Genomic DNA, 57,325 nt, shown 5'->3' on the forward strand with positions numbered 1-57,325 from the left:
GGGGAAGGCGAACAGGCTCATGCCATCGTTGTTGTCACCGAACTGCTGCTCCTGGGCCTTGGCCGTGCCGTTGCCGGAAGGGTCGAACGCCGGGGCATTCTTGTGCAGCGGCTGGCCCCAACTGATCAGCACCGAGGCGCTGTAGCCGGGCGGCAGGGTGATGCTGTCGCTGGTGGCGGCGGCGATGCTGGCGAACCCCAGCAGCGGGCTGGCGTTGGCGGCATTCACGGCCAGCGCGCTGCGGGTCAGCAGGTTGCCGCCGAGGAACATCGCGGCTCCGCACAGGGCACCGGCGCCGATGAAGCGGCGGCGGGTGAGGCCGACCATCTGTTCGAGGTCGGTGGCTTGGTTTTCTTCTAATAGGCTCATGTCAGGCTCCCTGCGGTTTTTGCAGACACCATAAGGAGCGGGCATGACGAAATTGTTGCAGTTTGACGGCGGGCGCAGCAGGCCCGGCGCTTAGACGGGCGTGCCGAGCAATACATTGCTCGGCGCGAATTGCACCTGGATCGGCTGGCCTTCGGCGGCACCCAGGGCCTTGAGCGCGTGGGGCTGGGCCAGGGCGCAAAGTACCTGGCCGTTGGGCAGGGCGATTCGCACTTCGCTGGGGCCGTCCTCGGCGTCGAGAATGGCGTCGACGCTGCCGATCAGGCAATTGTGTCCAGGTGTTTCTGGGTGCTGGCTGGCACACACCTCCAGCCAGCCGGCCTTGATCAGGGCGACCACTTCGACACCGGCTTCCAGCTCCAGCCGTTGCGTGCTGTCGTGGGTGATCTGCGCGCTCAGGCTCAGGCCGCCGGCCAGTTGCAGGCGGATCAGATCATTGCGGCCGTGACGCTCGATGGCGACGACCTGGCCATGCAGTTGGTTGCGCGCACTGGTGCGCAGCATCAGGCGGCCCAGCAGGTTGAAGTCGCTGGCAGCTTCGTCCGAGCCGAGCACTTCGGCCTGTAACACTTGCAGGCGCTGATAGAGACGCAGCACGCGCTCGCCTTCGGCTGTCAGCCTGGCGCCGCCGCCGCCCTTGCCGCCGACGCTGCGTTCCACCAACGGGTTTTGCGCGAGGTTGTTCAGTTCGTCGATGGCGTCCCAGGCCGCTTTGTAGCTCAAGCCGGCGCTTTTCGCCGCGCGGGTGATCGAGCCCTGCTCGGCGATATGCGCGAGCAAAGCGATGCGCTGCGGGCGACGGATGATGTGTTGGCTGAGGGAGGTCGGCAGAGACATGGGGTTACGCTTCGATGAGATGAGCGGAACGTTGCGGGCAAGGCCGGCCGGAGTCAAGTCAGGCACCCGGTTTGGGCGTGCGCGCCAGGCAGTACACGTCGACCTGTCGCGCTCCGGCCTCCATCAACAGACGTGCCAGGCAGTGGGCGGTTGCGCCGGTGGTGAGCACGTCGTCGACCAGCGCAAAGTGGCGGTCGTGTACCGCCATGCCATGCGCCAGGGCGAAGGCGCCGCGCAGGTTGCGTTGGCGGCTCTTGGCGTCGAGCGCCTGTTGCGCGACGGTTTCACTGGGGCGTAACAACAGGTGTTCATTGTAGGCAATGTGCAGTTCGGCGCTGAGCCAGCGTGCCAGCATCAACGCCTGGTTATAACCGCGCTCGCGCAGGCGTTTGCGCGCCATGGGCACCGGCAGCAGGCAGTCGGGGCGCGGCAGTTCGGCGTTGTCGAAGCGGTGCTGCAGATGGCGTCCCAGCAAGCGCCCCAGCAGATGCCCGAGGGGCCAGCGCGCCTGATGCTTGAAGCGGCTGATCAGGCTATCGACGGGGAAGCTGTAGCGCCAGGCGGCAATGACCTGTTTAAAGGCCGGCGGGTGTTTCTGGCATTGGCCGCAGATCAGACCGTCCAGCGGCAGGGGCAGGGCGCAGACCTCGCACTGCTCCATCAGCCAGGGCAGCTCGGTTTCGCAGGCGTTGCACACACAATCGGCCGACTCAGTGGCTTCATCGCAGATTAAACAGTTCTGTACGTTTTTTGACCATATGTAAACTTGGTGTTTGTATCCAGGTTGACAGTGCATGAATCTTCCTTAAATATGCCGAGCATCCGTGTCGTGCCTGTGGGTATTGCCCTTCCCGCAGCGTTTGCCAAAGCATAATCAAGGAATCGCCCATGAGCGCCAGCACCACTGCCACCCTGCGTCACGATTGGTCCTTGGCCGAAGTCAAAGCACTGTTCGTGCAACCGTTCAATGACCTGTTGTTCCAGGCGCAGACCGTGCACCGCGCGCATTTCGATGCGAACCGTGTGCAGGTGTCGACCCTGCTGTCGATCAAGACCGGCGCCTGCCCGGAAGATTGCAAATATTGTCCGCAGTCGGGCCACTACAACACCGGCCTGGAAAAAGAAAAGCTGATGGAAGTGCAGAAGGTCCTCGAAGAGGCGGCCCGCGCCAAGGCCATCGGTTCGACCCGCTTCTGCATGGGCGCGGCGTGGAAACATCCGTCGGCCAAAGACATGCCCTACGTGCTGCAGATGGTCAAAGGCGTGAAGGCCATGGGCCTGGAAACCTGCATGACCCTCGGCCGTCTCGACCAGGACCAGACCGAAGCCCTGGCCCAGGCCGGCCTCGACTACTACAACCACAACCTCGACACGTCGCCGGAGTTCTACGGCTCGATCATCACCACCCGCACCTACGCCGAGCGCCTGCAAACCCTGGCCTACGTGCGTGATTCGGGGATGAAGATCTGCTCCGGCGGCATTCTCGGCATGGGCGAGTCCCTCGACGACCGCGCCAACCTGCTGATCCAGCTGGCCAACCTGCCGGAGCATCCGGAATCGGTGCCGATCAATATGCTGGTGAAGGTGGCCGGCACGCCGCTGGAAAACGCCGAGGAGATCGACCCGTTCGACTTTATCCGCATGCTGGCGGTGGCGCGCATCCTGATGCCGCAGTCCCATGTGCGCCTGTCGGCCGGCCGTGAGGCGATGAACGAGCAGATGCAGGCCCTGGCGTTCTTTGCTGGCGCCAACTCGATCTTCTACGGCGACAAACTGCTGACCACCGCCAACCCGCAGGCCGACAAGGACATGCAACTGTTCTCGCGCCTGGGCATCTTGCCGGAAGCGCGGGAAGAGCACGCCGACGAAGTCCACCAGGCGGCGATCGAGCAAGCGCTGGTGGAACAGAAAAGCAGCGAGCAGTTCTACAACGCCGCGGTTTAAAGCACCACGGCGATCCAAATGTGGGAGCTGGCTTGCCTGCGATAGCGGTCTTTCTGACACTTCGGTGGTGACAGTCCTGCCGCTATCGCAGGCAAGCCAGCTTCCACAGGGGATCGCGCCCTGTCTTACATTTCTCTGATCTGCCGAGGCCTGCATGTCTTTCGATCTCGCCGCGCGTCTCGCTGCCCGTCGTGCCGAACACCTTTACCGCCAACGCCCTCTGCTGGACAGCCCGCAAGGCCCGGAAGTGGTGGTGGACGGTCAACCGCTACTGGCGTTCTGCAGTAACGATTACCTGGGCCTGGCCAATCACCCGCAGGTGATCGAGGCCTGGCGTGCCGGTGCGTCCCGTTGGGGCGTGGGCGGTGGCGCTTCGCACCTGGTGGTCGGGCATGCCACGCCGCACCATGCGCTGGAAGAAGCCCTGGCCGACTTCACCGGACGCCCGCGTGCGTTGTTGTTTACCACCGGTTACATGGCCAACCTCGGCGCGGTCACGGCGCTGGTGGGGCAGGGCGATACGGTGCTGGAAGACCGCCTCAACCATGCTTCATTGCTGGATGCCGGCCTGCTGTCCGGGGCGCGCTTCAATCGCTACCTGCACAACGACGCCGCCAGCCTGGCCAAGCGCCTGGAGAAAGCCACCGGCAATACCCTGGTGGTCACCGATGGCGTGTTCAGCATGGACGGCAACCTCGCCGACTTGCCGGCGCTGGCCCGTGAAGCGCGGGCCAAAGGCGCCTGGTTGATGGTGGACGACGCCCATGGTTTCGGCCCGTTGGGCGCGAACGGCGGCGGTATCGTCGAACATTTCGGCCTGAGCCAGGCGGATGTGCCGGTGCTGGTCGGCACCCTGGGCAAAGCGTTCGGCACTGCGGGCGCCTTTGTGGCGGGCAGTGAGGAGTTGATCGAAAGCCTGATCCAGTTCGCCCGGCCCTACATCTACACCACCAGCCAACCCCCGGCCCTGGCCTGCGCCACCCTGAAAAGCCTGGAGCTGCTGCGCACCGAGCATTGGCGGCGCGAGCACCTCAACGGTCTGATCCGCCAGTTCCGCCACGGCGCCGAGCAGATCGGCCTGACGCTGATGGACAGCTTCACGCCGATTCAGCCGATCCTGATCGGCGACAGTGCCAAGGCCATGGCGTTGTCGCGGATGTTGCGCGAGCGCGGCCTGATGGTCACCGCGATCCGCCCACCCACCGTGCCCGCCGGCAGCGCCCGTTTGCGCGTGACGCTGACCGCGGCCCACAGCGCGGCGCAGGTGCAGCTATTGTTAAACGCATTGGAAGCGTGTTTCCGCTTGTCCGGTACGACGGAGCCCGACCATGCGTGATCGCTTGATCCTGCTGCCCGGCTGGGGCCTCGGCGTGTCGCCGCTGGAGCCGTTGGCCGCCGCCCTGCACGGCCTGAACGAGCACCTGCGCGTACAGGTCGAGCCGTTGCCGGCGTTGGCCTCCAGCGACCTGGATGAATGGCTCGACGAACTCGACGCGAGCCTGCCGGACAACGCCTGGCTCGGTGGTTGGTCGTTGGGCGGCATGCTCGCTTCCGAGCTGGCCGCGCGGCGCGGTGAGCGTTGTTGTGGGTTGCTGACCCTGGCGAGCAACCCGTGTTTCGTCGCCCGTGATAGTTGGCCGAACGCGATGCCCGGCGCAACCTTCGAGGCGTTCCTCGCCGGTTGCCACGCCGACGTCCCGGTCACCCTCAAGCGCTTCGGCCTGTTGTGCGCCAAAGGCGCCGCGGACCCTCGCGGCTTGGCGCGTCTGCTGACCAGCGCGGCACCACAGACGCCGTGGGACGTGTTGATGAGCGGCCTCGAGCTGCTTGCCCAACTGGATACCCGCGACGCCTTGGTGGCCTTCCGCGGCCCGCAATTGCACCTGTTCGCGGGCCTGGATGAATTGGTGCCCGCCGAAGCCGCCAGCGACCTGCTGAGCCTGCTGCCCGATGTCGAAATCGGCCTGATTGAACAGGCCGGCCACGCTTTTCTCCTGGAGGACCCCCACGGTGTAGCGGGGGCCATCCAGGCTTTTTTGCACGAGTGCGTTGATGACTGATTTAGCCCATGCCTGCCTGCCAGGCGCGTTGCCGGACAAGCGCCAGGTGGCGGCCTCCTTTTCCCGTGCCGCCGCCAGTTACGACAGCGTGGCCGAGTTGCAGCGCGCGGTGGGGCATGAATTGCTGACCCGTCTGCCGCCGGCCTGCAGTGTGCAGCGCTGGTTGGACATGGGCTGCGGCACCGGCTATTTCAGCCGCGTGCTGGGCGAACGGCTGCCGGCCGGCCAAGGCGTGGCGCTGGATATTGCCCAAGGCATGCTCGACCATGCGCGGCCGTTGGGCGGCGCGCAGCATTTCATCGCCGGTGACGCCGAGCGCCTGCCGTTGCAGGCGGCCAGCTGCGGGTTGATCTTCTCCAGCCTGGCGGTGCAATGGTGCGCGGATTTCGCGGCGGTGCTCAGCGAAGCCCATCGCGTGCTGCAGCCGGGCGGCGTGCTGGCGTTCGCCAGCTTGTGCGTGGGCACATTGGACGAGTTGCGCGAAAGCTGGCGGGCGGTGGACGGGCGGGTCCACGTCAACCGCTTCCGCAGTTTCGAAGCCTATCAACAGCTGTGCGCGGCCAGTGGCTTCAAGGTGCGGAGCCTGGAGCGGCGTGCTCATGTGTTGCATTACCCGGATGTGCGCAGCCTGACCCACGAATTGAAAGCGCTTGGCGCGCACAATCTCAACCCGGGGCGGCCGGGAGGGTTGACGGGCCGCGCGCGGATTGTTGCACTGATCGACGCCTACGAGCAGTTCCGCCAGGCCCAGGGCCTGCCGGCCACCTACCAAGTGGTGTACGCCGTACTGGAGAAGCCTCTATGAACGCCGCTTATTTCATCACCGGCACCGATACCGATGTCGGCAAGACCACCATCGCCGCCGGCCTGCTGCATGCCGCGCGCCTGGCCGGCAAAAGCACCGCCGCCGGCAAGCCGGTGGCTTCCGGTTGCCAGGTCACCGCCAAAGGCTTGCGCAACGCCGATGCGCTGGCACTGCTGGCCGAGTGTTCGTTGCCGTTGAGTTATGCCGAGGTCAACCCGGTGGCGTTCGAGCCGGCCATCGCGCCGCACCTGGCCGCGCGCGAGGCGGGCGTTGCGCTGACGGTGCAATCGCTGCTCAAACCCATGCAACAGATCCTGGCGCGAAAAGCGGATTTCACCCTGATCGAAGGCGCAGGCGGCTGGCGCGTGCCGTTGGCCGACCAGGACAACCTGTCCGACCTGGCCATGGCGCTGCAATTGCCGGTGATCCTGGTGGTGGGCGTGCGCCTGGGGTGCATCAGCCATGCCCTGCTCACCGCCGAAGCGATCGCGCGCGATGGCCTGCCGCTGGCCGGTTGGGTGGCGAATATCATCGAGCCGAAGACCTCTCGTCTGGAAGAAAACCTCGCCACCCTGGCCGAACGCTTGCCCGCGCCGTGCCTGGGCCGGGTGCCCAAACTCAAGCACGCCAGCAGCGCCGCGGTGGCCGAGTACCTGCACTTGGACTTGCTTGACTGATTTTGGCTATCGATAAGGCATTATGCCATTAGTGTTTTTGACGGGCCTTTTGCCCGGATGTCTGTTTCAATTCAACTTCACGATTCTCTCAGCAGGTCCACGCCATGGAAATCTCTGGCAGCAGCGCGTTTTATTCAGGCCTGAGCACCATTCAGGCCGGGCAGAGCCGCGTCGACCAGGCCGCCGGCAGGATTGCCAGCGCCGCCACTACCCAGCCGTCGGACGCCCAGAGCGACCTGCTGCAGGCCAATGACCGCGCCCAGCCGACCAACTCGGCGAGCAATATGGTCGAAATGGCCCAAGGCAAGTTTCAGGTGGAGCTGGGCGCGAAAGTCGCCAAGGCTTCCGATGAAATGCTCGGCACGTTGATCGACACCTTCGCCTGACCCCCTGAAGCAACGCGGTGTGCCAGGCACACCGCTCGCGCCTGCACCTTCGCCTTTTTCCCGATAACCCTTGTGGCGCCTCGCCGCAGGCATCGTCGTGCGCGCTCTTGAGCGGTGTCATGACAAACGGCAGCGGGACGACGCTTGACATCCCCAGGTGGTAAACGTATGTTTCAAACACCTGTTTGACCGCCATAACAAATCCCACGCGGTTGTTCATCCCAGACACATCAGCAGAGGTTTATCGCTATGCCTGACTACAAGGCCCCCTTGCGTGATATTCGCTTCGTTCGTGACGAACTGCTCGGCTATGAAGCGCATTATCAAAGCCTGCCGGCTTGCCAGGACGCTACTCCGGACATGGTTGACGCCATTCTCGAAGAAGGCGCCAAGTTTTGTGAGCAAGTACTGGCACCGTTGAACCGCGTGGGTGACATCGAAGGGTGTACCTGGAGCGAGTCAGGCGTTAAGACCCCTACTGGTTTCAAAGAAGCCTACCAACAGTTTGTCGAAGGCGGCTGGCCGAGCCTGGCCCACGACGTGGAGCACGGTGGCCAAGGCCTGCCGGAATCCCTGGGCCTGGCGGTCAGCGAAATGGTCGGCGAAGCCAACTGGTCGTGGGGCATGTACCCAGGCCTGTCCCATGGCGCGATGAACACCATCTCCGAGCACGGCACCCCCGAGCAACAAGACGCCTACCTGACCAAGCTGGTGTCGGGCGAATGGACCGGCACCATGTGCCTGACCGAGCCTCACTGCGGCACCGACCTGGGCATGCTGCGCACCAAGGCCGAGCCTCAGGCCGACGGCACCTACAAAGTCTCCGGCACCAAGATCTTCATCTCGGCCGGCGAACACGACATGGCCGACAACATCGTCCATATCGTCCTGGCCCGCCTGCCGGACGCACCGGCCGGTACCAAAGGCATCTCGCTGTTCATCGTGCCCAAATTCCTGCCGAACGCCGATGGCTCGATCGGTGCGCGCAACGCGGTGACCTGCGGTTCCCTGGAACACAAGATGGGCATCCACGGTAACGCCACCTGCGTGATGAACTTCGACGCAGCCACCGGTTTTCTGATCGGCCCGGCGAACAAAGGCCTGAACTGCATGTTCACCTTTATGAACACCGCTCGCCTGGGCACCGCGCTGCAAGGCCTGGCCCACGCCGAGATCGGCTTCCAGGGCGGCCTGAAATACGCTCGCGATCGCCTGCAAATGCGTTCCCTGACCGGCCCGAAAGCGCCGGACAAAGCAGCCGACCCGATCATCGTCCACCCTGACGTGCGCCGCATGCTGCTGACCATGAAAGCCTTCGCCGAAGGTAACCGTGCGATGGTGTACTTCACCGCCAAGCAAGTGGACATCGTCAAGTACGGCACCGACGACGAAGCCAAGAAACAGGCCGATGGCCTGCTGGCCTTCATGACCCCGATCGCCAAGGCGTTCATGACCGAAGTCGGCTTCGAGTCCGCCAACCACGGCGTGCAGATCTACGGCGGTCACGGCTTCATCGCCGAGTGGGGCATGGAGCAGAACGTGCGCGACAGCCGCATTTCGATGCTGTACGAAGGCACCACCGGCATCCAGGCGCTGGACCTGCTCGGCCGTAAAGTGCTGATGACTCAAGGCGAAGCGCTGAAGGGCTTCACCAAGATCGTCCACAAGTTCTGCCAGGCCAACGAAGGCAACGAAGCGGTCAAAGAGTTCGTGACACCGCTGGCCGCGCTGAACAAAGAGTGGGGCGAGTTGACCATGAAGGTCGGCATGGCGGCGATGAAAGACCGTGAAGAAGTCGGTGCCGCGTCGGTGGACTACCTGATGTACTCCGGTTACGCCTGCCTGGCTTACTTCTGGGCCGACATGGCACGCCTGGCGGCCGAAAAACTGGCCGCCGGCACCAGCGAAGCGGCGTTCTACACCGCCAAGCTGCAGACCGCGCGCTTCTACTTCCAGCGCATCCTGCCGCGTACCCGTACTCACGTGGCCACCATGCTGTCGGGCGCCAATAACCTGATGGACATGAAAGAAGAGGACTTCGGCCTGGCTTACTAAGCCTCACCGAGCCCACTTGAAAAACCGTCGCTCCTGTTGGGGGCGACGGTTTTTTTTTGCCGATAAAAAACGCAGCGGGGCGCTCAGGGATTGCGATTGGCTGCCGTTACAGTGATGGCAATGTGATACAGGCCGGGCAGGGTATGTTTAACTGTCTGGAGTAAGGCACAGTGCCATCATTCCTGGCGGGTCGGAGTTTTACCCTTGTCACGCGCGTCCGCTTTACGTTTCAGTCATTTCCTCCCTTCATTGCTGCTGTTACTGGCCGGGCTCTCGGCTGCGTATGTCAAGGACCTCAACGTCTTCTTCACCTCGCTGTTCAACGTGTTGCCGACCCTGGTGCTGTTGCTTGGCGGTTCGTATTGCGCGGTCTATCGTCGCCAGCGTGAACTGTTCCTGATGATCACGGTGTACATCGCCTACTTCCTGCTCGACACCCAGACCGACTACTACCGCGACAACGGCCGCGTGCGCGAAGACGCCGCGGTGGTGTTCCACTTGTGCTGCCTGTTGCTGCCGCTGCTGTTCGGCCTCTATGGGCTGTGGCAGGAAAAAACCCACTTGTTCCGTGATTTTGTCGCGCGCTGTGCGGTGCTGCTGGCGGTCGGCAGCGTCGCGTTGGCGCTGGAGCAAAGTTATCCCCAGGCGCTGCTGAACTGGCTGGCGGAAATTCGCTGGCCGGCGCTGCATGGCGCCTGGATGAGCCTGATCCAGCTGTCGTACCCGATGTTCCTGATCGGTTTCCTGACCCTGGTGGCGCAATACTGGTACCAGCCGCGCCCGCTGCACGCGGCGCAGATGGTGGGGCTGGTGGGATTGTTCTGGATGTTGCCGCAGACGTTTATCCTGCCGTTCACCCTGAACATCATGTGCAGCCAGGTGATGCTGATGATTGCGGCCGCGGTGGCCCACGAGGCCTATCAGATGGCGTTTCGTGACGAGTTGACCGGCCTGCCGGGGCGTCGCGCACTCAATGAGCGCATGCAGCGACTGGGGCGCAACTATGTGCTGGCGATGAGCGACGTCGATCACTTCAAGCGCTTCAACGACACCCATGGCCACGATGTCGGCGACCAGGTGCTGCGCCTGGTCGCCAGCAAGCTGTCGAAGGTCAATGGCGGCGGACGCGCCTACCGTTATGGCGGTGAAGAGTTCGCCGTGGTGTTTGCCGGCAAGACCCTGGATGAATGCATGCCGCACCTGGAAGAAATCCGCGAGATCATCGCCAACTACGACATCAAGCTGCGCAACCCGGACCGCCCGCAGGATGACCTGCAAGGTCGCCAGCGGCGCGCGGGCAGCGGTGCGTCGAGTGTCTCGGTGACCGTCAGCATCGGCGTGGCCGAGCGCCAGGCCGAGCATCGCACCTCCGAAGAGGTGCTCAAATCCGCCGACCAGGCGCTGTATGCCGCCAAGGGCGCGGGGCGTAACTGCGTGATTGCGGCCGGGCAAACCCGCCGTGGCGCGGTACGCACGCAGAGTGCTGCCGGTTGAGTGATGGTGCTGTATTCAGCGGCGCTACAGTGATTGTCCGGGGCGGTGGCCGGCAGTAGGTTGAAACCATCTGCTGCCGGAGACATCGCCATGCCTGAGTACAAAGCTCCCCTGCGCGACATGCGCTTTCTGATCGACAACGTGTTTGATTTCCACGCTCACTACGCCGCCCTTGGCGCGACGGACGCCAGCCCGGACATGGTCAGCGCGATCCTCGAAGAAGGTGCGAAATTCTGCGAGAACGTGCTCGCGCCGCTCAACCGCAGCGGCGATGAAGAAGGCTGCCATTTCGACAAAGGCGTGGTGACCACGCCCAAGGGCTTCAAGGAAGCCTTCGCTCAGTATGTGCAAGGCGGCTGGCACGGCGTGGCAGCCGACCCGGCCTACGGCGGTCAAGGCCTGCCGCAATCCCTGGGGCTGGTGCTCAGCGAAATGATCGGCTCCAGCAACACCTCCTGGGGCATGTACCCGGGGCTGACCCACGGTGCGATGTCGGCGATCCACGCCCACGGCAGCGCCGAACAGAAAGCCACCTACCTGAGCAAACTCACCGCTGGCGAATGGACCGGCACCATGTGCCTGACCGAAGCCCACTGCGGCACCGACCTGGGCCTGATCAAGACCCGCGCCGTGCCCCAGGCGGATGGCAGCTATGCGGTCAGCGGCAGCAAGATCTTCATCTCTGCCGGTGAGCACGACCTGAGCGCCAACATCATCCACCTGGTGCTGGCCAAGCTGCCGGACGCCCCGGCCGGCACCAAAGGCATCTCACTGTTTATCGTGCCCAAGTTCCATGCCGATTCGGGCGAGCGCAACGCGGTGCATTGCGGCTCCATCGAGCACAAGATGGGGATCAAGGCCTCGGCCACCTGCGTGCTGAACTTCGATGGGGCCAAAGGCTTTTTGATCGGCGAGGCGAACAAAGGCCTCAACTGCATGTTCACCATGATGAACCACGCGCGGCTCGGCACCGGGATGCAAGGGCTGTGCAACGGCGAAGCGAGCTTCCAGGGCGCGATCAGGTACGCCAACGACCGCCTGCAAATGCGCGCGCTGACCGGCGCCAAGGCCCCGGAAAAAGCCGCCGACCCGATCATCGTCCATCCCGACGTGCGGCGCATGCTGCTGACCATGAAGGCGTTCAACGAAGGCAACCGGGCGCTCACCTATTTCACCGCGCAACTGCTCGACACCGCGCACTTGAGCGCCGACGCCGGCCAGCGCCAGGAGGCCGAAGACCTGTTGGCATTCCTCACGCCGATCTGCAAAGCCTTCATGACCGACACCGGGCTGGAAGTGACCAACCACGGCATGCAGGTGTTCGGCGGCCATGGTTTTATTCGCGAGTGGGGCATGGAGCAATTGGTGCGCGATTGCCGCATTGCGTCGATCTACGAAGGCACCAACGGCATCCAGGCGCTCGACTTGCTGGGGCGCAAGGTGTTGGGCAGCCAGGGCAAGCTGCTGCGCGGTTTTACCCGGATTGTGCATAAGTTCTGTGAGGCGAATGCCGAGCATGCGCAGCTCAAGGCGTATGTGGCGCAGCTCGATCAACTGAACCGGCAATGGGGCGAGCTGACGACCGAGGTCGGCATGGCCGCGATGAAAAACCCTGACGAAGTGGGCGCCGCCGCGGTGGACTACTTGATGTACAGCGGTTACATCGTCCTCGCCTATTTGTGGCTGCGCATGGCGATCGCGGCGCAGACCCACGACGATGCCGACTTCGCCAAGGCCAAGCTGGCCACCTGCGACTTTTACTTCAAGCGCCTGCTGCCGCGCACCGCCACCCATCGGGCTGCTGTGCAAGCGGGCAGCGAGTGCCTGATGAGTCTGCCTGCGGAGGCATTCGGCGGCTGATGACTTAAAAATACCAATCAGTCAAAAGTGGACCCTATGTGTCTGAAAAGTTGTTCGGGTACACTCGGCGCCTGTAAAACCGACCCTATCGAATTACTTTTCACGTTCTCACGAGGTTTGCCATGGCTGATTACAAAGCGCCGTTGCGTGATATGCGCTTCGTCCTCAACGAAGTTTTTGAGGTCGCCACACTTTGGGCCCAATTGCCGGCATTGGCAGACACTGTCGACGCCGAAACCGTTGAGGCAATCCTCGAAGAAGCCGGTAAAGTCACCGCCAAATCCATCGCCCCGCTCAGCCGCAGCGGCGATGAACAGGGCTGCCGCTGGGCCGACACCGTTGTCAGCACCCCGGACGGCTTTCCACAGGCCTACACCACCTACGCCGAAGGCGGCTGGGTGGGCGTAGGCGGCGATCCGGCGTTTGGCGGCATGGGCATGCCCAAGGCGGTGTCGGCGCAAGTCGAAGAGATGATCAACTCGTCGAGCCTGGCGTTTGGCCTGTACCCGATGCTGACTTCTGGCGCCTGCGTGTCGATCAACACCCACGCCAATGAAGCACTCAAGGCCACTTACCTGCCGAATATGTACTCCGGCAAGTGGGCCGGTTCCATGTGCCTGACCGAGGCGCATGCCGGCACCGATCTGGGCATTATCCGCACCAAGGCCGAGCCTCAGGCGGACGGTTCCTACACCATCAGCGGCACCAAGATCTTCATCACCGGCGGCGAACACGACCTCACCGAGAACATCATCCACCTGGTCCTGGCCAAACTGCCGGATGCGCCTGCGGGGCCGAAGGGCATTTCGCTGTTCCTGGTGCCGAAGTTCATGGTCAATGCCGACGGCAGCCTGGGCGCGCGTAACCCGGTGAGCTGCGGCTCCATCGAACACAAGATGGGGATTCAAGCGTCGGCGACCTGTGTGATGAACTTCGACCAAGCCGTGGGTTACCTGGTGGGCGAGCCTAACCGGGGCCTGGCGGCAATGTTCACCATGATGAACTACGAGCGTCTGGGCGTAGGCATCCAGGGCCTGGCGTCCGGTGAGCGGTCCTACCAGAACGCGATTGAATATGCGCGCGACCGCCTGCAGAGCCGTGCGCCGACCGGTGCCCAGGCCAAGGACAAAGTCGCCGACCCGATCATCGTCCACCCCGACGTGCGTCGCATGCTGTTGACCATGAAGGCGTCGAACGAAGGCGGCCGTGCATTCTCCACATATGTGGCGATGCAGCTGGATATCGCCAAGTTCAGCGAAGACGCCGCCGCCCGCGAGCGCGCGGATAACCTGGTGGCCTTGCTGACCCCGGTGGCCAAGGCATTCCTCAGCGATCTGGGCCTGGAAACCACGGTGCTCGGCCAACAAATCTTTGGCGGCCACGGTTACATCCGCGAGTGGGGTCAGGAGCAATTGGTGCGTGATGTACGCATTACCCAGATCTACGAAGGCACCAACGGCATTCAGGCCCTGGACCTGATGGGACGCAAGATTGTCGGCAGCGGCGGCGCGTTCTACACCCTGTTCGCCGACGAGATCCGCCAGTTCACCGCCACCGCAGGCGCGGAGCTGGCCGAGTTCACCGCGCCGCTCAATGCCGCGGTGGATAGCCTGGATGAGTTGACGGCCTGGGTGCTGGACCGTGCCAAGAGCAACCCGAATGAAATCGGTGCGGCCTCGGTGGAGTATTTGCATGCATTCGGTTACATGGCCTACGCCTACATGTGGGCAAGGATGGCCAAGGCGGCGCTGGGCAAAGAAGCCGAGGAAGGTTTCTACGCCAGCAAGCTGGGCACCGCACGTTTCTACTTTGCCCGTCTGCTGCCGCGTATTCAGTCGTTGAGCGCGTCGGTAAAAGCCGGTAGCGAATCGCTGTTCTTGCTGGATGAGGCCCTGTTCTAAGGGTGTAGAGGCTTTGTAAGCATTCTCTTACATGACGTGCTGCTAATCGTCCTCTATCGCCAAATTGGATCCACGGATAATCTACTTCACATGGACGTCGCGCAGGAAGCGCAAAGCAACAACACGGACACGTAGGATTCTGCCAGGATGGCGGAGTGAAATGGATGTCAGGGAAACAGTCTGCAAAGCCCCGCTTCGGCGGGGTTTTCTTTTGCCCGCGAAAAAGTCAGCCCGGCACCTGCGGAGCGTTCATCACGTCCTCCAGCAAGGTGCGCAGCAGCGCCAACGTCGCTTGCTGGCGTTGCACATCGCGGCACACCAACCCGACTTTCAGCGGCACCCTCGGTTCACTCAAGGGTTTCCACAGCAGCGCCTGGCTGTTGTGTTGGTCCTGGGAACGTCCCGGCAGTACCGTGGCCAGTTTGGTATGCGGCAGGCTGTCGAGAATCCCCACCATGGTATTCAACTCCGCCTGCACCTGCGGGCGCCGCCCGAGGTTGGATAGCTGACCCTGCCAGATCTGCCGGATCTGAAACTCCTCCCCGAGCAGCAACATCGGCAACTCGGCCGCTTGTGTCAGGGAGACTTTCTTGAATTCACGCAGGGGGTGATCCTCCGGGATGACCACCTTCAGCTCATCTTCATACAGCAGCACGCCGTGCAACCCCGGCTGGCGGGGCGGCAGGTAACTGATGCCGATGTCCAGCGAACCATTGAGCAGGCGCCGTTCAATCTCCAGCCCGGTCAGTTCGTAGATTTGCACCACCAGGTGCGGCTGGGCCTTGCGCACACGCTCCAGCATCTGCGGCACCAGGCTGGTGTGTACGGTTTGCAACACACCGATGGCCAAGGTGCGCAATGCCTGGCCCTTGAAGTTGCGCAACGCCTCCACGGCTTGCTGCATGCCATCGATCAACGGCAGGGCGTGGTTGTATAACGTATGGGCCGCGAGGGTCGGCAGCAGGCGCTTGCTGCTGCGTTCGAACAGGCTCACATCGAGGTTTTGTTCGAGCTGGCGGATCTGCTGTGACAGGGCCGGTTGGGAGATCGACAGACGCTCAGCGGCACGGCCTACGTGGCCTTCCTCATACACCGCGACGAAATAACGCAGTTGCTTAAAATCCATAAGTAATTCTTATCGAAAAAGCTGGAAAATCGAAATGGCCGTTGGCCCCCAAGACGCCTAGTCTAGCGCCTATCCACAAGGCTTACAGGGCCAGATCGGGCGATGATTAGCGTTTATGTTGATGGTGTTTGCATAGGCAAGTCAAAAAACCTCCAGGTAGGTTTTGCGGGGTACACCGACCACGGCATGGTTGCCATGGGAGGAAAAGTGTGAACCTGTTCAATTTGCGCCGCTCGGCGGCCAGTCTGGATGACCTGATCCTGGATGCTTGTGGCGAAGATTTTCCCAGTGGATGCCTGATGCCTACCGTAGCGCGCCCCCCGCAGGTCTTTGTGCGCGGCCAGGGTTCCTGGTTGTGGGACAGCGATGATCGCGCCTATCTGGACTTCAGCCAGGGCTGCGCGGCCAACAGCCTCGGCCACAGCCCGCAGGTATTGATCCGGGCCCTGGCCGATCAGGCCCAGGCGCTGATCAATCCCGGTAACGGTTTGCATAACCGTCCCCAACTCAACCTCGTCGACCGCCTGTGCCACCGCACCGGCAGCGACCAGGCGTATTTGCTCAACAGCGGCGCGGAAGCCTGCGAAGCGGCGATCAAACTGGCGCGCAAGTGGGGCCAGCTGTATCGCGGCGGTGCTTATCGCATCATCAGCGCCAGCAACGGTTGCCATGGGCGCAGCTTCGCGGCGATGTCGGCCTCGGCGAGCAGCCGTGAAAACCGCTTTGAACCGCAATTGCCGGGCTTCAGTCACGTCCCGCTCAACGACCTGGCGGCGCTGCACGCGGCCGTTGACGCGCAAACCGTTGCCATCATGCTCGAGCCGATCCAGAGCGAAGCCGGCGTCATCCCGGCGACCGAGCATTACCTCAAGGGTGTCGAGCGGCTGTGCCGCGAGCTGGGCATTCTGCTGATCCTCGACGAAGTGCAAACCGGTATCGGCCGTTGCGGCACCTTGCTCGCCGAAGAGTACTACGGTGTACGCGCCGACATCATTGCGCTCGGCAAAGGCCTGGGCGGTGGTGTACCGCTGGCGGCACTGCTGGCGCGTGGCAAGGCTTGTTGCTTTGAAGTCGGTGAGCTGGAAGGCACCCATCATGGCAATGCGCTGATGGCCTGCGCCGGGGGGGCGGTGCTCGATGCTGTGCTGGGGCATGGTTTCTTCGAGCATGTGCGTGAGTCTGGTTGTTACCTCGGCGAAGGTCTGGCTCGCCTGGCTTATCGCTATGGCCATGGTCAACTGCGCGGCCAGGGCCTGATGTGGGGCCTGACGTTATCGGATGATTCTGCGGATGCCGTAGTAAAAGCGGCTCTGGACGAAGGACTGATCCTCAACGCCCCGCAACCCAACTGCCTGCGCTTCACCCCGGCCCTGACGGTGAGCAAAAGCAACATCGACGAAATGCTCCTGCGCCTGGGGCACGCCTTTTCCCGGGTACGCACCGCACAACTGCAATGCCGCAAGGGCATCGCCGTCTGACCCCTTATTCCTGAACCGTCTCGCGGTATACGCGGCGCCCCCAGCTTGTTTTTTTTGGCTGGGGGCGTTTTTTTTTGTGCAGCGAACGACGGTCGCGGTGCCAGATCCTACTGAACCCTCACGAACGTCCAAGGTCGATTAGCTACACGGCTCACACGAGCCGATTTTCAGGAGCTGAACCCATGGACATCATTCGTATCATCATCGCCATTCTGTTGCCGCCACTGGGTGTGTTCCTGCAAGTGGGTTTCGCCGGCGCGTTCTGGCTGAATATTCTGCTGACCTTGTGCGGTTACTTCCCAGGCATCATTCACGCGGTGTACATCATCGCCAAGCGCTGAGGCCCTCAGCTTTTTGCGATGAGTCGTGAGTTGCGCTCGTTGCGAAAGGCTAGTTGCTCGATGGTCTGGGTGGCGTATTCGGCCTCTTCCCGTGCTTGAAGGATGATGCCGTGGTGCTCGGACTTGCTGCACACCGGGTCGGCATTGCTTGCATCCCCGGTCAGCATGAACGCCTGGCAGCGGCAGCCGCCGAAGTCCTTTTCCTTTTCATCGCATGAACGGCACGGCTCGGGCATCCAGTCGTAGCCGCGAAAGCGGTTGAAACCGAAAGAGTCGTACCAGATGTGCTGCATGCTGTGGTCGCGCACGTTGGGAAACTGCACCGGCATCTGTCGGGCGCCGTGGCAGGGCAGGGCGGTACCGTCCGGAGTTACGGTCAGAAAGATGCTGCCCCAGCCGTTCATGCAGGCTTTCGGGCGTTCTTCGTAGTAATCCGGGGTGACGAAAATCAGCTTGCACGGGTGCCCTTCGGCTTCGAGCTTGGCGCGGTATTCGTTGGTGATGCGTTCGGCGCGCACCAACTGTTCCTGGGTCGGCAACAACCCCACACGATTGAGCTGCGCCCAGCCATAGAACTGGCAGGTGGCGAGTTCGACAAAATCCGCTTCCAGCGCAATGCACAGCTCGATGATGCGGTCGATCTTGTCGATATTGTGCCGATGGGTGACGAAGTTCAGCACCATCGGATAGCCATGGGCCTTCACTGCGCGGGCCATTTCCAGCTTTTGCGCGAAGGCCTTTTTCGAGCCGGCCAGCAGGTTGTTCACCTGTTCGTCGCTGGCCTGGAAGCTGATCTGGATGTGGTCCAGGCCAGCCTTCTTGAAGTCGCTGATCTTCTGCTCGGTCAGGCCGATGCCGGAGGTGATCAGGTTGGTGTAGAAGCCCAGCTTGCGCGCTTCGGCGATCAGTTCGGCGAGGTCCTGGCGCACCAGCGGTTCACCGCCGGAAAAGCCCAACTGCGCGGCGCCCATCTCACGGGCTTCGCGAAATACCTTGAACCACTGCTCGGTGCTCAGCTCCTTGCCCTGCTCGGCGAAATCCAGCGGGTTGGAGCAATACGGGCACTGCAGCGGGCAGCGATAGGTCAGCTCGGCGAGCAGCCACAAGGGCAGGCCGATGGCTGGTTTTTCAGGCAAGGGTGATCCAGTGCTCGGCACGGGCGACCTCCATGAATTGCTCTACGTCATTGCCCAGCTCAGGCACACCGGGAAATTGTTTATCCAGCTCACCGATGATCGTGGCGACGTCGCGCTCGCCGTCGATCAGTCCACCGATCAAGGCGGCACTTTCATTGAGCTTGATCATGCCCTCGGGGTAGAGCAGTACATGGCCTTTTTGCGCGGGCTCGTACTGGTAGCGATAACCCTGGCGCCAGGTCGGTTTCTTGCTGCGATCAAAGCTCATAGGGCGATCCCTTTATGCCAGACCCGCTGTGTGGTCACGCTGTGATAGGGCGGGCGTTTCAATTCGTAGGCCATGCTCATGGCATCGAGCATGCTCCACAGGATGTCCAGTTTGAACTGCAGAATTTCCAGCATACGCTCCTGGCCTTCGCGGGTGGTGTAGTGCTGCAGGGTGATCGCCAGGCCATGTTCGACATCGCGGCGGGCCTGGCCCAGGCGGGTGCGGAAATACTCATAGCCGGTGGGGTCGATCCACGGGTAATGCTGCGGCCAGCTGTCGAGGCGCGATTGGTGGATCTGCGGCGCGAACAGTTCGGTCAGCGAGCTGCTGGCGGCTTCCTGCCAGCAGGCGCGGCGGGCGAAGTTGACGTAGGCGTCCACCGCAAAGCGCACGCCGGGCAACACCAGCTCCTGGGAGCGCAGTTGGTCCGGGTCGAGGCCGACGGCCTGGCCCAGGCGCAGCCAGGCTTCGATGCCGCCGTCTTCGCCGGGGGCGCCGTCGTGGTCGAGCAGGCGCTGAATCCACTCGCGGCGGATTTCACGGTCCGGGCAATTGGCCAGGATCGCGGCGTCCTTCAGCGGGATGTTCACTTGATAGTAGAAGCGGTTGGCGACCCAGCCCTGGATCTGCTCGCGGGTGGCGCGGCCTTCATACATCGCCACGTGGTACGGGTGATGGATATGGTAGAAGGCGCCCTTGGCCCGCAGGGCTTTTTCAAATGCATCGGTGCTCATCGGTATATCAGTCATATGGGTCTCCTGTGGGAGCGAGCTTGCTCGCGAAGGTCGTTAACGGTGACGCGTGCACCCTGAATATCTGCGGTGTTCTTGCGTTTTTCGCGAGCAAGCTCGCTCCTACAGTTCAATGCTCATGCCGTCGTAAGCCACTTCGACATTGCGCCGCACCAGCTCGGCCCGCTCGGGAGAATCTTCATCGAGGATCGGGTTGGTGTTGTTGATGTGGATAAGTACCTTGCGCTGCTTCGGCAGGTGTTCCAGCACTTCGAGCATGCCACCGGGGCCGTTCTGCGCCAGGTGGCCCATCTCGCGGCCGGTGCGGGTGCCGACGCCACGGCGCTGCATTTCATCATCGTCCCACATCGTGCCGTCCACCAGCAGGCAGTCGCTGCCAGCCATGATTTCCAGCAATGGCGCGTCCACCTTGCCCAGCCCTGGGGCGTAGAACAGTTTGCCGCCGGTGCGCAGGTCTTCGACGATCAGGCCGATATTGTCGCCGGGGTGCGGGTCGAAGCGGTGCGGCGAATACGGTGGTGCGGCACTGCGCAGCGGCAGCGGGGTGAAACGCAGGTTGGGGCAGGCCGGGATGGTGAAGCTGGCGTCCAGCTCGATGCGGTTCCAGGCCAGGCCGCCATTCCAATGGGTGAGCATGGTGAACAGCGGGAAACCGCTGCTGAGGTCTTCATGGACCATGTCGGTACACCACACCTGGTGCGGGCAGCCTTCGCGCAGGCTCAGCAGGCCAGTGGTGTGGTCGATCTGGCTGTCCATCAGGATGATCGCGCTGATGCCGGTGTCGCGCAGGGCGCGGCCGGGTTGCATCGGCGCGAAGCCCTGCAGTTGTGCGCGGATATCCGGCGAGGCATTGCACAGTACCCAGTTCACGCCATCGTCGGAAATCGCGATGGATGACTGGGTACGCGCCTGCGCTCGCAGGCTGCCATCACGAAAGCCTGCGCAGTTCGCGCAATTGCAGTTCCACTGCGGGAAGCCGCCGCCGGCGGCGGAACCTAGAATCTGGACAAACATGGCCGCTCCATCAAACAAAGCTGAAAACAAAAACGCCCCGGACGAGCCGAGGCGTTGTCTTACCCAGCCAATCAGCGGCTGGCGAAGTACATAGTCACTTCGAAACCGATGCGCAGATCAGTGTAAGCAGGTTTGGACCAAGTCATATTCTTACTCCTACGAAGGGATGGGACGTTTACTACCAAGTAATACATATAGTCCACCTCCAGTCGGAGATGTTCAGATGTGTGCCTATGAATATTACGCATTTTTTTCCAAGTTAGCGCTGTCTTGGTGGAAAAAGCCTATTGCGGCAGCGGCAACGATCAGTCTGCCGATTGCCAGTCACCGCCGCTGCGCGGGCCGTTGGCGATGCAGCGCCAGCCGCCCGCGGCGTCCTGCACCTGTTGGGCGGCGCGCTGCAGATCCGCGTGCGTCAGGGCTTGGATCTGGTGTTGAAGCAGCGTCAGATAATCCGCTGGATGGCCGGCCAGGCGCGCCTGCCACAACAGTTCGGCGGCCTGGGCGAGGGGCAGCGCCTGCGCCGTGAACTGTTGCGCCAGCGCTGGGTGGCCGAGGTCGTCGCTGGCGTCGATCAATGCCGGCAATTGCGTGAGGAAGGTGCGCAGGTGCTGCATGATGCCCTCAAGGGAAACGCTGGGCGACTGCACGCCAAACAGCAGGCCGGTTTGCCCATTGATCTGTCGGATACCGCTGAACACCGCGTAGCCGATTTGCAGCTCTACCCGCAGGCGTTGGTAGAACGGCCCTTGGAGCAGGTGCGCGAGCAGGCGCCATGCGGCTTCATCTGCCAGGGAGCGCGTCGGCGTCGGGCAGAACAGCAGCAAGGCCGCATCGAGGGCATCGGTGTGGACCTCATGCCATAGACGCTGGCCGTTGAGGCTGGGGCATTCGGATTCAAGAATTGCCGGTTGCCCGGGCAAGCGGGTGGCGGCGGATCTGAGCGCCGCTTCGCAGTGGGCGGGCAGCCCAATGCCCAGGCCTTCCCAGCGTGCGTGGGTCCACGACAGCGAGGGCGCAGGCGGGTTTGGTCGAACGCCGGCACAGCACGCCGGCAGCGCCTTGAGCAATTGCCGGATGGCAATCGGCGGTGTGCCGGCAGGGGCGTGTTGCCGATCCTCCTCAAGCAGGTTCAGGCTGCGCGCGAGTTCATCGAGTATCGCCGGCATGGGTTGGTGAAGACCGACCATCTTCACCAGCCAGTCATTGCCGATCGCGTCGAAGGATAAGTCGACGCCGGCCTGGTGGGCATTTTCGCGCAACGGTGCCAGGGTGTTTTCCAGCGTCGATGGGCGCGCGCAATCCAGCCGCCAGCGCAGGTAGAGCGCGCCTTCCTCATGGGCATCGGCCAACGCCGGGCTGAACGACAACGCCGACAGCTCTCGCCGCCCTCGGGAACGGTCCTGGGCAAAGGTGCGCAGGCCCCGGTGGGCGCTGGTCTGGCCGCGAATCAGGCCGGCGCGTTCGTCCTTCACGGGTGGGCGCAGGAACGGGTTGTTGGGCGGCAGTTGCCACGCATGTCGGCAGGCTTGCAGCGGCAGGGCGTCGAGCAGGGTCTTGAGGGCGGCAACGTGCTGCTCCGACAACGGCGCTTCGAGTTCTTCGCTGTCATGCCGCGCCAACGCGAGGGCGCCTTGGACCTGCTGTTGGCGTGCGTTGAGCAGGGCGAATTCCTCGCGCAGAGATGTCCAGTCGCTGTGTGCGAAAAAGCTCAGCCAGTCGTACAACAACGCTTCGATCTGTGTCGCCGCGTCGCTTTGAGTTCCGAGGGTAAAGTCGAGATCCAGCAGCGCTTGTCCGGCGAAATGGTAGAGCACGGAGGCCTGCACAGTGCTCGCCAATTGCCGCGCTTGCAGTTCCGCGCGCAACCCGCCGGGCGCCGAGGCGTTGAGCCAGAAACAGAGGAAATCCAAGGCTTCCCTGGGGGCGTCGACGCTGATGACGTGATGCAGATGGCCGTCGGCGCTGTGTTGGAAATGCTGTGTATGAGCGGGCATCAGTGCTGGCGGGGCCGCCTGCGGGTGTCGCGGGCCGGCGCGCAGTTGCTCACTGAAGCGCTGCGCCAGGCGTTCCAGTTGTGCCAGCGGTTGTGGGCCGGCCAGACTCAAGGTCATTTGCCCCGACTGATAGAAGTGCTGGTGGAAATCCCGCAATGCTTGCTGAAACGCCTGACGTTCCACCGGCAGGCTGTCGCGATTGCCCGCATGGAAGCCGCGCAGCGGATGATCGGCCGCCAGGCCCTCCAGCAGCGCGACCTGTTGTTGCGCGTTGGCGTCCTGGGACCAGGCGATGAACTCCGCGTGCAGCACTTCGCGCTCGCGCAGTTGATCGTCCAGCGCCAGGCGCGGATGGGTCAGCAGATCGGCCAGGCGTTCGAGCCCATCGGCAAAGGTCGACAACGGCAGTTCAACGAAGAAATCCGTGGTGCGTTCGCGGGTGCTGGCATTGACCTGGCCACCGTGGCGCTGCACGTAGGTCATCAGCCCTTCATCGCTCGGAAAACGCTCAGTGCCAAGAAACAACAGATGTTCCAGAAAGTGCGCCAGGCCGGGCCACGCCAACGGCACGTCATGGCTGCCGGCCGCCACCCGCAAAACAGCGGCGCAACGCTTTAAACGCGGGGCGTGGCGCAGGGAAACCCGCAGGCCGTTGGCCAGGGTCAGGTGAAGGTGATGGGGCTGGGCCGGCGCAGGCATGGGCACTTCCGATACGAGGGAAGTGCCTATGCTAGCAAACCCTCCAGATCAGGGCTTGTGCAGCGTGCCGTACAGTTCGGGGCGGCGGTCTTGCAGGTAGTCATTGGCGGCGCGGGCATCGAGAATCGATTGGTGTTCCAGCGTGCCGACGATCAAGGCTTCATCCAGGCTGGCCTGGGCGATTCGCTGCCCATCCGGCGCGGCGATGCTGCTTTGCCCGCAATACTGAATCTCGCCTTCGTGCCCGCAGTAATTGGCGTAGGCCACGTAGCACCGGTTCTCGAAAGCCCGCGCCCGCACGGTGACGTCGGCGACAAAGTCGAACGGCACCATATTCGCGGTGGGCACCACGATCAGGTCGGCGCCGGCCAGGGCCAGGCGCCGCGTGTTTTCCGGGAACTCCAGGTCGTAACAGATCAGCACGCCCAGTTTCCAGCCGTTGAGTTCCACCAGCGGAAAATCATCGCCGCCGGCACTGAACATCGAATGATCGAGGTCGCCGAACAGGTGCGTCTTGCGGTAGTTGCACAGGCGCTGGCCGTGGGCATCGATCAACTGCACGGCGTTATAGATCTGCCCGTTCGCGGCGCGCTCCGGGTAGCCGTACAGGATTGCCAGCCCGGCACTTCGCGCCAGTTCGGCAATCGTTCGCGCCGACTCGCCATCCTGCGCCTCGGCCAATGCGCCGACAGCTTCGGCACCGATGTTGTAGCCGGTGAGGAACATCTCCGGCAGCACCAGCAGGTCGGCGCCGGATGCCTCATGCGCGAGTCGGTGCAGGCGCTCGAGGTTGCCGGCCACATCCAGTGGCAGCGGTGGGCATTGGTACAGGGCGACACGCATGGCTTGGCTCCTTAATCGGCCAGGGCAATTGGCCCGATTTCATCGAACACGTCACCCGGCCCCGGGTTCTCTGGGTGAGTGTGGCCGCCGAAGTGGGTCATGATGCCCCACACCGCGTTCAATGAGGTTTGCACCGCGCCTTCGACCCAGGCCGGTGTCCAGGATACGTCATCGCCGGCGATAAAAATCCCACGTTGCTCGGCGGGCATATCCTTCTGCATGAAGTGCGCGTACATCCGCTGGTTGTAGCGATAGTGACCGGGCAACGCACCTTTGAAGGCCCCGAGGAAATGCGGGTCGGCTTCCCAGGACACGGTGATCGGGTCGCCGATGATGCGCGCCTTGATGTCGACTTTCGGGTAGATCTTGTTCAGTGCGTCGAGGGCCAGCTTCACGCGTTTATCGATGGGTTGCGGGAGCATTTTCAGCGCATCGCTCATCCATGAGTACGACAGGCAGATCACGCCCGGCTTGTCGTCGCCGTTGTCGAACAGGTAAGTGCCACGGGTCAGGCGATCGGTGAGGGTCATGCTCATCAGGTCGCGGCCGGTTTGCGGGTCTTTGTCTTTCCAGAACGGGCGGTCGACCATCACGAAGGTCTTCGACGATTGCATGTAGCGGGTGCGGTCCAGGGCCATCCACATCTTTTGCGAGAACAGGGTTTCGTCGCATTCGATCTGGGTGGTCAGCAGCCAGCTTTGGCAGGTGGTCAGCACGGCGGCGTATTCGCGGGTATCGCCGTAGTTGTCGGTCACGGCGAAACGGCCGCCGGGCGCGTGGGCAATGCGCTTGACCCCGGCCCGTGGCGCGCCGCTGTGCAGCGAACTCAGGCTGGTGCCCGCCGGCCAGTGGGCGCAGCGCTCCGGCACATGGCGCCAGATACCCATGGGCACCTGCGCCACGCCGCCGACCACCAGGTGTTGATGGTCGTCGCAGTTGGTCATCACCACGCGGAAGATTTCCAGCATGGAGTTGGGGAAGTCCGAATCCCAGCCACCGGTGCCGAAGCCGACCTGGCCAAACACCTCGCGGTGATGGAAGGACAGCTTGGCAAAGGCCTTGGAGGTGGCGACGAAGTCGTAGAAGGTGCGGTCGTCCCACAGCGGCACGAGTTTGTTCCACAGCGCCTTGAGGCGCGGCACGTCGCGGTCGCGGATGGCTTGCTGGATATCGCCGAACTGCGAGCCGGCTTCCAGGGCGTCGGCCCACGCGTCAGCCACTTCCTGGAACAGTGCAGGCAAGTCGGACAGTTTTTGTGCGTAGTGGGTCTGGCCTTCCAGGTCGATGACCGTGCTGCCGGAAGCCGGCGTCAGCGGGTTGGGGAAGGGTTTGGTGTCCAGGCCGAGCTTGTCGACATAGTGGTAGAACGCGGTGGACGACACAGGGAAACGCATGCCGCCCAACTCGGCGATGATCCCTTCGGCGCCTTCAAACGCCTGGGAGCGCAAACGGCCGCCCATCTTCGAGGCCTCGTACACCACGGGCTTGAGGCCCAGCTTCATCAGTTCGTAGGCGGCCACCAGGCCGGCGATCCCGGCGCCGACGATCGCCACTTCGGCGCCGTGGTTGGCGGCCGGAATACTGCCCAGGCCGGCGGGGTGTTCGATCCAGTCATCAAACGCAAAGGGGAAATCCGGGCCGAAGATGGTGATCGGTTTTTTACCGTCGGCGGGGTGGCGATTGGTCTTGCTGATGCTGCTGGACGGAATGCTCATGGCTGACCTTACTAGCGGCTCGCGGGACGTACCCGCTGAGTATAGGAAAAGATGGCAGCCAGTTTAGGGAGCGTAGCGTTCGTTAATAAGACGCAAAGTGTCGTCGAATTGAATTGTTTTCAGTCAAAGTGACGAGGTTGGCGGTCAGATTGGTTGTCTGCGATCGAGTTTGTTGCTGAGGATGATCGACGTGGTGGTTTTTTCCACGCCGTCGACGCTGCCGATCTGGTCCAGCAATTGATCGAGCTGTTCTGGCGAATCGGTGCGCAGCCATGCCACGTAATCGAACTCGCCGCTCACCGCGCACAGTTGCTGAACCTGGGCCATGGCGCTGAGCTTGCGCAGCACGTCCTTGCCCGAGCGCGCCTGCACGGTGATGCCGACATACGCCTGCAGCCCGCCATCCACCACACGCTGGCCGAGGCGCACGCCATAACCGGTAATCACCTGGGTTTTCTCCAGACGAGCCAGGCGCGACGTCACCGTGGTGCGCGCAATGCCGAGTTGCCGTGCCAGCATGGCGACGCTTTCACGGGCATTGATCTGCAATGCGGAGATCAGTTGGCGGTCGATTTCATCGAGGACAGGCAAGGGCAGCTCCGGTGCGGACGGATAGGGGGCATATGTTACAGGCTTGCGGCGTCTTTTCATCGCCGGGAGCAAGGCTAAACTCAGAGCACTTCACGACCCACAAAGGTTTGACCTGATGACACTGGCACCTTTTCACTTGGCTATTCCGGTATTTGACCTGGCGGCTGCCCGGCATTTCTACGCTGAGGTATTCGGCCTACAAGAGGGCCGCTCCAGCGACCACTGGGTCGACTTCAACTTCTTCGGCCATCAACTGGTGATTCATGAACACCCCAAAACAGCCTCCCAGGCTGCGGCGCACACCAACGCAGTCGACGGCCACGACGTCCCCGTGCCGCATTTCGGCGTGGTATTGAGCTGGGACGACTGGCATGCGCTGGCGGCGCGCTTGCAGGCACGGCAGACCGCGTTCGTGCTGGAACCGCACATTCGCTTCAAAGGCCAGGTGGGGGAGCAGGCGACACTGTTTTTGTTTGACCCCTGCGGTAACGCGTTGGAGTTCAAGGCGTTCCGGGATATCGGGCAGTTGTTTGCGACGTGAGCCTGAGGGCGAGGGCGCTGGCTAAAACGGCAGCGACAGACACACAAAAGCCGCGCAATGCGCGGCTTTGGAGTTGGTGGGCCCACACGGACTTGAACCGTGGACCAAAGGATTATGAGTCCTCTGCTCTGACCAACTGAGCTATAGGCCCTTAACAGGTCGCGGATTATAGCGATGGTTTCTCCGCTGTGCTATCCGAAAAATCCTGAACCCTCATACGAAGAAACGTCGCGGCAAAAAGCTCCGGGGGCAGGGGCAGGCTGACGATGTAGCCTTGCATCTGTTCGCAGCCCTCGGCGGCGAGGAAGGTTTGTTGTGCGGGGGTTTCTACGCCTTCGGCGATGATGGTGAATTGCATGCTGTGGCCCAGGGCAATGATGGCGCGCACGATCGCCACGTCGTGGGGGTCGTCGGGCAGGCCGCGGATGAAGGATTGGTCGATTTTCAGGAAGTCCAGGGGCAGGCGCTTGAGGTAGCTGAGGGATGAATAGCCGGTGCCGAAATCATCGATTGCCAGTTGTACGCCCAGGCGTTTGAGTTGGTGCAGCACGTCCAGCGCTTCTTCGGCCTGGCTCATGATGAAGTTTTCGGTGATCTCCAGTTGCAGGCAGCCGGGTTCGAGGCGGTAATCGCGCAGTAGCTGTTCGATGCGTGACAGCAGGTTGGGCTGGCGCAGTTGTGCGCCGGCGAGGTTGACTGACAGCGGGCCGAAGTGATCGAACACGGTTTGCCAGGCGTGCATTTGTTGGCAGGCCTGTTCCAGGACCCAATCGCCGATCTGCAGGATCATGCCGTTCTCTTCGGCCAGGGCGATGAAGTGTTCGGGCGGTACGTCGCCGAAGGTCGGGTGGTGCCAGCGGATCAGCGCTTCGGCGCCGATCAGTTGCTGGGTCTCCAGGCTCCGTTTGGGTTGGTAATACAGGCTCAGCTCATCGCGTTCGATGGCCCGGCGCAGTTCATGTTCCAGCGCCACGCGTTCTTTGGCCTGGGCGGTCAGGTCGCGGGTGTAGCCTTCGACGCGGTTGCGGCCCTTGGCCTTGGAGCGGTACATCGCGGCGTCGGCGTTTTTGACCAGGGTGGCGACGTCCATGCCGTCCTGGGGGTACAGGCTGGTGCCGATGCTGGCGCTGATAAAAAACTCGTGCTCACCCGCCTGGAACGGCGGGGTGAAGCAGGCCAGCAGTTTATTGGCCAGGTGCTGGGCGTCGCTGGCTTGCTGCAGACCGGGCAGGAGGATGATGAATTCGTCGCCGCCCAGGCGGGCGACGGTGTCGATGTCGCGCAGTTGCTCCTTGAGGCGCACGGCGATGTTCTGGAGCAGCAGGTCGCCGATCGGGTGGCCGAGGCTGTCGTTGATATGTTTGAAGCGATCCAGGTCGAGGAACAGCACGGCGCCCTGGTGGCCGCTCTCCTGTTGATTGTTGAGCGCGGCCTGTAGCCGGTTTTCAAACAGGGTGCGGTTGGGCAGGCCGGTCAGCGGGTCGTGATGGGCCTGGTAGTCGAGGCGGGCCTGGGCATGTTTGAGGCTGGAGATGTCGGCAAACACCGCGACGAAGTGCGTGATCGCCTGGTCGCGGTTGCGCACGGCGCTGATGGTCAGCCAACTGGGGTAGACCTCGCCATTCTTGCGACGGTTGGAGATCTCGCCCTGCCAATGCCCGTGAGTGGTCAACTGGTGCCACATCGCGGCATAGAATGCGCTGTCATGCAGGCCGGAGGCGAGCAGGCGCGGGGTGTGGCCGAGGGCTTCGGCTTCGCTGTAGCCGGTGATCTCGCTGAAGGCGCGGTTCACGGCGCTGATGTTTTGCCGGGTGTCGGTGATCAACACGCCTTCGGCGGTGCTTTCGAAGACGGTAGCGGCCTGTTGCAGTTTTTCCTGCATCTGTTGGCGCTCGGTAATGTCCCGAGCGATGGTCAGCATGCAGTCGTCATCGCCGATGGGCAGCGGACGGCTGGACAACTCGCAGAGCCGGATCTGTCCGTCGCTGCGGCGGATATGGCAGATGAAATCGCGGACAAACCCGTCGCGTTGCAGCAGCTCCAGCATGTGTTTGCGTTCGTTGAGGTCGACCCAGATGCCCAGGTCCAGGGTCGACTGGTCGAGGGAACTCACGCTGGCGATGCCGGTAATGCGGCTGAACCCTTCGTTGACCTCGATCAGTTGGCCATCGCTCTGACGGCTCAAAAGCAAACCGTCGGGCGAGGCATGGAAGGCCTTGGCGAATTTCTCTTCGGAGGTTTGCAGCTGTTGCTGGGTTTCCTTGAGCTGGGTGATGTCTCGCACCACAACTACCAGGGCTTCGGTCGTGTCGAGTTGGAACGGTTCGGCGGAAATCAGCCCGGTAAAGGCTTGGCCGTTGCTGCGCAGAAAGCGCATTTCCAGGTTGCGGATGCTGGTGGTCTGCAGCCGTTGCAGCAGGTCCGGGCCGATGCCCGGGATACCCCAGATATTCAGCGAAGTAGCGGTTTTACCGATCACGTCTTCGGCCTTCAGGCCCACCTGGTCCTCAAACGCTTTGTTGACCTCCAACAGGCAGCCGTCGGACATTCGTGCGATCACCAGAATGTCTGGGCACTGTTGGAACACCGAGGCAAATTTTTGCTCGGACAATTGCAGCGCCTCTTCCGTGTGCTTGGCGTCACTGATGTCGATCATCAAGCCACGGAGTACCGGTTCATGGCCGTGTTCGATCAGGCTGACAATATCGCGTACCCACAGGCAACGGCCGTCGGCGGTGATCACCCGGTAATCGACGCTGTGATCACGGCTGGCGCGGGTTTCGCGGTAGCAATAGGCTTCGGTGCGCGTCAGGTCGGCGGGGTGAATGATGCTGCGCCAGAAGCCTGGAATCAGCCAATGGGCGCGGGGGTAACCGAGCAGTTCTTCGGCATGCGGCGACACGTAACTGTAGGTGAAATCGCTAATGCTGGCTTCCCAGGCAATGGCGGACAAGCTCTCCACCAGGCCGCGATAGTGATATTCGCTGCTGCGCAGTTCCTGCTCGAGGGCGACGCGGCGGGAAATTTCCGAACTGAGCCGACGATTGATCCGAATCACGACGACCAATACGCTGCTCAGCAGCAGTACCGTGGGCAGGCCATACGTCAGCAGATCCGTCCAGAACGTGTGGTGATCGGTGAGGCTGCCGACCCAGTGTCGCTGGATCGCTTGCGTTTCGTCCGGGCTGAGGTCGGCGAGGACCTTGTCCAGAATCCCTACCAGCATTTTGTTTTCACGAGGCACGCCCATCGCCAGTTGGTAGCGGTAGGGGGTTTCACCGCTGACGTACAAGCCATCGAGCTTGAGTTGGCGCAGGCTCCATACGCTCGAAGCCAGGTCGCCGACTACTGCGTCCACTTCATCGGTGGCCAGCGCCTGCAGGGTCGAGCTGACATTCGGCAAGGCCACCAGGTTGAGGTCGGGGTGGTGGGTGCGCAGCAACTCATGGGGCGCGTAGTTCTCCACCACGGCAATCTTCAACCCATAGAGGTCCTTCAGGTTGTGCGGTTGCGCACCGCCTTCATGGGCGAGGATGACGATGGGGAAGTCCAGGTAAGGCCGCGTGAACGCCATGTAGGCCTGGCGCTCGGGGGTGGACATGATGCCCGGCAGCAGGTCGAGCTGGTTGTTGCGGGCCTGTTCGAGGACGGCGCTCCAGTTCACCGGCTCGATCAGCTTGATCCGGACGCCCAGGCGGTCTTGGATCAGGCGCACGTAATCCGCCGCCAAGCCTTGGTAGCGTCCGTTCTCGTCGCGGTATTCGAAGGGCGGCCAGGAGGCATCCACCCCCAGGCGCAGCTCCTGATGGTCCGCCAACCAGCCACGCTCATCCTCCGTGAGAGTCAAGGCGCCAGCCGTTGCGGTCCAGGTCAGCAGCGACAGCAAAAGCACGGTCGGCAATCTGGGCATAACGGTCTCGTTATGGCACGGGGAATGTTTCGAGTGTAGACGGGCATTGCGGGGGAGGGAGGGCGCGGCGGTGAATCTATAAAAAGTAATCGGTAGAAAGCAAAACCCCCGGCCTGGGCCGGGGGTTCTGGGATCACTCGTCGAGGAAGGAGCGCAGATGCTCGCTTCGCGTCGGGTGACGCAACTTGCGCAGCGCCTTGGCTTCGATCTGACGAATCCGCTCGCGGGTCACGTCAAACTGTTTACCGACTTCCTCAAGGGTGTGGTCGGTATTCATGTCGATGCCGAAACGCATGCGCAGTACCTTGGCTTCACGGGCAGTGAGGCCGGACAGTACGTCGCGGGTCGCTTCTTTAAGGCTCTCAACGGTGGCTACATCGATTGGCGACTGCATGGTCGAGTCTTCGATGAAGTCGCCCAGATGGGAGTCTTCGTCATCACCGATCGGGGTTTCCATGGAGATCGGCTCTTTAGCGATCTTCAATACCTTGCGGATTTTATCCTCAGGCATTTCCATGCGTTCGCCCAGCTCTTCCGGGGTCGGTTCGCGACCCATTTCCTGCAACATCTGCCGGGAAATACGGTTGAGCTTGTTGATCGTCTCGATCATGTGCACCGGAATACGGATGGTGCGGGCCTGGTCGGCGATCGAGCGAGTGATCGCCTGACGGATCCACCAGGTGGCATAAGTCGAGAACTTGTAGCCGCGACGGTATTCGAACTTGTCCACCGCCTTCATCAAGCCGATGTTGCCTTCCTGGATCAGATCGAGGAATTGCAGGCCACGGTTGGTGTACTTCTTGGCAATGGAGATCACCAGACGCAAGTTCGCTTCAACCATCTCTTTCTTCGCGCGGCGGGCCTTGGCCTCACCGATCGACATGCGACGGTTGATGTCCTTGATCTCGGCAATCGTCAGACCGGTTTCGGTCTGAAGTGCGGTCAGCTTCTGCTGGCAACGAATGATATCGGGCTGCAGGCGACCAATGGCTTCGGCGTATTTCGCCTTGCCCTTGGCCAGAGCGTCGGTCCAGCTTTCGTCAACTTCGTTGCCCGGGAACTGGCGCAGGAAGTCGGTACGCGGCATGCGCGCATCACGCACACAGAGCTGCATGATCGCCCGCTCTTGTGCGCGCAGACGCTCAAGGGCGCTGCGAACACGCTCGACCAGGCCTTCGAATTGCTTCGGCACCAGCTTGATCGGCATGAACAGCTCAGCCAGCGCCACCAGCTCGGCAATTGCCAGCTTGTTGGAGCGACCGTGCTTTTTCAGGGCCTTGCGGGTGATTTCCATTTGATCGGAAACCGCACCGAAACGCTGGGCAGCGATGATCGGGTCTGGACCGCTTTCGACTTCATCTTCGTCGTCGGTGCTGGCTTCGGCATCGTCGTCTTCGGCATCGTCGTCCGCTTTCACGGCTTTCGGGTCGACAGGCGGCGGCACTTCGGCAGCAGGTGGCGCAATGCCGTCGTCCGGGTCGATATAACCGCTCAGGACGTCGGACAGGCGGCCACCTTCGGTGGTGACGCGAGTGTACTCGGAGAGAATGTGGTCAACCGTGCCAGGGAAGTGCGCAATTGCGCCCATCACTTCACGGATACCCTCTTCAATACGCTTGGCGATTTCGATTTCGCCTTCGCGTGTCAGCAACTCGACGGTACCCATTTCACGCATATACATGCGTACAGGGTCAGTCGTGCGACCGATGTCGGTCTCCACCGCGGCCAACGCGGCAGCGGCTTCTTCAGCGGCTGCCTCGTCGGTATCGGCGTCGGCCAACATAAGGGCGTCCGCATCCGGAGCACTCTCGTGTACGGGGATCCCCATGTCGTTGATCATGCGGATGATGTCTTCCACCTGCTCTGGATCTGAAATATCCTCAGGCAGGTGATCGTTGACCTCTGCGTAAGTCAGATACTTCTGCTCACGACCCAGGGTGATCAACTCTTTGATACGAGACTGCTGTTGCGCTTTTCCGGACATAACACCCTATCCACTGAAGGTCTTGGCGGGCAAAAAACAAGCCGAGGATTATACCCGAGCTATGACCTCACGCGCCAGCTGAGGTCGGGTTTGATGCGGAAACATTCTGTTTTAAGAGGTCACGCATCTGTTTTGCTATCTGAATTTGCTCTTCAGCCGATAATCCCGGCTGCCTCGCTCTCTTGATGAGTTCATCGAGGGTCTGCGTGTGCTGACCCGCGGATAACCTAGTAATGGTGTCTAAAAACTGTTGTTCAAGGTTATCGCCGTCAATTAGCCACTCCTTTTCTGCGAGTGCTTTCAACAACCGCCCTTGTTCGGTGCCATGCCAGCGAGCCATCAGCTGAATGGAGTTTAGCTTAGGATTTTTCTGCACCGCCTCGATCAGCGCGATCAGTACCTGGGCATAGGTATTGCTCTCGTTGGCAAAGTGCTCGGCACTCTCGACCTTGCCCGCCAATTGCGGATGGTGGATGAGCGTGCGCAGGGCAATCAGCGTCGGCGCCTCTACGGCCACCGGGGTGCGCGGGGCGTAGGCCTCGTCGCGGTCACCACGCTTGCCGTTTTTGTTCCAGGGCTTCTTGTCCCATTTCTTGCCGCCGGCGCCGGGCTTTTTCGGTGTCCACTCCTGCTGGGGCGTGTAGGCCTCCTGCGGTTGGTGGAAGTCGGAATAGTCCGGCATGGCGTCGTAATCCATGCCTGGGTCGTAGGCCGGCGGCGCATCTTGCGGTGCGCTGTGGACCAGCTGGCTGACCGCTTCGCCGCTCAGTCCGGTGATTTCCAGCAGGCGGTGACGCATCAGGGTGCGCAGGTTCGCGCCCGGCACTTTGTCGATCAGCGGCGCCGCGAGGGTGGCCATGTGCGCCTTGCCTTCGAGGGAGCGCGGGTCGGCTTCTTCGGTCAGTTGCTGGAAGAAATAGTCCGCCAGCGGCTGCGCATGCTGGTTGATGCGCGCGCGGAAGGCGTCGGTGCCTTCGGAGCGGACCAGGGTGTCCGGGTCTTCGCCTTCGGGCAGGAACAAGAAGCGTGCGCGGCGCCCGTCCTGCAGGCACGGCAGCGTGGCTTCGAGGGCGCGCCAGGCAGCGTTGCGGCCGGCCTGGTCGCCGTCGAAGCAGAACAGCACGCTGGGCACTACGCGGAACAGGCGCTTCAAGTGTTCTTCGCTGGTGGCGGTGCCCAGGGTCGCCACGGCATTGCGCAGGCCTTGCTGGGCGAGGGCGATCACGTCCATATAGCCTTCAACCACGATGATTTCGTCGAGGTTGCGGTTGTTCTTGCGCGCTTCGAACAGGCCATAGAGTTCCTGGCCCTTGTGAAACACTGCGGTTTCCGGCGAGTTGAGGTACTTGGGCTTGTCGTCCCCGAGCACCCGGCCGCCGAAGGCGATGATCCGGCCACGGCTGTCGCGGATCGGGAACATCACGCGGTCGCGGAAGCGGTCGTAGCGCTTGCCGGTCTCGGCGTTTTCCACCAGCAGGCCGGCGTCGATCATGGCTTTTTGCTGGAGGGTGTCGCTGCTCAGGTGTTTGTACAGGTTGTCCCAGCCCGGCGGGGCGAAGCCCAGGCCGAAGTCGCGGGCGATTTCGCCGGTGAGGCCGCGCCCCTTGAGGTAGTCGACGGCGGCCTTGCGCTGCGGATGGCTCTTGAGCGCCTGGCGATAAAAGTCGGCGGCGGCGGTCAGCAGCGGGTACAGCGGCGAATCGGTGGGTTGCCGCGGTTTGTGCGGGCGGCCGCTTTCTTCGCGGGGGATTTCCATGCCGGCGGCTTTGGCCAGTTCCTCGACGGCCTGGGGGAAGTCCAGGTTGTCGTGGTCCATGATAAAGCCGAGGGCGTTGCCGCCCGCGCCGCAGCCGAAGCAGTAGTAGAACTGCTTGTCGGGGCTGACGCTGAACGACGGGGTCTTTTCCTTGTGGAACGGGCAGCAGGCGGTGTAGTTCTTGCCCGCCTTCTTCATTTGCAGGCGCGAGCTGACCACATCGACGATGTCGGTGCGGTTCAGAAGGTCGTCAATAAAGCTCTGGGGAATCAGCCCGGCCATGGCGTTCTCGTCATCACTGCGTGGAAATGAGGGCCCGTGAAGTGCTCAAGCGCACGTATCGTATGGCTCGACCATCAATCGTCTGCTTGGGCTGTCAGGAAGTGTATCTGCCGAACATCCACTGACGTTAATTTCTACTCAGTCTGTTCGGCGAAGAAATGTTGCCCCGGCGTCCGGTCTTGGCCAATGGCGGGCCTCGGAAGCGCATCGATGGGCACAGCCGACACAGTCGATCGTCTGCTTGAAGAAATAAGTGTGCTCGTCAGTAGCCTTGTTAGACTCGTCAGAAGAGACGCGCACCGCTGGCAGAAGAGCCAGTCCTGACGTGTGAAGCAGTGTCTCGGTCGCATGGGCGGCGTCGACGGTGAAGCATCAAGCGATATCCGCAAATGCCAACAGCCCGGCTTAGGGCCGGGCTTGGCAGAAGCTTGCTACGAACGTCTGTGTATTAGTACAGACGAACGGCGCGGCGCTGCTCGCGCTGAACTTTCTTGGCGTGACGCTTAACAGCGGCTGCTGCTTTACGCTTACGCTCAGAAGTTGGCTTCTCGTAAAATTCGCGGCTACGAACTTCAGCCAGAACACCGGCTTTTTCGCAGGAGCGCTTGAAACGACGCAGAGCTACGTCGAAGGGTTCGTTCTCTTTTACTTTGACGGCTGGCATCCAGAGCTACCTTCTTTCATTACCGGGAATCAACGTTCTCGTCGCAAAAAATTCGCGGCTGAGGTCGTCGGTTTTTAAGGGTTGCGGATGTTAACCCCTCATTGCCAGGAATGCAAAGCCTCTGATCGAAAACCGCTAGTCGGGAGGGGGAGTGGCGACTATTATGCGCGCCTTCGAATTCAGCCTCTACAAGGCGCAAACCCATGCTAGTACTGGGACTTGAAACCTCCTGCGACGAAACCGGTGTCGCACTTTACGACAGTGAACGCGGGCTTTTGGCCGATGCGCTGTTCAGTCAGATCGACTTGCATCGCGCCTATGGCGGCGTGGTGCCGGAGCTTGCCAGCCGTGATCACGTCAAACGCATGCTGCCGTTGATTCGGCAGGTGCTGGACGAGGCCGGCTGCGTGCCGACCGAGATCGATGCGATCGCCTACACCGCCGGCCCCGGATTGGTCGGAGCCCTGCTGGTTGGGGCTTCTTGCGCCCAAGCGCTGGCATTTGCCTGGGACATTCCGGCCCTCGGCGTACACCATATGGAAGGCCATTTACTGGCGCCGATGCTGGAAAAAACACCGCCGCAGTTCCCGTTCGTCGCTTTGTTGGTTTCGGGTGGCCATACGCAGCTGGTTCAGGTCGATGGGATCGGTCAATACACGCTATTGGGCGAGTCCCTGGACGATGCCGCCGGTGAGGCGTTCGACAAGACCGCGAAGATGATGGGCCTCAATTATCCCGGCGGTCCGGAAATCGCGCGCCTGGCCGAAAAAGGCGTCGCCGGTCGCTATACCTTCCCGCGTCCGATGTGTGATCGCCCGGGGCTGATGTTCAGCTTCAGCGGTTTGAAGACCTCTGCCCTGAATACCTGGCAGCACAGCGTCAGCGCCGGGGACGACAGTGAGCAAGCCCGTTGCGACATCGCGCTGGCGTTCCAGCAGGCGGTGGTGGAGACTTTGACCATCAAGTGCAAGCGCGCCCTGAAACAGGCGGGCATGCAGCGCCTGGTGATCGCAGGCGGCGTCAGCGCCAACAAGGCCTTGCGCGCATCCCTGGAAAAAATGCTCGGCGACATGAAGGGTGATGTGTTCTATGCGCGCCCTGAATTCTGCACCGACAACGGCGCGATGATCGCTTATGCCGGTTGCCAGCGCCTGCAGGCCGGGCAGCACGAAAGCCTGGCGATCAGCGTGCAGGCACGCTGGCCGATGGAGCAGTTGTCACCGTTGTAGGCGCTCAAGGTGAGCGGAATTCATCGGCCGGATTTAAAAATGCCGTTCGCGCCCGGCAAACAGGTCGCGTAAATTGCCGCGATGGCGCCAGACGATCAGCAGGGTCAGCACACTCATCGGCAACAGCGCCGCCGGTTCCTGCCAGGCCAGCAACGGCAGGGTGAGCGGCGTGGCGATCAGCGCGGCCAGCGAGCTGGTGCGGGTCAGGTAGAAGGTCAGCAGCCAGGCGAGCATGGCCAGCAGCGCCGCCGGAGGGTAGATCCCCAGCAGCATGCCGGCCGCCGTGGCGACACCCTTGCCGCCGCGAAAACGAAAGTACAACGGAAACAGATGGCCGAGGACGGCGCACACGCCAACCCAGGCTTGCTGTTGCAGGTTAAGGCCGGCGAGGCTGGCGATCAGTACGGGCAACAGGCCCTTGCACACGTCGCCCAGCAGCGTCAGCACGGCGAGCTTCTTGCCGGCCAGGCGCAGCATGTTGGTGGCGCCGGCATTGCCTGAGCCACCCATTCGCGGGTCGGGATTTCCCGTCAGGCGGCTGAGCAAAATGGCGAAGGACAGCGAGCCGAGCAGGTAGGCGAAAATCGCCAGTGACCAAAACATGCTAACTATTCCGGGCGAGGACGCCCTGATTCTAACGGGGCATCGCGCCCTTGTCGTGCTGCGGAGAAGAGCTTGGACAGAGTGTTTATCGAAGGCCTGGAAGTCGACACCGTGATCGGGGCCTACGACTGGGAGCGCGGCATCAAGCAATGCTTGCGCCTGGACCTGAGTTTCGCCTGGGACAACCGCCCGGCCGCTGCGGGTGACGACCTCACCCTGGCACTGGATTACGCCAGTGTGTCCGCGCGTATCCAGGCCTTTGCCGAGCAGTCGCAGTACCAGTTGGTGGAAACCTTTGCCGAGCGTCTGGCCGAAGTGCTGATGAGCGAGTTCCAGATTCCCTGGCTGCACCTCAAGTTGACCAAGCCGGGGGCCGTGCCGGCCGCCAAGGGCGTGGGCGTGGAGATCGAGCGCGGATGTCGCTAACTCAGGTTTACCTTGGTCTTGGCAGCAATATCGAGCGCGAGCCCCATCTATGCGCGGGCCTGGATGCACTCGCGGGCTTCTTGATCGACATGCGCTGCTCGGCGGTGTTCGAGAGCCAGCCGGTGGGCATCAAGAGCGGGCTGTTCTTCAATCTGGTGGTGTCGGCCTATACCGACCTGTCGTTGATGGAGCTGGATCGCCGGCTGAAATCCATCGAGGCCGACAATGGCCGTTACGCGCCGGATCGCAAGGGCCTGCCGCTGGATATCGACGTGCTGCTGTATGGCGATCTGGTGGGCAACTTCGATGGCCTGATCCTGCCGCGTGCAGAAATCCTGAAAAACGCCTTCGTGCTGTGGCCGTTGTCGATGATGGCGCCGGATCGTGTGCACCCTGAAGTGGGCAAGACGCTGGCTGAGCTGTGGCGGGATGCACAGATCGATCAGGTGCTGGCGCCCGTCGGATTCGAATGGCGGGGCCAGCAACTGACGCCGAGCGCGCTGCTATAGGGCGTGCTGTTCCTTGTAGGCTTTCAAGGTCTTGAGCCGTTCGCGCTTCAGGGCCTCGCCCAGTTCGGGGCCCTTGAAACCCTTCTCCAGCAACGGCGCCACCGCGACCTCGCGCGCAGCCTTTGCGGCGCCGCGTAAATAATCCGCCTGTGGATAACTGCGTTGTTCCAAGCCCTTGCGGCCGCGGGCGTCCATTTCGCAGGCGACCACGAACTCTTCAAAGCGCTGCGGCCGCCGGTAAACGTCAAAACTCTGCAGCAATTCCAGTAATGTCGAGGCTTTAAGCTCCAGGGCACGATGGCCATGGGTGTGGTATTGGCCCACCAACAGCGCCAGTTCCTGGCAGTCCCTCGGCGCCTTGAAGCGTTCATTGACCGCCTTGATCAGCTTCAGGCCGCGCTGCTCATGGGCAATATGCTGTGGCAACTTATCCACAGGCGTCAGGCCTTTGCCGACGTCATGCAGCAGGCAGGCCCAGCGCACTGTCAGCGGCTGGTGATGCAAAGCGGCCTGTTCGAGCACGCTCAAGGTGTGAGCACCGCTGTCGATCTCGGGGTGATGGGCTGCGGGCTGCGGCACGCCGAACAGGGCATCGACTTCCGGCATCAAGGTGTTCAGTGCGGCGCAATCGCGCAGCACCTGGATGAATACCTGGGGCTGATCTTCCATCAGGGCACGGGAAATTTCCTTCCAGCTGCGCTCCGGCGTCAGGGCTTCGAGTTCACCGGATTCGCTGAGTTGACGCATCAGGTCCAGGGTTTGCGGCGCCACTGTAAAACCCAGGTGGGCGTAGCGCGCAGCAAAGCGCGCAACCCGCAATACGCGCAGGGGATCTTCGGCGAACGCCGGGGAAACGTGGCGTAAAATGCGGGCTTCAAGGTCGCGCTGGCCGTGATAGGGGTCGGTCAGCCTGCCGTCGTCGTCCTCTGCCATGGCGTTGATGGTCAGGTCGCGGCGGATCAGGTCTTCTTCCAGCGTGACGTCCGGGCTGGCGTGAAACACAAAGCCGCCATAGCCCCGGCCACTCTTGCGCTCGGTACGGGCGAGGGCGTACTCGTCGCCGTTTTTCGGGTCGAGGAATACCGGGAAGTCCGCGCCCACCGGTTTATAGCCCTTGGCGAGCATTTCCTCGGCCGTTGCGCCGACGACGACACGGTCGATATCGGTGACCTTGATGCCCAGAAGGCGGTCACGCACCGCGCCGCCGACTTTGTAGATTTTCATGAAAAAGCCTCCATTAGCCGCACAGGATAACGCCTGTGCCCGGCCAATGGAGGCTTTGCCGTTTCAGAGATGAACGACGGCCAGGTCCAGGCGGCCGTAGTCGTTATCGTTGTGATCGCTGCGTGGGGGGACGTGGTGGGTTTTCATCACCTGATCGCCCTGCAGGGTTTCCAGGTGGATGTCGAACCCCCACAGCCGATGCAGGTGCTTGAGTACTTCCTCGGTGGACTCGCCCAGGGGTTTGCGGTCGTGCTGCTGGTGACGCAGGGTCAGCGAGCGGTCGCCGCGCACGTCGATGCTGTAGATCTGCACGTTGGGCTCGCGGTTGCCCAGGTTGTACTGCGCCGCCAGGGTTTCGCGAATGGTGCGGTAGCCGGGCTCGTCGTGGATGGCCGGCACCACCAGGTCGTCCTTGAGGTCGTCATCGAGGATGCTGAACAGCTTGAGGTCGCGAATCACCTTGGGCGACAGGTACTGCAGGATGAAGCTCTCGTCCTTGAAGCTGCTCATGGCGAACTTGATGGTGGAAAGCCAGTCGGTGCCGGCGATTTCCGGGAACCAGTGGCGGTCTTCCTCAGTGGGGTTTTCGCACATGCGCCGGATGTCGCGATACATGGCAAAGCCCAGCGCATACGGGTTGATGCCGCTGTAGTACGGGCTGTCGAAGCCGGGTTGGAACACCACGCTGGTGTGGGAAGTGAGGAACTCCATCATGAAGCCGTCAGTGACCAAGCCTTCGTCGTACAGGTCGTTTATCAGGGTGTAGTGCCAGAACGTCGCCCAGCCTTCGTTCATCACCTGGGTCTGGCGCTGTGGGTAAAAGTACTGGGCGATCTTGCGCACGATACGCACGATTTCCCGTTGCCACGGCTCCAGCAGGGGCGCGTGCTTTTCCAGGAAATACAGGATGTTTTCCTGAGGTTCGGCGGGGAAGCGCGCATTGTCCTTGTCGCTGTTTTTATCGGCGCGTTTGGGAATGGTGCGCCACAGGTCGTTGATCTGCTTCTGCAGGTGTTCCTCGCGCTCCTTCTGGCGCAGGCGTTCTTCTTCGGCGGAAATCGGATACGGGCGTTTGTAGCGATCGACGCCGTAGTTCATCAGGGCATGGCAGGAGTCGAGCAAGTCTTCCACCGCATCGATGCCGTGGCGCTCCTCGCACTGCATGATGTACTGCTTGGCGAACACCAGATAATCGATGATCGAGCTGGCGTCGGTCCAGGTGCGAAACAGGTAGTTGCCCTTGAAGAAACTGTTATGCCCGTAGCAGGCATGAGCCACCACCAGCGCCTGCATGCAGATGGTGTTTTCTTCCATCAGGTAGGCGATGCAAGGGTCGGAGTTGATCACGATTTCGTAGGCCAGACCCATCTGGCCGCGGCTGTAGGACTTTTCGGTGCTGAGGAAGTGTTTGCCGTAGGACCAATGGTGGTAACCCAGGGGCATGCCTACCGAAGCGTAGGCATCCATCATCTGTTCGGCGGTGATCACTTCGATCTGGTTGGGATAGGTGTCCAGGGCATAACCGGCCGCGATGCGGCTGATTTCCCGGTCGTAGGCCTGGATCAGTTCAAAGGTCCACTCAGACCCCGTGGAAATGGGTTGGCGTTTATGCTCTTTGGCGGTCATGTCACTAACCTGCGCTGGAAGAGTTCACGGAAGACCGGATAGATATCGCCGGCCGAGACCAATTGCTGTTGGGCGAACGTGTCGGCGAAGGCTTCGCCGATGCGCTCGTATTCGAACCACAGCGCCTGGTGCTCACGGGGGGTGATCTCGACATAAGTGTAGTACTGCACGAATGGCATGATCTGGTTGATCAAGATGTCGCGGCAGATCGGCGAGTCGTCATTCCAGTTGTCGCCGTCGGAGGCCTGCGCCGCGTAGATGTTCCAGTCGTTGGCCGGGTAGCGCTCGGCCATGATTTCCTGCATCAGTTTCAACGCGCTGGAGACGATGGTGCCGCCGGTTTCCCGTGAATAGAAGAATTCCTCCTCATCGACTTCCCGGGCGCTGGTGTGGTGGCGGATGAACACCACATCGATCTTGTCGTAGTTGCGCTTGAGGAACAGGTACAGCAGGATGAAAAAGCGCTTGGCGATGTCTTTGGTGGCCTGGGTCATGGAGCCGGACACGTCCATCAGGCAGAACATCACCGCCTTGGAGCTTGGGTTGGGTTGTTTGACCAACAGGTTGTATTTCAAGTCGAAGGTGTCGAGGAACGGCACGCGGTGAATGCGCGCGCTGAGTTTCTCGATTTCTGTCTCGATTTCCTGGATATCGCCGAAGTTGTCCGGTTCTTCGCGTTTCAAGCGCGCCAACTCTTCCTTGGCCTCCTTCAATTTGGCGCGGCTGCTGCCGGACAGGGCGATGCGCCGGGCGTGTGCCGAACGCAGGGTGCGGATGATGTTGATCCGGGAAGGGTTGCCTTCGTTGCTGATCCCGGCGCGCACGGTCTTGAACGTGTCGGTGCCGGTCAGGTTGCGCTTGACCAGGTTGGGCAGTTCGAGGTCTTCGAACATGAATTCGAGGAATTCTTCCTGGGTGATCTGGAACACGAACTCATCCATGCCTTCGCCGGAGTTACCCGCCTTGCCGGGGCCTTTGCCGCCGCCACCGCCTTGGGGGCGCTGGATGTGTTCGCCGGTGGTGAACTCCTTGTTGCCCGGATGCACGACAGTCTGCTTGCCCCCCCGGCCGTGGTGCAGCACCGGTTCGTCGATGTCCCGTCCGGGAATGCTGATCTGTTCGCCATGCTCCATGTCGGTGATGGAACGGCGGCTTACGGCCTCTTCAACGGCCTTTTTGATGTGGTCACGGTAACGCCGCAGGAAACGTTGACGGTTTACCGTGCTCTTGTTCTTGCCATTGAGGCGTCGGTCGATCACATAGCTCATGGGGAGCCCTCCGGGCAGCTTCACGTTACAAGCTTCAAGCCGCGAGCTGGAAGCTTAGAGACAAGCGGTCGACTGCCAGGCCATGGGCCCGGCAGTACACGCCCGTCGCTGCCTTACTGCGATTTGCGCACCCGCAGATACCACTCGGAGAGCAAACGTACCTGTTTGTCGGTGTAGCCACGCTCGACCATCCGTGTAACGAAGTCGTTGTGTTTTTGCTGATCCTCCTTGCTGGCCTTGGCGTTGAAGCTGATGACCGGCAGCAGATCCTCGGTGTTGGAGAACATTTTCTTCTCGATGACCACCCGCAGCTTCTCGTAGCTGAGCCAAGTGGGGTTCTTGCCGTTGTTGTTGGCGCGGGCGCGCAGCACGAAGTTGACGATTTCGTTGCGGAAATCCTTCGGATTGCTGATGCCGGCGGGTTTTTCGATCTTTTCCAGTTCCTCGTTGAGGGCTACGCGGTTGAGGATTTCGCCGGTTTCCGGATCGCGGTATTCCTGGTCCTGAATCCAGAAGTCGGCATACAGCACGTAGCGGTCGAAGATGTTCTGGCCGTACTCGCTGTAGGATTCCAGGTACGCAGTCTGGATTTCCTTGCCGATGAACTCGATATAGCGCGGCGCCAGGTATTCCTTGAGGAAGCGCAGGTAGCGTTCGCGGGTTTCGGCCTGGAATTGTTCCTGTTCGATCTGCTGCTCCAGCACATAGAGCAAGTGGACCGGGTTGGCGGCGATCTCGTGAGGGTCGAAGTTAAACACCTTGGACAGGATCTTGAACGCGAAGCGCGTCGACAGGCCGTTCATGCCCTCATCCACGCCGGCGGTGTCGCGGTATTCCTGGATCGACTTGGCCTTCGGATCGGTGTCCTTGAGGTTTTCGCCGTCGTACACGCGCATCTTCGAATAGATATTCGAGTTCTCCGGCTCCTTGAGGCGCGATAGCACGGTGAATTGCGCGAGCATCTTCAAGGTGTCGGGCGCGCAATGGGCCTTGGCCAGGGAGCTGTTGAACAGCAGCTTGTCGTAGATCTTGATTTCATCGCTGACCCGCAGGCAGTACGGCACCTTGACGATGTAGATCCGGTCGATGAAGGCTTCGTTGTTCTTGTTGTTGCGGAAGGTGTGCCATTCCGATTCGTTGGAGTGGGCCAGCAGGATCCCGGTGAACGGAATCGCGCCGAGGCCTTCGGTACTGTTGTAGTTGCCTTCCTGGGTGGCGGTGAGCAGTGGGTGCAGGACCTTGATCGGAGCCTTGAACATCTCCACGAATTCCATCAGGCCCTGGTTGGCCCGGCACAGTGCGCCCGAGTAGCTGTAGGCGTCGGCGTCGTTTTGTGGGAATTCTTCCAGTTTGCGGATATCGACTTTGCCCACCAGCGCCGAGATGTCCTGGTTGTTCTCATCGCCCGGCTCGGTCTTGGCCACGCCGATCTGGTTGAGGATCGACGGGTAGAGTTTCACCACGCGGAACTGGCTGATGTCACCGCCGAACTCGGCCAGGCGCTTGGTGGCCCAGGGCGACATGATGGTGTTGAGGTAGCGCCGTGGGATGCCGAAGTCTTCTTCGAGGATCGCGCCATCTTCCGTGGCGTTGAACAGGCCCAGGGGCGACTCGAAGACCGGCGAACCCTTGATGGCGTAGAAGGGCACTTTCTCGATCAGTTGTTTGAGCTTTTCGGCCAGGGACGATTTACCGCCGCCAACCGGGCCGAGCAGGTAGAGGATTTGTTTCTTCTCTTCCAGGCCTTGGGCGGCGTGCCGGAAGTAGGAGACGATCTGGTCGATGCATTCTTCCATGCCGTGGAAGTCTTCAAAGGCCGGATAGCGGCGGATCACCTTGTTCGAGAAGATTCGCGACAGACGCGAATTGTTGGAGGTGTCCACCAACTGCGGCTCGCCAATCGCCAGTAACAAACGCTCGGCGGCAGACGCGTAGGTGCTGCGGTCACGCTTGCACAGGTCGAGATACTCTTGCAGTGTGAGTTCTTCCTGCTGCGTGGACTCGAAGCGTTGTTGGAAGTGGCTAAAAATACTCATGACGTCGTCACCTCGCTCGATACGTGGAGCCGACGCCGGATCAATCAGTCGATGCTGGCAGTCATTGACGAACGCCAATGGCCGTTTTCCCCCCAGAACACCCTGAAACGCTACCGATGACCCGCACGCCGGTGTACCGGCTCTCCCCTGATTCGGATGGCCTGCGCTTAAGGATAGTTCGGAATCCGCTAGGTAAAGGAGGGATACGCAATTAGTTTGGGTGCGCCGTTCGTCAGAAACGGCGCAAGCCCAAGCGTCACGCGGGGTGGCGGGGTGTGAAAAAAATTATTGCGAATCGCCGGAGGCAATTTCTGCAGGATAGGTCGTACGCCACAGCTCAAAGCCACCGTCCAGACTGTAGACGTCGGAGAAGCCCTGGCTGATCAGATAGGCGGCCGCGCTCTGGCTGGAATTGCCGTGATAGCAGGCCACGATCACCGGCGCGTCGAGGTCGGCGGCGCGGATGAAATCGGCGATGTTGTGGTTATCCAGGTGCCGGGCGCCTTTGATGTGGTTCAGGGCGTAGGTCTGCGGATCACGAATATCCACCACCACCGCGCCTTGTTCGCGCAGGGCCTGGGCTTGTTCGGGTGGGATACGTTTGAATTCGCTCATGGCGGGCTCCTTGGGTTTGGCTGCAAGCGGCGTCTAGCGCTTCGCGGCAACCGACGGGGTCACGGGAAGAGGGGAAGGGCACTGGCAGCTCAGGCGCTCGCCGGTGTCGATGTTCATCAGGGTCATGGCGCCGCCCCACACGCAGCCGGTGTCGAGGGCGAACACGCCGGGTTCATCGCATTTGCCTTCGAGGGCCGCCCAGTGACCGAAGATGATCTTCGTGTCGCGGGTCTTGCGTTCCTTGTGGGCGAACCACGGTTTGTAGCCGGGCAGCGCGGTGTCGGCGCCTTCCTTGCTCTTGAGGTCCAGTTTGCCGTCGGCGGTGCAGAAGCGCATGCGTGTGAAATAGTTGGTGATCACGCGCAGGCGGGCGACGCCCGTCAGGTCGTTGTCCCATTTCACCGGTTCATTGCCGTACATGCCGTCGAGATAGGCGACGTACAGGTTGTCATCGGCCAGGGCGCTTTCGACTTCGGCGGCGCACTTGAGGGCTTTTTTCAGCGTCCACTGCGGTGGAATGCCGGCATGGACCAGCACCATGTCGCGCTGTTCGTCGTAGTGCATGATCTTTTGCCGGCGCAGCCAGTCCAGCAAGTCGGTGCGATCCGGGGCCTCGAGGATTTCCCGCAGGGTATCGGCCTTTTTCAGGCGCTCGATGTTACTGCCGGCCGCGAGCAGGTGCAGGTCGTGGTTGCCCAGTACGCACACCAGGGAATCGCGCAGGCCATATAGATAGCGCAGGGTCTCCAGGGATTCGGGGCCACGATTGACCAGGTCGCCTACCAGCCACAGGCGATCGTTCGCTGGGTCGAAGGCCACGCGTTCGAGCAGGCACTTGAGGGGTTGCAGGCAGCCTTGCAGGTCGCCGACCGCATAGGTTGCCATCAGTGCAAGGCTCCGGGCACGGCCAGGCGAAATGGCTTGATGATCGCGTCGAACAGTTTGCCGTCAGTGGCTTTCATCTGATACGAACCTTGCATGGTGCCGACCTTGGACGTCATCACCGTGCCGCTGCTGTAGGTATGGCTGGCGCCGATATCGATCAGCGGTTGCTGGCCGACCACGCCGGCACCCCGCACCTCCTCCACTTGACCGTCACCGTCGGTGATCACCCAGTGGCGTGACAGCAGCTTGGCCGGCACCAGCCCGTTGTTTTTCACCGTGATGGTGTAGGCAAAGGCGAAACGGTTGTGTTCAGGTTGCGATTGGTCCGCCAGGAAGCGGGTAACGACGCTGACGTCGATCTGGTAGCGAGGATCGGACATGCAAGAGGCCTTAAAAGCAAAAGCGGAGGACAGCAGATGCGGATCAGTCTAGGCCAAGAGGCGGGCACTAGGCCAGACATGCTGTCGGGCCTGGTGCAGGGCGGGCTTCAGTCCGCGACGGGCGGCGGCTGGATCGCAAGCTGGTCGGCCAGGCGCACGAATGCGGCCAGGTCCAGTTGTTCCGGGCGCAGGCTGCCGTCGACGCCAGCGGCTTCGATCTCGGCGTTGCTCAACAGCGCTTTGAGCGTATTGCGCAGGGTCTTGCGGCGCTGGTTGAAGGCTTCGCGCACGACGCGCTCCAACAGTTTGTGATCCTTGGCCGGGTGCGGCAGCACGGCGTGAGGAACCAGGCGCACGATGGCCGAATCGACCTTCGGCGGCGGGTTGAACGCGCCCGGGCCAACATTGAACAGATGTTCGACGCGGCAGTGGTACTGAACCATGATCGACAGGCGGCCCCAATCGCCGCCGCCAGGGCCGGCGGCTAGGCGCTCAACCACTTCTTTCTGCAGCATGAAGTGCATGTCGCGGATGATCCCTGCGTTGTTCAGCAGGTGGAAGATCAGCGGCGTGGAGATGTTGTACGGCAGGTTACCCACCACCCGCAGGCTGTTGGGCGCGGCATTGAGGCTGGTGAAGTCGAACTTCAGCGCATCGCCCTGGTGCAGGATGAAGTTGGACTTGCCGCCAAACTGCTGATTGAGGATCGGGATCAGGTCTTTATCGAGCTCAACCACATCCAGTTGCGCGCCGCTGCCCAGCAGGCCTTGGGTCAGTGCGCCCTGGCCCGGGCCGATTTCCAGCAGACGGTCTTCGGGCTTGGCATGGATGGAGCGCAGGATGCGGTCGATCACGCCAGCGTCGTGCAGGAAGTTTTGCCCGAAGCGCTTGCGCGCCCGGTGTTGGTAATGCTCGGTCATATACGGGTCTCGGCCATCTGATAGGCGGTTTCCAGGGCCACGCGCAGGCTGCCGGTATCGATCTTGCCGCTGCCCGCCAGGTCCAGGGCGGTGCCATGGTCGACGGAAGTGCGGATGATCGGCAGGCCCAGCGTCACGTTGACTGCGGCGCCGAAGCCTTTGTATTTCAGCACGGGCAGCCCCTGGTCATGGTACATCGCCAGCACTGCGTCGCAGTGCTCCAGATATTTGGGGGTAAACAGAGTGTCCGCGGGCAATGGGCCACGCAGGTCCATGCCGTCTTGGCGCAGACGCTCCAGGGTGGGTTCGATGATGTCGATTTCTTCATGGCCCAGATGGCCGCCCTCGCCGGCGTGGGGGTTGAGCCCGCAGACCAGGATGCGCGGTTGGGCGATGCCGAATTTCTGTTGCAGGTCGGCATGCAGGATGCGCGTGACGCGCTCCAGGCGTTCGACGGTGATGGCATCGGCCACGTCGCGCAACGGCAAATGCGTGGTCACCAGGGCGACGCGCAGGCCATGTGTGGCCAGCATCATCACGACTTGGGGGGTGTGGGTCAGTTCGGCGAGGAATTCGGTATGGCCGGAAAAGGCGATGCCGGATTCGTTGATCACACCCTTGTGTACGGGGGCGGTGATCATGCCGGCGAAGTCGCCGTCGATACACCCTTGCCCTGCACGGGTCAGGGTTTGCAGCACAAAGGCCGCATTGGCCTTGTCCAGTTGCCCGGCGACCACCTTGGCCTGCAGCGGGGTATCCCATACATACAGGCTGCCCGCAGGAGCCGGCAGGTCGGGCCAGTTACCCGGCGCAACGTCCAGCAGCTTGACGGCCACGCCCAGTTGCGCGGCCCGCTCAAGGAGCAGGTCGCGGCTGGTAATGGCGATCAGGGGGTGTGGCTGGGGCTGCGAGGCGAGCAGCAGGCACAGGTCTGGACCAATGCCGGCCGGCTCGCCGGGTGTCACCGCGAAACGCTGGGGTTTCACTGGTTTGCCTGGTTGGTGCCTGTTTGCTCGGCGCCTGGCAGTTTGTTTTCTACGTAGGCTTCGTCACGGATCTGACGCAGCCAGGTTTGCAGCTCTTCATCGTACTTGCGGTTGCGCAGGACGGTCAGGGCTTGCTGTTCGCGGGCCTGGCTGGTGTTGTCGGTGGCGCGGCGGCCAAGGACTTCCAGTACATGCCAGCCATATTGCGTCTTGAACGGTTTGGACAGTACGCCTTGCGGGGTCTTGGCCATCACTTCCTGGAACTCTGGCACCAATGCTTTCGGGTCGATCCAGTTGAGGTCGCCACCGTTGAGGGCGGAACCTGGGTCTTCCGAGAAGCTTTTGGCCAGGGTGGCAAAGTCTTCGCCGCTTTCGATGCGGTCATAGATCTTCTGGGCCAGTTCCTTGGTTTGCGCTTCGGTGCGGATTTCGCTTGGTTTAACCAGGATGTGACGAACGTGGACTTCGTCTTTCAGCGAGGTCTCGCCGCCGCGACGTTCCAGCAACTTGAGGATGATGAAGCCGCCTGGGGTGCGGGCTGGCTGGGTAATGCCTCCCACTTCCATGGCACTCAGCTCACGGTCGAACGGCGGTGGCAATTGAGCGGCTTTACGCCAGCCCATATCGCCGCCTTCCAGTGCGTTGTCGCTGCCGGATTGGGCGATTGCCATCTGGGCGAAGTCGGCACCGGCCTTCAGGCGATCATAGATAGCCTGGGTTTTGGCGGCGGCTGCATTGAGCTGCTCAGAGTTGGCGCTGTCCGGGGTCGGGATCAGGATGTTGGCCAGGTGCAGTTCTTCGGAGAGCTGCATCTTGCCCAGGTCCGATGCGAGGAAGTTCTTCACTTCCTGCTCGGATACCTGAACCCGCTCGGCCACACGGCGCTGACGCACACGGCTGATGATCATTTCGCGGCGGATCTGGTCACGCGCGTCCTCATAGGACAGGCCGTCGTGGGCCAGGGCGGCGCGGAACTGATCGATGCTCATGTTGTTGCGTTGCGCGATCGTGCCAACAGCCTGGTTCAGTTCTTCGTCCGAAATACGGATGCCGGAACGATCGCCGATCTGCAATTGCAGGTTTTCGACGATCAGGCGCTCCAGCACCTGTTGGTCCAGGACGCTGGTCGGCGGCACACCACCGCCACGCTTGGCGATGGTTTGCTGAACTTCCTTGACCCGTTGGTCCAGTTGGCTCTGCATGATCACGTCGTTATCGACGATGGCCACGACCTTATCCAGCTGTTGAACCGCGGCATGCGCCGATGCGGTACCCAGGAACAGCGCGCCCAGCACGAGCGGGCGCAGACAATCAGAAAGCTTGATCTTCACGTTCACGATAACCTTGAATGCCTTTGTCGAGGAAGCTCTCTACCTTGGCGCCGGTCAGGCCGCCGAGTCCTTTGAGGACGATCTGGAAGAAGAGCCCGTGGTCACCCTTTTCGTTAAGCGGGGCGATCTGGCTGTATTCGTCGTTGGAAACCCAGTAACGGTTGATGACGCGCAGTTTCCAGCAGCAGTTGTCGTACTCGAAACCACCGAAGGCTTCCAGGGTACGGTTGCGGGCGTAGTCGTACTGCCAGCGGGTGATCATGTTCCACTGGGGAACAATCGGCCACATCATCGAGAAGTCGTGTTGTTGGATTTTGTAGTAATCCTTCACGAAGTTTGGTTGGCCTTCCGTGCCGTAGTCGCCACCAAACTGCCATTTGCCGGTCAACTGGTTGTAGACCACTTGGTCGTTGCGATAGCGATAACCGAGGTTGACGATCTTGTTCGGGTTGTCTTCCGGCTGGTAGTGGAACATCGCGCTGCCGGAACGTGGGGCGTGGCTTTCCGTGTCCCAGTTGTAATCGGCAGTGGCGCGCCAGTCGCGGTTGAAGCGGAACTCGTAGTCCAGCGCGATCGGCGAAACGTCGCTCTGGGCGTCGGCGCGGTCGGCCGCCAGGATGCCGGGCAGTTGAACCTCGCGGTCCTTGAAGTACAGGGCCTGGCCGACGCTGACGCGTTGGCGTTCGAAGCCGTTTTCTTCGATCCAGCGGCTGGTGACACCCAGGGACAGCTTATTCTCATCGCCGATCCGGTCCGAACCGACGAAGCGGTTGTCACGGAACAGCGAGGCATAGCTGAACGAGTATTCGCCGCTGTCAAAAACCGGGATGTCGCTCTGGTCTTTATTCGGAACATAAAGGTAGAACGCGCGCGGCTCGAGGGTTTGGCGATAGTCTTTGCCGAACCAGTTGGTGTTGCGGTCGAAGTACAGGCCGCTGTCGATGCTGGCGACTGGGACTGCACGGTCTTGCGAGCTTTTGAAAACACCGCCGGCGTATTTTGTGCCGTTTGTAACTGCATTTGCTTGCGCAGTCACGATGTCGTTTTTGCCTTGGCTGTCAAGGTCAAGGTCGTACTTGGTATAGACGTACTTCAACTTCGGCGTAATAAAGCCGTAGGTCCAGTTCATCGGGTATTCGACGGCGGGGGCCGCGTTCAAGCGAGTACCGTTTGCACGGGTCAGGCCTGTGACGTAGGTGTCCAGACGACGTGATACGAGGCCATTTTCATCGGAAAACATACCCTTTTCCAGGCTACGCTCAAACCTAACTGCTTCGGTCTCGTAGGTAAAATTCAACCCGCCCGGATGGTAAGGCAGCGCACCGTTGAAAGTAATCTGCGGCAAGCGATCATACGGCGTGATCTGAGAGATCGTCGCCAACTGATAAGCCTGGACATTCAAGCGCGCTTGATAAGAGTCGCCACGATAGGTCAAGGCGCCCTGTTGGTTGAGCGCATCCCGACTCTGAACCCCCTCTTCATACGACTTCAAATCCTGGAAGTAGTAAGGATCACTGATCTTGGTGTAATCCACCTGAGTCGTCAGTCGCGAATCCAACCCGCCCTTATGCTGCCAATTGAGCATATAACGGGTTTTTTCGTAATCGGTCTGCTTGCTGCGTTCGTTGCTGTCGTCGTTCAGGTACGCGCCGCCGAACTGGCCTTCGCTGGATTTGGTGAGGTAGCGGAATTCGCCTTCCATCAACAAGCCGCGCTTGGTCATGTATTGCGGGTACAACGTGGCGTCGTAGTTCGGTGCCAGGTTGAAGTAGTACGGCGTCACCAGCGTAAAGCCAGTCTCGCTGCCGGTGCTGAAGCTCGGCGGCAGGAAGCCGGATTGACGACGGTTGTCGATCGGGAAATAGATGTAAGGGGTATACAGGATCGGGATGTTCTTGATCCGCAACGTCGCGTTGGTGGCCGTACCGAAACCGGTGGCCGGGTTCAACGTGATGTTGTTGCCCTTGAGCTGCCAGGCGTTGCTGTCTGGCTCGCAGGTGGTGTACGTACCGTCCTTGAGACGGATGATCGCGTTTTCGGCGCGCTTGGCGTACAGCGCGTTACCGCGGATGCGTGACTTGTGCATCACGTATTCGGCGTTGTCGATCTGTGCCGCGCCGGTATCGAGCTGGACCTGGGCGTGGTCGCCGACGATCAGGGCGCCGTTGTCGCGCAGGCGGACGTTGCCGTTCAGCTCGCCACGGTTCTCGGCCTGGTACAGGCTGGCTTCTTCAGACTCCAGCTGCATGCTGCCCTGGCGCATGACGACGTCACCGGCCAGGGTCGCGACCTGCTGTTCCTGCTCGTAACGCGAGGCCTTGGCGCCGATGAAGGTCGGCGCATCGCTCTGGTTCGTCTTGTCGTTCATGCCAGGACGAATCGGCTCGATGTACGCGCCGGAGCAATAAGGACCGGTTTCCGCCAGTTGGGCGGCGGTCAGCTTCTCGCGAGGCACCCAGTCCAAGTGGCTGTAGTCGGCGCTGCGCGAACGCAGGCCACGGCCCTTGGATTCGGTGACCAGCATGGTCTTCGGCTCGGCCTCGGTGCCGCCTTCAGCGTTGGCTTGCGCCGTGCCGTTGGCCGAGCTGACGGCTGCACCGTCGTGCACCGGGCGCGGTGGCAATGGGGCGGCGGCGGTTTTCGGCGCGCAATCCCAGGCACCCGAAGCAGAGACTGAGCAGTCATACTGTTCCGCGGCGACCACGAATGAGGTGGCGAAAGGTTGCATGGCCAGCAGACTGCCGGTTACCAGCAACGGAAATTTTCTACGAAACGCGGGGGATTTCAATGCCATCTTATTAGTCCGGGCTTCCTGCGTGCCATCTGCCCGCGGTGTGGGCCGCACGCCTCTCGATGGTCTGAAAAAGATGCGTGATAATAAAGCATGACCCGCTTGACGGCTAGCGCCGTCGGAGACCCTTGTAATGCCCGAGCAAGATCTACGTTTACAACAGCTGAAAGTCTGGCTGGATGAGCAGTTGCCGATCCTCTTCAACGCTCAGGATTGGGGCGCCGTACCCCCGGCCACATTGACCGCGGCCAGTAGCGACGCGAGTTTCAGGCGCTACTTCCGCTGGGAAGGCGGAGCGCATACTTTCGTGGTGATGGACGCTCCACCCCCCCAGGAAAACTGCAAACCTTTCGTCGATATCGCCGATTTACTGGCGAAATCGGCAATCAATGTGCCAAAAATTTATGCAGAAGATTTGCCGCGCGGCTTTCTTTTGCTCAACGACCTGGGCAGAAAAACCTACCTGGACGTGATTGACGAGCAAAATGCCGATCAATTGTTCGCCGATGCCATCGACGCCTTGCTGGCTTTCCAGCAGTTGCCGATGGACGCGCCGCTGCCCAGCTATGACGTCGCTTTACTGCGCCGCGAGCTGGAGCTCTTCCCTGAATGGTACGTGCGCCGACACCTGGGGATCGAATTCGACGCGCACCAGCAGGCGCTCTGGCAGCGTGTCAGCGAGCGCCTGATCGACAGCGCCCTGGCCCAGCCGAAAGTGCTGGTACACCGCGACTACATGCCGCGCAACCTGATGATCAGCGCACCGAACCCCGGCGTGCTGGATTTCCAGGACGCGGTCTACGGCCCGGTGACCTACGACATCACCTGCCTGTTCAAGGACGCGTTCCTCAGTTGGCCCCAGGCCCGCGTGCGCGAATGGCAGCGTGGTTATTGGCAGCGCGCCGCAGCTCTGGGCATCCCGGTGCAGGCGGATTTCGATGACTTCCTGCGCGCCAGCGACCTGATGGGCGTGCAGCGTCACCTCAAGGTGATCGGTATTTTCGCGCGTATCTGCCACCGCGACGGCAAGCCACGCTACCTGGCCGACGTGCCGCGCTTCTTTGCCTATATAGAAGCGGTACTGGCGGACCGTCCGGAGTTGGGCGAACTGGCTGAGCTGCTGGCCAGCCTGCGCCAACCCGCCGAGGCGAGCGTATGAAGGCGATGATCCTGGCGGCCGGCAAAGGCGAGCGGATGCGCCCGCTCACCTTGCACACGCCCAAGCCGCTGGTGCAGGCGGGCGGCAAGCGCCTGATCGAGTATCACCTGGAGGCGCTGGCCAGGGCCGGGTTCACCGATGTCGTGATCAACCATGCCTGGCTCGGCCAGCAGATTGAAAACTACCTGGGCGACGGTGCGCAGTTTGGCCTGCGCATCCGCTACTCCCCCGAGGGCGAACCGTTGGAAACCGGCGGCGGGATTTTCCAGGCGCTGCCGTTGCTGGGGGATGAACCCTTTCTGGTGGTCAATGGCGATATCTGGACCGATTACGACTTCGCCCAACTCCAGCGCCCGCTTCAGGGCCTGGCCCACTTGGTGATGGTCGATAACCCGGCGCATCACCCCTCGGGCGGGGATTTCCACCTGGATCATGGTGTGCTTCATGATGCGGCGCCCGGTGCCGATAACCTGACCTTCAGTGGCATATCTGTGCTCGACCCCAAGTTGTTTGCGGGTTGCAGCACCGGTGCCTTCAAGCTGGCGCCGCTGTTGCGCGCGGCCATGGCGCAAGGTCAAGTAACGGGAGAACACATGACGGGACGCTGGATCGATGTCGGCACGCTGGAGCGCCTGGCGCAAGTCGAAACCCTGCTGACAGCGGGGCGCTAAGATGTTGTGGCCTGGGACGCTGATCGGCGCCGGGGCTGGCTTTGCCATTGCCAGTATTCCGGGTGCCTTGTTGGGAGCCTTGCTCGGGCAGGCGCTGGATCGCCGCCTGCAACTGCACAGCTGGGCACAGTTGCGTGAGCGCCTGGGCGGACGTCCGGCGTTGCGCAATGACGAACTGTTGTTTGTGCTGCTGGGCCGCCTGGCCAAAAGCAATGGCCGCGTGGCGGACGGGCATATCCAGCAGGCACGCCAGGAAATGCGCGCGCTGGACATGACCGAACCGGCCCAGCGTCGGGCGATTGCGGCGTTCAACCGCGGTAAATCCGGCTCTGACCGGGTGCGCGCCTACCTGCGCGTCCTCAAGTCCCAGCCCCATGCGTCAGAAGGCGTGTTGCGCGCCTGTTGGCGCATGGCCTGGGCGGATGGCCGCGCGGATGATGCCGAGCGTGACCTGATCAACTTGTGGGGCAAGTGGTTGGGCTGGACGCCGCAACAGCTTCAGGCGCTGGCCGCCGATTACGCGCCGGAGCGCAAGCCGGTGGCCAGCCGTGGCGCCGCGTATCAGGAGGCGTTGCGGATTCTGGGGGTGACCAGCACCACCGAGCCCTCGGCGATCAAGCGCGCCTACCGCCGCCTGCTCAGCCGCCACCATCCAGACAAGATCGCCGGTAGCGGCGCCAGCCCCGCGCAAGTGCGTGAGGCCACCGAGCGAACCCGCGAACTGCATAACGCCTATACGTTGATTCGCGAGCGGCGGGATTTCCGCTAGTCATCCCATTTGGGTGCTGGCGGTCAGCTGTCTTTTGGCTCTGGGCTCAACCACCCGCGCACCCGCCGATACAACTGCTCCTGCTCGGCCGAACTGTTGCCGGGCAAGGTTTTGAGCGACACTTGCTTGTAGCCGCCATTCTTCAAGCGTTTGGCGGCTTGGGCGCGCTCCCGTGCGGTGTTCCGGTCCTGGGCGAGGTCCTGGTAGAAGACATCCGCCGTGGGGACTTTCAAGCCCGGGGCGAGTTGTTGCAGGTCCGGTTGGCGACCCACGGGGGCCTTGCCCGCCACCATCACCAGCTTCTGCACCTGGCTCGGTTGTTTCTCGCTCAAGTACCGCGCGGCCCACCAGGCGCCGCTGCCATGGCCAAGCAGCACCACGCTGCGGGCGCCTTGGGTCTGGGCGAAAGCGACGGCGGCATCGATGCGCTCGAAGATGCGCTTGGCATCGGTCTTGTCCTGTTCGTCCGCGCCCGGCACCACGGCCGGGTCGGTGCCTTCGGCTTCCGCGCTGGCGGCTTGCTCGATCGGTTTGGCGGCGGTGCTGCCGTCTTTGCTGCTGGTGTCGACGGCCGCGTTGGGCGCTTCGATCACCCGTGGTGGCAAGGTGTCCAGGTTCACGTCCGGCAGTGACAGACTGAGGGTGCCCCAGCCGGCATCCGGCAATTTACGCCGCAATGGTGCAATTGCTTGCGGCCAGTCAGCATTTTCACCCGCGCCAGGTACGATAATCACCACGCCTTCGGCTTCGGCGCTGTTGGCCGGTTTCCACAAGGCCAGGAATGAATCGCTGCCGGCCTGCAGCTGTTGCTGTTCTTCGCGTGGGATCTGGCGTTCGAGGGCGCTGGCTTCTTCCCGGCTCCGCTCCGGCAGGGGCTGGCGTTCGAGCGGTTTTTCCGCAACCGGCGCAGGCGCGTCGGCGGCCTGGGCAGAAAAGACGGCGGTAAAGAGGAGTGACAGGCACAATGCTGGCAGTGCCGAACGGTTTCGATAGGGCATCGTTAATTCCCGGCCAGAAGTGATTCCAGCAGCCTAATGGGTTGGTCAGTATTTGTCAGTGATGTGAGACGTGGATCATGGGTTTTCGCTGTCTGCTGGTTATCGGCTGTATGTGCTTTGCCTTGATGGCGGGGGCTGCGCCCGTGCCTGTCGCTGCACAAGCGCAGCTCTCTGTGCCGCAACGCGAATGGCTGGCGCAGCACCCGGAGTTGCGGGTGGGACTGGTCTTGCAGGCGCCGTATGCGCAATACGACCGGCGCCTGCAGCGTTTGTCGGGGGCCAATGTCGAGTTGATGCAATGGCTGGCCAAGGCCCTGAACATCGAGCTGACGTGGCGCAATTTCCCCACTCAGGAGCAACTGGAAGCCGCCCTGCGCGACGGCGAGGTGGACATCGCCCCCGGCCTGCAGCAAACCCCGGCCGGTTTGCGCCTGTGGTTGTTCACCGACCCGTACATGCGCGTGCCCCAGCGTATCGTCGGTGTGCGTGAGGGCGGCGGTGCGGTGGAATTGGAAAAACTCGACGAACATTCCCGCGTCGCCGTGCGTATGCCCAGCGCCGTGGCCGATTACCTGCGCAGCACCTATCCCGGTCTCAACCTGCAAGGCGTGCCCATGGAGCGCCAGGCCTTGCAGTTGCTGGTCAGTCAGCAGGCGCGTTACGCCGTGGTGGATGAGGCGCAACTGAGCCGCTTGTCGGGCGAGCCTGAGTTCTCCGGGCTGGCGGTGGTCGGCGATATCGGCCTGCCGCAATTGCTGCGGGTGGCGACCCGCCGCGACTGGCCGGAACTGTCCGGCATCATGGAAAGCGCGTTGCGCGCCATCCCCGCCCGCGATCTGGACCAGTTGCACAACCGCTGGCTGCAACCCAAATACCCGCGTCTGTCCGAGTCTCCCGGCCTGTGGCAAAACCTCAGCCTGCTGCTGGGGTTGCTGCTGCTCGCCAGCCTGGCGGTGGTGTTCTGGCAGCGTCGCCAGCAACGAGTGCTGGAACACAACCTGCTCGCCGCTCGCGAAGAAAGCGCCGCGCGCGCCGCCGGTGCCGAAGCGCTGCGCCTGACGCAGTTTTCCATCGATCAAAGTACCGTCGGCATCCTCTGGGTCAATTGGGACAGCCATGTGCGCTACGCCAACCTGGCGGCGGAAACCATGCTCGGTTATGGCCCCGGCGCGCTGATCGAGCGTCCGCTGGCCGATTTCGACCCGAGCCTGAGCATGGACCGTTGGCTGAACCTGTGGAAACGCGCGCGTGCCAGCGACGAGGGTCCGCAGCATTTCGCCGCCGACTGCCTGCGCGCAGACGGCAGCATCCTGCCGGCCGAAGTGTCGTTGAGCTTTTTGCGGTTTGCCGACGGCGAATACCTGGTGGTCTACCTCAATGACGTCACCGAGCGTCG

General features: G+C 61.9%; 50 protein-coding genes and 1 tRNA gene (2 of these 51 cut by a window edge). 20 read left to right on the top strand and 31 right to left on the bottom strand.

Features of this window, described 5'->3' with window-relative positions:
• The 3 genes from C8K66_RS12315 to C8K66_RS12325 form a co-directional block, all read right to left on the bottom strand.
• On the bottom strand, nt 1-369 hold the start of the coding sequence (locus C8K66_RS12315) for a PhoX family phosphatase (protein ID WP_046489087.1). 1,530 nt of this gene lie to the left of the window's left edge; only the first 369 of its 1,899 coding nucleotides appear in the window; the start codon lies at nt 367-369; its stop codon lies beyond the left edge, outside the window.
• A gap of 90 nt (nt 370-459) precedes the next feature.
• Complete coding sequence (locus C8K66_RS12320; RefSeq protein WP_057005408.1) at nt 460-1,224, bottom strand: TOBE domain-containing protein; 765 nt, start codon at nt 1,222-1,224, stop codon at nt 460-462.
• Between the two features lie 58 nt (nt 1,225-1,282).
• Nucleotides 1,283-2,020, bottom strand: coding sequence for a ComF family protein (locus C8K66_RS12325; RefSeq protein ID WP_108524941.1), 738 nt, complete (start codon nt 2,018-2,020; stop codon nt 1,283-1,285).
• A 92-nt stretch (nt 2,021-2,112) separates the two neighbouring features.
• Here C8K66_RS12325 and bioB point away from each other — a divergent pair, with 92 nt between their 5' ends.
• The 10 genes from bioB (at nt 2,113) to C8K66_RS12375 (ending at nt 14,406) form a co-directional block, all read left to right on the top strand.
• Entirely contained in the window at nt 2,113-3,168 is a 1,056-nt protein-coding gene (gene bioB, locus C8K66_RS12330; RefSeq protein ID WP_017847846.1) for a biotin synthase BioB, read from the top strand.
• A 154-nt stretch (nt 3,169-3,322) separates the two neighbouring features.
• Nucleotides 3,323-4,504: an 8-amino-7-oxononanoate synthase gene (gene bioF / locus C8K66_RS12335; RefSeq protein WP_108524943.1), complete on the top strand. Its 1,182-nt coding sequence runs from the start codon at nt 3,323-3,325 to the stop codon at nt 4,502-4,504.
• Entirely contained in the window at nt 4,497-5,228 is a 732-nt protein-coding gene (locus C8K66_RS12340; RefSeq protein WP_108524945.1) for an alpha/beta fold hydrolase, read from the top strand. The genes bioF and C8K66_RS12340 overlap by 8 nt, the downstream gene beginning before the upstream one ends.
• The gene (gene bioC, locus C8K66_RS12345) at nt 5,221-6,033 is read left to right on the top strand and encodes a malonyl-ACP O-methyltransferase BioC (RefSeq protein ID WP_108524947.1); all 813 of its coding nucleotides are present in this window, start codon (nt 5,221-5,223) and stop codon (nt 6,031-6,033) included. Before C8K66_RS12340 ends, bioC begins: the two co-directional genes overlap by 8 nt.
• Complete coding sequence (gene bioD, locus C8K66_RS12350) at nt 6,030-6,710, top strand: dethiobiotin synthase (protein ID WP_046381837.1); 681 nt, start codon at nt 6,030-6,032, stop codon at nt 6,708-6,710. The genes bioC and bioD overlap by 4 nt, the downstream gene beginning before the upstream one ends.
• 104 nt (nt 6,711-6,814) lie before the next feature.
• Nucleotides 6,815-7,096, top strand: a complete 282-nt coding sequence (locus C8K66_RS12355; RefSeq protein WP_046381838.1) for a hypothetical protein — start codon at nt 6,815-6,817, stop codon at nt 7,094-7,096.
• Nucleotides 7,097-7,345: 249 nt separating this feature from the next.
• On the top strand, nt 7,346-9,151 hold the full coding sequence (locus tag C8K66_RS12360) for a phenylacyl-CoA dehydrogenase (protein ID WP_057005404.1): 1,806 nt from the start codon (nt 7,346-7,348) through the stop codon (nt 9,149-9,151).
• Between the two features lie 204 nt (nt 9,152-9,355).
• On the top strand, nt 9,356-10,645 hold the full coding sequence (locus C8K66_RS12365; RefSeq protein WP_057005403.1) for a diguanylate cyclase: 1,290 nt from the start codon (nt 9,356-9,358) through the stop codon (nt 10,643-10,645).
• 90 nt (nt 10,646-10,735) lie between these two features.
• Nucleotides 10,736-12,505, top strand: coding sequence for an acyl-CoA dehydrogenase C-terminal domain-containing protein (locus tag C8K66_RS12370; RefSeq protein ID WP_102618132.1), 1,770 nt, complete (start codon nt 10,736-10,738; stop codon nt 12,503-12,505).
• 122 nt (nt 12,506-12,627) lie between these two features.
• Entirely contained in the window at nt 12,628-14,406 is a 1,779-nt protein-coding gene (locus C8K66_RS12375; protein WP_046381842.1) for an acyl-CoA dehydrogenase C-terminal domain-containing protein, read from the top strand.
• A 226-nt stretch (nt 14,407-14,632) separates the two neighbouring features.
• Here the strand turns inward: C8K66_RS12375 and C8K66_RS12380 are convergent, their stop codons facing one another.
• Nucleotides 14,633-15,532, bottom strand: coding sequence for a LysR family transcriptional regulator (locus C8K66_RS12380; RefSeq protein ID WP_046381843.1), 900 nt, complete (start codon nt 15,530-15,532; stop codon nt 14,633-14,635).
• A 209-nt stretch (nt 15,533-15,741) separates the two neighbouring features.
• Here C8K66_RS12380 and C8K66_RS12385 point away from each other — a divergent pair, with 209 nt between their 5' ends.
• Both C8K66_RS12385 and C8K66_RS12390 read left to right on the top strand, forming a co-directional pair.
• Nucleotides 15,742-17,010: an aspartate aminotransferase family protein gene (locus C8K66_RS12385; protein ID WP_046381844.1), complete on the top strand. Its 1,269-nt coding sequence runs from the start codon at nt 15,742-15,744 to the stop codon at nt 17,008-17,010.
• 182 nt (nt 17,011-17,192) lie between these two features.
• Complete coding sequence (locus tag C8K66_RS12390; protein ID WP_010207008.1) at nt 17,193-17,351, top strand: YqaE/Pmp3 family membrane protein; 159 nt, start codon at nt 17,193-17,195, stop codon at nt 17,349-17,351.
• A 5-nt stretch (nt 17,352-17,356) separates the two neighbouring features.
• On the opposite strand, the gene pqqE is transcribed toward C8K66_RS12390, so the two are convergent.
• From pqqE to C8K66_RS12435, 9 genes are all read right to left on the bottom strand, one after another.
• Entirely contained in the window at nt 17,357-18,487 is a 1,131-nt protein-coding gene (gene pqqE, locus C8K66_RS12395) for a pyrroloquinoline quinone biosynthesis protein PqqE (RefSeq protein ID WP_108524949.1), read from the bottom strand.
• Nucleotides 18,480-18,755 (bottom strand): pyrroloquinoline quinone biosynthesis peptide chaperone PqqD, encoded by a 276-nt coding sequence (pqqD, locus tag C8K66_RS12400; protein ID WP_046381845.1) that lies wholly within the window; start codon nt 18,753-18,755, stop codon nt 18,480-18,482. Before pqqD ends, pqqE begins: the two co-directional genes overlap by 8 nt.
• Nucleotides 18,752-19,504, bottom strand: coding sequence for a pyrroloquinoline-quinone synthase PqqC (gene pqqC, locus C8K66_RS12405; RefSeq protein WP_017847832.1), 753 nt, complete (start codon nt 19,502-19,504; stop codon nt 18,752-18,754). The genes pqqD and pqqC overlap by 4 nt, the downstream gene beginning before the upstream one ends.
• 105 nt (nt 19,505-19,609) lie before the next feature.
• Nucleotides 19,610-20,521, bottom strand: a complete 912-nt coding sequence (pqqB, locus tag C8K66_RS12410; protein ID WP_017847831.1) for a pyrroloquinoline quinone biosynthesis protein PqqB — start codon at nt 20,519-20,521, stop codon at nt 19,610-19,612.
• A 71-nt stretch (nt 20,522-20,592) separates the two neighbouring features.
• Complete coding sequence (gene pqqA / locus C8K66_RS12415) at nt 20,593-20,667, bottom strand: pyrroloquinoline quinone precursor peptide PqqA (protein WP_003194766.1); 75 nt, start codon at nt 20,665-20,667, stop codon at nt 20,593-20,595.
• A 159-nt stretch (nt 20,668-20,826) separates the two neighbouring features.
• A complete protein-coding gene (gene pqqF, locus C8K66_RS12420) occupies nt 20,827-23,217 on the bottom strand; it encodes a pyrroloquinoline quinone biosynthesis protein PqqF (RefSeq protein WP_108524951.1) in 2,391 nt (796 codons plus the stop codon).
• Between the two features lie 48 nt (nt 23,218-23,265).
• Nucleotides 23,266-24,060 (bottom strand): carbon-nitrogen hydrolase family protein, encoded by a 795-nt coding sequence (locus tag C8K66_RS12425; protein WP_108524953.1) that lies wholly within the window; start codon nt 24,058-24,060, stop codon nt 23,266-23,268.
• Between the two features lie 11 nt (nt 24,061-24,071).
• A complete protein-coding gene (locus tag C8K66_RS12430) occupies nt 24,072-25,754 on the bottom strand; it encodes an NAD(P)/FAD-dependent oxidoreductase (RefSeq protein WP_046385157.1) in 1,683 nt (560 codons plus the stop codon).
• A 165-nt stretch (nt 25,755-25,919) separates the two neighbouring features.
• Nucleotides 25,920-26,366, bottom strand: coding sequence for an Lrp/AsnC family transcriptional regulator (locus C8K66_RS12435; protein WP_046381848.1), 447 nt, complete (start codon nt 26,364-26,366; stop codon nt 25,920-25,922).
• A gap of 115 nt (nt 26,367-26,481) precedes the next feature.
• On the opposite strand from C8K66_RS12435, the gene C8K66_RS12440 reads away from it, so the two are divergent.
• Nucleotides 26,482-26,907 (top strand): VOC family protein, encoded by a 426-nt coding sequence (locus C8K66_RS12440; protein WP_108524955.1) that lies wholly within the window; start codon nt 26,482-26,484, stop codon nt 26,905-26,907.
• 74 nt (nt 26,908-26,981) lie between these two features.
• Here C8K66_RS12440 and C8K66_RS12445 read toward each other — a convergent pair.
• The 5 genes from C8K66_RS12445 to rpsU all read right to left on the bottom strand — a co-directional run bounded on the left by C8K66_RS12445 (nt 26,982) and on the right by rpsU (nt 35,503).
• A tRNA-Ile gene (locus C8K66_RS12445) sits at nt 26,982-27,058 on the bottom strand.
• A gap of 15 nt (nt 27,059-27,073) precedes the next feature.
• The gene (locus tag C8K66_RS12450; protein WP_108524958.1) at nt 27,074-30,817 is read right to left on the bottom strand and encodes an EAL domain-containing protein; all 3,744 of its coding nucleotides are present in this window, start codon (nt 30,815-30,817) and stop codon (nt 27,074-27,076) included.
• 133 nt (nt 30,818-30,950) lie between these two features.
• Nucleotides 30,951-32,801 carry an RNA polymerase sigma factor RpoD gene (rpoD, locus tag C8K66_RS12455; protein WP_017847823.1) on the bottom strand — a complete coding sequence of 617 codons (1,851 nt, stop codon included), beginning with the start codon at nt 32,799-32,801 and terminating at the stop codon, nt 30,951-30,953.
• Between the two features lie 67 nt (nt 32,802-32,868).
• Nucleotides 32,869-34,839 (bottom strand): DNA primase, encoded by a 1,971-nt coding sequence (gene dnaG, locus C8K66_RS12460; RefSeq protein ID WP_057005397.1) that lies wholly within the window; start codon nt 34,837-34,839, stop codon nt 32,869-32,871.
• Between the two features lie 448 nt (nt 34,840-35,287).
• The gene (rpsU, locus tag C8K66_RS12465; protein ID WP_002551877.1) at nt 35,288-35,503 is read right to left on the bottom strand and encodes a 30S ribosomal protein S21; all 216 of its coding nucleotides are present in this window, start codon (nt 35,501-35,503) and stop codon (nt 35,288-35,290) included.
• Nucleotides 35,504-35,706: 203 nt separating this feature from the next.
• Here rpsU and tsaD point away from each other — a divergent pair, with 203 nt between their 5' ends.
• Entirely contained in the window at nt 35,707-36,732 is a 1,026-nt protein-coding gene (tsaD, locus tag C8K66_RS12470) for a tRNA (adenosine(37)-N6)-threonylcarbamoyltransferase complex transferase subunit TsaD (protein ID WP_017847821.1), read from the top strand.
• Nucleotides 36,733-36,765: 33 nt separating this feature from the next.
• Here the strand turns inward: tsaD and plsY are convergent, their stop codons facing one another.
• Nucleotides 36,766-37,335: a glycerol-3-phosphate 1-O-acyltransferase PlsY gene (plsY, locus tag C8K66_RS12475; RefSeq protein WP_046381852.1), complete on the bottom strand. Its 570-nt coding sequence runs from the start codon at nt 37,333-37,335 to the stop codon at nt 36,766-36,768.
• A 72-nt stretch (nt 37,336-37,407) separates the two neighbouring features.
• Between plsY and folB the strand changes: the two genes are divergently transcribed.
• On the top strand, nt 37,408-37,761 hold the full coding sequence (folB, locus tag C8K66_RS12480; protein ID WP_026140135.1) for a dihydroneopterin aldolase: 354 nt from the start codon (nt 37,408-37,410) through the stop codon (nt 37,759-37,761).
• On the top strand, nt 37,752-38,270 hold the full coding sequence (gene folK / locus C8K66_RS12485) for a 2-amino-4-hydroxy-6-hydroxymethyldihydropteridine diphosphokinase (protein WP_046381854.1): 519 nt from the start codon (nt 37,752-37,754) through the stop codon (nt 38,268-38,270). The genes folB and folK overlap by 10 nt, the downstream gene beginning before the upstream one ends.
• On the opposite strand, the gene C8K66_RS12490 is transcribed toward folK, so the two are convergent.
• The 11 genes from C8K66_RS12490 to C8K66_RS12540 all read right to left on the bottom strand — a co-directional run bounded on the left by C8K66_RS12490 (nt 38,265) and on the right by C8K66_RS12540 (nt 52,335).
• Complete coding sequence (locus C8K66_RS12490) at nt 38,265-39,494, bottom strand: multifunctional CCA addition/repair protein (protein WP_108524960.1); 1,230 nt, start codon at nt 39,492-39,494, stop codon at nt 38,265-38,267. The two genes, folK and C8K66_RS12490, sit on opposite strands and share 6 nt — an antisense overlap.
• 63 nt (nt 39,495-39,557) lie before the next feature.
• Complete coding sequence (locus C8K66_RS12495) at nt 39,558-41,120, bottom strand: SpoVR family protein (RefSeq protein ID WP_108524962.1); 1,563 nt, start codon at nt 41,118-41,120, stop codon at nt 39,558-39,560.
• A complete protein-coding gene (locus tag C8K66_RS12500; RefSeq protein WP_017847815.1) occupies nt 41,117-42,388 on the bottom strand; it encodes a YeaH/YhbH family protein in 1,272 nt (423 codons plus the stop codon). Before C8K66_RS12500 ends, C8K66_RS12495 begins: the two co-directional genes overlap by 4 nt.
• Before the next feature lie 113 nt (nt 42,389-42,501).
• A complete protein-coding gene (locus C8K66_RS12505) occupies nt 42,502-44,424 on the bottom strand; it encodes a PrkA family serine protein kinase (protein WP_017847814.1) in 1,923 nt (640 codons plus the stop codon).
• 285 nt (nt 44,425-44,709) lie between these two features.
• Complete coding sequence (gene glpE / locus C8K66_RS12510; protein WP_046381857.1) at nt 44,710-45,039, bottom strand: thiosulfate sulfurtransferase GlpE; 330 nt, start codon at nt 45,037-45,039, stop codon at nt 44,710-44,712.
• A gap of 33 nt (nt 45,040-45,072) precedes the next feature.
• Complete coding sequence (locus tag C8K66_RS12515) at nt 45,073-45,924, bottom strand: symmetrical bis(5'-nucleosyl)-tetraphosphatase (RefSeq protein WP_079444819.1); 852 nt, start codon at nt 45,922-45,924, stop codon at nt 45,073-45,075.
• Nucleotides 45,924-46,304, bottom strand: coding sequence for a Co2+/Mg2+ efflux protein ApaG (gene apaG / locus C8K66_RS12520; RefSeq protein ID WP_017847811.1), 381 nt, complete (start codon nt 46,302-46,304; stop codon nt 45,924-45,926). Before apaG ends, C8K66_RS12515 begins: the two co-directional genes overlap by 1 nt.
• Before the next feature lie 107 nt (nt 46,305-46,411).
• Entirely contained in the window at nt 46,412-47,224 is an 813-nt protein-coding gene (rsmA, locus tag C8K66_RS12525) for a 16S rRNA (adenine(1518)-N(6)/adenine(1519)-N(6))-dimethyltransferase RsmA (RefSeq protein WP_108524964.1), read from the bottom strand.
• A complete protein-coding gene (gene pdxA / locus C8K66_RS12530) occupies nt 47,221-48,210 on the bottom strand; it encodes a 4-hydroxythreonine-4-phosphate dehydrogenase PdxA (protein WP_017847809.1) in 990 nt (329 codons plus the stop codon). The genes rsmA and pdxA overlap by 4 nt, the downstream gene beginning before the upstream one ends.
• Complete coding sequence (locus tag C8K66_RS12535; protein ID WP_026140134.1) at nt 48,207-49,547, bottom strand: peptidylprolyl isomerase; 1,341 nt, start codon at nt 49,545-49,547, stop codon at nt 48,207-48,209. Before C8K66_RS12535 ends, pdxA begins: the two co-directional genes overlap by 4 nt.
• Nucleotides 49,522-52,335, bottom strand: a complete 2,814-nt coding sequence (locus tag C8K66_RS12540) for an LPS-assembly protein LptD (protein WP_108524966.1) — start codon at nt 52,333-52,335, stop codon at nt 49,522-49,524. Before C8K66_RS12540 ends, C8K66_RS12535 begins: the two co-directional genes overlap by 26 nt.
• A gap of 130 nt (nt 52,336-52,465) precedes the next feature.
• On the opposite strand from C8K66_RS12540, the gene C8K66_RS12545 reads away from it, so the two are divergent.
• From C8K66_RS12545 to C8K66_RS12555, 3 genes are read left to right on the top strand one after another with little or no spacing between them, the layout of a single operon-like run.
• Nucleotides 52,466-53,491 (top strand): aminoglycoside phosphotransferase family protein, encoded by a 1,026-nt coding sequence (locus tag C8K66_RS12545; RefSeq protein ID WP_108524968.1) that lies wholly within the window; start codon nt 52,466-52,468, stop codon nt 53,489-53,491.
• Nucleotides 53,488-54,162 (top strand): N-acetylmuramate alpha-1-phosphate uridylyltransferase MurU, encoded by a 675-nt coding sequence (murU, locus tag C8K66_RS12550; protein WP_046381861.1) that lies wholly within the window; start codon nt 53,488-53,490, stop codon nt 54,160-54,162. Before C8K66_RS12545 ends, murU begins: the two co-directional genes overlap by 4 nt.
• A gap of 1 nt (nt 54,163) precedes the next feature.
• The gene (locus C8K66_RS12555) at nt 54,164-54,931 is read left to right on the top strand and encodes a TerB family tellurite resistance protein (RefSeq protein WP_017847804.1); all 768 of its coding nucleotides are present in this window, start codon (nt 54,164-54,166) and stop codon (nt 54,929-54,931) included.
• A 23-nt stretch (nt 54,932-54,954) separates the two neighbouring features.
• Here the strand turns inward: C8K66_RS12555 and C8K66_RS12560 are convergent, their stop codons facing one another.
• Nucleotides 54,955-55,929 carry an alpha/beta hydrolase family protein gene (locus tag C8K66_RS12560; protein WP_046381862.1) on the bottom strand — a complete coding sequence of 325 codons (975 nt, stop codon included), beginning with the start codon at nt 55,927-55,929 and terminating at the stop codon, nt 54,955-54,957.
• Nucleotides 55,930-56,006: 77 nt separating this feature from the next.
• Between C8K66_RS12560 and C8K66_RS12565 the strand changes: the two genes are divergently transcribed.
• Nucleotides 56,007-57,325: the 5' portion of a histidine kinase gene (locus tag C8K66_RS12565; RefSeq protein WP_108524970.1), read on the top strand. Its footprint extends 676 nt past the window's final position; 1,319 of the gene's 1,995 nt are visible here — the first part of the coding sequence; the start codon lies at nt 56,007-56,009; its stop codon lies off the right edge, out of view.

This window comes from Pseudomonas sp. GV105 (genome assembly GCF_003058185.1).
In the GTDB taxonomy this organism is placed as follows: domain Bacteria; phylum Pseudomonadota; class Gammaproteobacteria; order Pseudomonadales; family Pseudomonadaceae; genus Aquipseudomonas; species Aquipseudomonas veronii.

What these genes read in the sequence shown, in the direction of transcription:
- bioC (WP_108524947.1), top strand. Translation starts at nt 5,221, where the DNA reads ATGACTGATTTAGCCCATGCCTGCCTGCCAGGCGCGTTGCCGGACAAG.
- pqqF (WP_108524951.1), bottom strand. Translation starts at nt 23,217, where the DNA reads ATGCCTGCGCCGGCCCAGCCCCATCACCTTCACCTGACCCTGGCCAAC.
- plsY (WP_046381852.1), bottom strand. Translation starts at nt 37,335, where the DNA reads ATGTTTTGGTCACTGGCGATTTTCGCCTACCTGCTCGGCTCGCTGTCC.
- bioB (WP_017847846.1), top strand. Translation starts at nt 2,113, where the DNA reads ATGAGCGCCAGCACCACTGCCACCCTGCGTCACGATTGGTCCTTGGCC.
- tsaD (WP_017847821.1), top strand. Translation starts at nt 35,707, where the DNA reads ATGCTAGTACTGGGACTTGAAACCTCCTGCGACGAAACCGGTGTCGCA.
- C8K66_RS12320 (WP_057005408.1), bottom strand. Translation starts at nt 1,224, where the DNA reads ATGTCTCTGCCGACCTCCCTCAGCCAACACATCATCCGTCGCCCGCAG.
- C8K66_RS12490 (WP_108524960.1), bottom strand. Translation starts at nt 39,494, where the DNA reads ATGAAAATCTACAAAGTCGGCGGCGCGGTGCGTGACCGCCTTCTGGGC.
- C8K66_RS12355 (WP_046381838.1), top strand. Translation starts at nt 6,815, where the DNA reads ATGGAAATCTCTGGCAGCAGCGCGTTTTATTCAGGCCTGAGCACCATT.
- C8K66_RS12450 (WP_108524958.1), bottom strand. Translation starts at nt 30,817, where the DNA reads ATGCCCAGATTGCCGACCGTGCTTTTGCTGTCGCTGCTGACCTGGACC.
- C8K66_RS12540 (WP_108524966.1), bottom strand. Translation starts at nt 52,335, where the DNA reads ATGGCATTGAAATCCCCCGCGTTTCGTAGAAAATTTCCGTTGCTGGTA.
- C8K66_RS12340 (WP_108524945.1), top strand. Translation starts at nt 4,497, where the DNA reads ATGCGTGATCGCTTGATCCTGCTGCCCGGCTGGGGCCTCGGCGTGTCG.
- pqqB (WP_017847831.1), bottom strand. Translation starts at nt 20,521, where the DNA reads ATGTTTGTCCAGATTCTAGGTTCCGCCGCCGGCGGCGGCTTCCCGCAG.
- glpE (WP_046381857.1), bottom strand. Translation starts at nt 45,039, where the DNA reads ATGAGCGAATTCAAACGTATCCCACCCGAACAAGCCCAGGCCCTGCGC.
- C8K66_RS12545 (WP_108524968.1), top strand. Translation starts at nt 52,466, where the DNA reads ATGCCCGAGCAAGATCTACGTTTACAACAGCTGAAAGTCTGGCTGGAT.
- C8K66_RS12495 (WP_108524962.1), bottom strand. Translation starts at nt 41,120, where the DNA reads ATGACCGCCAAAGAGCATAAACGCCAACCCATTTCCACGGGGTCTGAG.
- C8K66_RS12390 (WP_010207008.1), top strand. Translation starts at nt 17,193, where the DNA reads ATGGACATCATTCGTATCATCATCGCCATTCTGTTGCCGCCACTGGGT.
- rpoD (WP_017847823.1), bottom strand. Translation starts at nt 32,801, where the DNA reads ATGTCCGGAAAAGCGCAACAGCAGTCTCGTATCAAAGAGTTGATCACC.
- C8K66_RS12505 (WP_017847814.1), bottom strand. Translation starts at nt 44,424, where the DNA reads ATGAGTATTTTTAGCCACTTCCAACAACGCTTCGAGTCCACGCAGCAG.
- C8K66_RS12360 (WP_057005404.1), top strand. Translation starts at nt 7,346, where the DNA reads ATGCCTGACTACAAGGCCCCCTTGCGTGATATTCGCTTCGTTCGTGAC.
- rpsU (WP_002551877.1), bottom strand. Translation starts at nt 35,503, where the DNA reads ATGCCAGCCGTCAAAGTAAAAGAGAACGAACCCTTCGACGTAGCTCTG.
- folK (WP_046381854.1), top strand. Translation starts at nt 37,752, where the DNA reads ATGTCGCTAACTCAGGTTTACCTTGGTCTTGGCAGCAATATCGAGCGC.
- C8K66_RS12380 (WP_046381843.1), bottom strand. Translation starts at nt 15,532, where the DNA reads ATGGATTTTAAGCAACTGCGTTATTTCGTCGCGGTGTATGAGGAAGGC.
- C8K66_RS12515 (WP_079444819.1), bottom strand. Translation starts at nt 45,924, where the DNA reads ATGGCAACCTATGCGGTCGGCGACCTGCAAGGCTGCCTGCAACCCCTC.
- rsmA (WP_108524964.1), bottom strand. Translation starts at nt 47,224, where the DNA reads ATGACCGAGCATTACCAACACCGGGCGCGCAAGCGCTTCGGGCAAAAC.
- C8K66_RS12555 (WP_017847804.1), top strand. Translation starts at nt 54,164, where the DNA reads ATGTTGTGGCCTGGGACGCTGATCGGCGCCGGGGCTGGCTTTGCCATT.
- C8K66_RS12425 (WP_108524953.1), bottom strand. Translation starts at nt 24,060, where the DNA reads ATGCGTGTCGCCCTGTACCAATGCCCACCGCTGCCACTGGATGTGGCC.
- pqqD (WP_046381845.1), bottom strand. Translation starts at nt 18,755, where the DNA reads ATGAGCTTTGATCGCAGCAAGAAACCGACCTGGCGCCAGGGTTATCGC.
- C8K66_RS12325 (WP_108524941.1), bottom strand. Translation starts at nt 2,020, where the DNA reads ATGCACTGTCAACCTGGATACAAACACCAAGTTTACATATGGTCAAAA.
- C8K66_RS12500 (WP_017847815.1), bottom strand. Translation starts at nt 42,388, where the DNA reads ATGAGCTATGTGATCGACCGACGCCTCAATGGCAAGAACAAGAGCACG.
- C8K66_RS12370 (WP_102618132.1), top strand. Translation starts at nt 10,736, where the DNA reads ATGCCTGAGTACAAAGCTCCCCTGCGCGACATGCGCTTTCTGATCGAC.
- bioF (WP_108524943.1), top strand. Translation starts at nt 3,323, where the DNA reads ATGTCTTTCGATCTCGCCGCGCGTCTCGCTGCCCGTCGTGCCGAACAC.
- murU (WP_046381861.1), top strand. Translation starts at nt 53,488, where the DNA reads ATGAAGGCGATGATCCTGGCGGCCGGCAAAGGCGAGCGGATGCGCCCG.
- C8K66_RS12375 (WP_046381842.1), top strand. Translation starts at nt 12,628, where the DNA reads ATGGCTGATTACAAAGCGCCGTTGCGTGATATGCGCTTCGTCCTCAAC.
- pqqC (WP_017847832.1), bottom strand. Translation starts at nt 19,504, where the DNA reads ATGACTGATATACCGATGAGCACCGATGCATTTGAAAAAGCCCTGCGG.
- C8K66_RS12440 (WP_108524955.1), top strand. Translation starts at nt 26,482, where the DNA reads ATGACACTGGCACCTTTTCACTTGGCTATTCCGGTATTTGACCTGGCG.
- dnaG (WP_057005397.1), bottom strand. Translation starts at nt 34,839, where the DNA reads ATGGCCGGGCTGATTCCCCAGAGCTTTATTGACGACCTTCTGAACCGC.
- apaG (WP_017847811.1), bottom strand. Translation starts at nt 46,304, where the DNA reads ATGTCCGATCCTCGCTACCAGATCGACGTCAGCGTCGTTACCCGCTTC.
- bioD (WP_046381837.1), top strand. Translation starts at nt 6,030, where the DNA reads ATGAACGCCGCTTATTTCATCACCGGCACCGATACCGATGTCGGCAAG.
- C8K66_RS12560 (WP_046381862.1), bottom strand. Translation starts at nt 55,929, where the DNA reads ATGCCCTATCGAAACCGTTCGGCACTGCCAGCATTGTGCCTGTCACTC.